At 33.6% G+C, this 57,671-nt stretch carries 54 protein-coding genes and 1 tRNA gene (2 of these 55 running past the window's edge); 27 read left to right on the top strand and 28 right to left on the bottom strand.

Annotation, left to right across the window (positions count from 1 at the left end):
• Both SOM12_RS12205 and SOM12_RS12210 read right to left on the bottom strand, forming a co-directional pair.
• Positions 1-8: the start of a hypothetical protein gene (locus SOM12_RS12205; RefSeq protein ID WP_320493601.1), read on the bottom strand. Its footprint begins 1,768 nt before the window's first position; only the first 8 of its 1,776 coding nucleotides appear in the window; it begins with the start codon at positions 6-8; its stop codon lies beyond the left edge, outside the window.
• 130 nt (positions 9-138) lie between these two features.
• Positions 139-564, bottom strand: coding sequence for a hypothetical protein (locus SOM12_RS12210; protein WP_320493602.1), 426 nt, complete (start codon positions 562-564; stop codon positions 139-141).
• A gap of 257 nt (positions 565-821) precedes the next feature.
• Here SOM12_RS12210 and recG point away from each other — a divergent pair, with 257 nt between their 5' ends.
• On the top strand, positions 822-2,930 hold the full coding sequence (gene recG, locus SOM12_RS12215) for an ATP-dependent DNA helicase RecG (protein ID WP_095929245.1): 2,109 nt from the start codon (positions 822-824) through the stop codon (positions 2,928-2,930).
• Between the two features lie 236 nt (positions 2,931-3,166).
• On the opposite strand, the gene SOM12_RS12220 is transcribed toward recG, so the two are convergent.
• From SOM12_RS12220 to SOM12_RS12235, 4 genes are all read right to left on the bottom strand, one after another.
• Positions 3,167-3,769 (bottom strand): PAS domain-containing protein, encoded by a 603-nt coding sequence (locus SOM12_RS12220; protein ID WP_095929244.1) that lies wholly within the window; start codon positions 3,767-3,769, stop codon positions 3,167-3,169.
• A 57-nt stretch (positions 3,770-3,826) separates the two neighbouring features.
• Complete coding sequence (locus SOM12_RS12225) at positions 3,827-4,171, bottom strand: hypothetical protein (protein WP_250836060.1); 345 nt, start codon at positions 4,169-4,171, stop codon at positions 3,827-3,829.
• 67 nt (positions 4,172-4,238) lie between these two features.
• On the bottom strand, positions 4,239-5,093 hold the full coding sequence (locus SOM12_RS12230; RefSeq protein ID WP_320493603.1) for a hypothetical protein: 855 nt from the start codon (positions 5,091-5,093) through the stop codon (positions 4,239-4,241).
• A 28-nt stretch (positions 5,094-5,121) separates the two neighbouring features.
• A complete protein-coding gene (locus tag SOM12_RS12235) occupies positions 5,122-5,721 on the bottom strand; it encodes a peroxiredoxin family protein (RefSeq protein ID WP_320493604.1) in 600 nt (199 codons plus the stop codon).
• A gap of 477 nt (positions 5,722-6,198) precedes the next feature.
• Between SOM12_RS12235 and SOM12_RS12240 the strand changes: the two genes are divergently transcribed.
• The 5 genes from SOM12_RS12240 (at position 6,199) to SOM12_RS12260 (ending at position 13,896) form a co-directional block, all read left to right on the top strand.
• Positions 6,199-7,257: an efflux RND transporter periplasmic adaptor subunit gene (locus SOM12_RS12240; RefSeq protein ID WP_320493605.1), complete on the top strand. Its 1,059-nt coding sequence runs from the start codon at positions 6,199-6,201 to the stop codon at positions 7,255-7,257.
• A 111-nt stretch (positions 7,258-7,368) separates the two neighbouring features.
• Positions 7,369-10,467 (top strand): efflux RND transporter permease subunit, encoded by a 3,099-nt coding sequence (locus SOM12_RS12245; protein ID WP_320493606.1) that lies wholly within the window; start codon positions 7,369-7,371, stop codon positions 10,465-10,467.
• Between the two features lie 37 nt (positions 10,468-10,504).
• Positions 10,505-11,815, top strand: coding sequence for a TolC family protein (locus SOM12_RS12250; RefSeq protein ID WP_320493607.1), 1,311 nt, complete (start codon positions 10,505-10,507; stop codon positions 11,813-11,815).
• A 221-nt stretch (positions 11,816-12,036) separates the two neighbouring features.
• Positions 12,037-12,900, top strand: a complete 864-nt coding sequence (locus SOM12_RS12255) for a bestrophin family protein (RefSeq protein ID WP_095929237.1) — start codon at positions 12,037-12,039, stop codon at positions 12,898-12,900.
• 72 nt (positions 12,901-12,972) lie between these two features.
• Positions 12,973-13,896: an AraC family transcriptional regulator gene (locus tag SOM12_RS12260; protein WP_320493608.1), complete on the top strand. Its 924-nt coding sequence runs from the start codon at positions 12,973-12,975 to the stop codon at positions 13,894-13,896.
• 78 nt (positions 13,897-13,974) lie between these two features.
• Here SOM12_RS12260 and SOM12_RS12265 read toward each other — a convergent pair whose 3' ends face one another.
• The 3 genes from SOM12_RS12265 to SOM12_RS12275 form a co-directional block, all read right to left on the bottom strand.
• On the bottom strand, positions 13,975-14,349 hold the full coding sequence (locus tag SOM12_RS12265; RefSeq protein ID WP_320493609.1) for a DUF779 domain-containing protein: 375 nt from the start codon (positions 14,347-14,349) through the stop codon (positions 13,975-13,977).
• 68 nt (positions 14,350-14,417) lie between these two features.
• On the bottom strand, positions 14,418-15,452 hold the full coding sequence (gene adhP / locus SOM12_RS12270) for an alcohol dehydrogenase AdhP (RefSeq protein ID WP_095929235.1): 1,035 nt from the start codon (positions 15,450-15,452) through the stop codon (positions 14,418-14,420).
• Between the two features lie 61 nt (positions 15,453-15,513).
• Positions 15,514-17,019: an aldehyde dehydrogenase family protein gene (locus tag SOM12_RS12275; RefSeq protein ID WP_320493610.1), complete on the bottom strand. Its 1,506-nt coding sequence runs from the start codon at positions 17,017-17,019 to the stop codon at positions 15,514-15,516.
• A 274-nt stretch (positions 17,020-17,293) separates the two neighbouring features.
• On the opposite strand from SOM12_RS12275, the gene pheT reads away from it, so the two are divergent.
• The gene (gene pheT / locus SOM12_RS12280; RefSeq protein ID WP_320493611.1) at positions 17,294-19,714 is read left to right on the top strand and encodes a phenylalanine--tRNA ligase subunit beta; all 2,421 of its coding nucleotides are present in this window, start codon (positions 17,294-17,296) and stop codon (positions 19,712-19,714) included.
• Positions 19,715-19,930: 216 nt separating this feature from the next.
• Here the strand turns inward: pheT and SOM12_RS12285 are convergent, their stop codons facing one another.
• Positions 19,931-20,443, bottom strand: a complete 513-nt coding sequence (locus SOM12_RS12285) for an adenine phosphoribosyltransferase (protein WP_320493612.1) — start codon at positions 20,441-20,443, stop codon at positions 19,931-19,933.
• 114 nt (positions 20,444-20,557) lie between these two features.
• On the opposite strand from SOM12_RS12285, the gene SOM12_RS12290 reads away from it, so the two are divergent.
• From SOM12_RS12290 to SOM12_RS12305, 4 genes are all read left to right on the top strand, one after another.
• Positions 20,558-20,631: transfer RNA gene (locus tag SOM12_RS12290), tRNA-Arg, on the top strand.
• Between the two features lie 112 nt (positions 20,632-20,743).
• A complete protein-coding gene (locus SOM12_RS12295; RefSeq protein ID WP_320493613.1) occupies positions 20,744-21,163 on the top strand; it encodes a helix-turn-helix transcriptional regulator in 420 nt (139 codons plus the stop codon).
• Between the two features lie 388 nt (positions 21,164-21,551).
• Positions 21,552-23,303 (top strand): AAA family ATPase, encoded by a 1,752-nt coding sequence (locus SOM12_RS12300; RefSeq protein ID WP_320493614.1) that lies wholly within the window; start codon positions 21,552-21,554, stop codon positions 23,301-23,303.
• Between the two features lie 3 nt (positions 23,304-23,306).
• Entirely contained in the window at positions 23,307-24,248 is a 942-nt protein-coding gene (locus SOM12_RS12305) for a hypothetical protein (RefSeq protein WP_320493615.1), read from the top strand.
• 283 nt (positions 24,249-24,531) lie between these two features.
• On the opposite strand, the gene SOM12_RS12310 is transcribed toward SOM12_RS12305, so the two are convergent.
• The 4 genes from SOM12_RS12310 to SOM12_RS12325 all read right to left on the bottom strand — a co-directional run bounded on the left by SOM12_RS12310 (position 24,532) and on the right by SOM12_RS12325 (position 28,375).
• Positions 24,532-24,984 carry an Lrp/AsnC family transcriptional regulator gene (locus SOM12_RS12310; protein WP_047775354.1) on the bottom strand — a complete coding sequence of 151 codons (453 nt, stop codon included), beginning with the start codon at positions 24,982-24,984 and terminating at the stop codon, positions 24,532-24,534.
• Between the two features lie 226 nt (positions 24,985-25,210).
• The gene (locus tag SOM12_RS12315) at positions 25,211-26,203 is read right to left on the bottom strand and encodes a bile acid:sodium symporter family protein (RefSeq protein ID WP_320493616.1); all 993 of its coding nucleotides are present in this window, start codon (positions 26,201-26,203) and stop codon (positions 25,211-25,213) included.
• A gap of 57 nt (positions 26,204-26,260) precedes the next feature.
• Entirely contained in the window at positions 26,261-27,292 is a 1,032-nt protein-coding gene (locus SOM12_RS12320) for a methionine synthase (protein ID WP_320493617.1), read from the bottom strand.
• A 30-nt stretch (positions 27,293-27,322) separates the two neighbouring features.
• Entirely contained in the window at positions 27,323-28,375 is a 1,053-nt protein-coding gene (locus SOM12_RS12325) for a DUF1852 domain-containing protein (protein ID WP_320493618.1), read from the bottom strand.
• A 267-nt stretch (positions 28,376-28,642) separates the two neighbouring features.
• Between SOM12_RS12325 and SOM12_RS12330 the strand changes: the two genes are divergently transcribed.
• A complete protein-coding gene (locus SOM12_RS12330; RefSeq protein WP_320493619.1) occupies positions 28,643-29,272 on the top strand; it encodes a nitroreductase family protein in 630 nt (209 codons plus the stop codon).
• Positions 29,273-29,415: 143 nt separating this feature from the next.
• Here SOM12_RS12330 and SOM12_RS12335 read toward each other — a convergent pair whose 3' ends face one another.
• The 3 genes from SOM12_RS12335 to SOM12_RS12345 all read right to left on the bottom strand — a co-directional run bounded on the left by SOM12_RS12335 (position 29,416) and on the right by SOM12_RS12345 (position 32,864).
• Positions 29,416-31,137: an FAD/NAD(P)-binding protein gene (locus SOM12_RS12335; protein ID WP_320493620.1), complete on the bottom strand. Its 1,722-nt coding sequence runs from the start codon at positions 31,135-31,137 to the stop codon at positions 29,416-29,418.
• Positions 31,138-31,361: 224 nt separating this feature from the next.
• On the bottom strand, positions 31,362-31,787 hold the full coding sequence (locus tag SOM12_RS12340; RefSeq protein ID WP_095929226.1) for a DUF2141 domain-containing protein: 426 nt from the start codon (positions 31,785-31,787) through the stop codon (positions 31,362-31,364).
• An 18-nt stretch (positions 31,788-31,805) separates the two neighbouring features.
• Entirely contained in the window at positions 31,806-32,864 is a 1,059-nt protein-coding gene (locus tag SOM12_RS12345) for an NAD-dependent epimerase/dehydratase family protein (RefSeq protein ID WP_095929225.1), read from the bottom strand.
• Positions 32,865-33,080: 216 nt separating this feature from the next.
• Between SOM12_RS12345 and SOM12_RS12350 the strand changes: the two genes are divergently transcribed.
• A complete protein-coding gene (locus SOM12_RS12350) occupies positions 33,081-33,629 on the top strand; it encodes a TetR/AcrR family transcriptional regulator (protein ID WP_320493621.1) in 549 nt (182 codons plus the stop codon).
• 200 nt (positions 33,630-33,829) lie between these two features.
• On the opposite strand, the gene SOM12_RS12355 is transcribed toward SOM12_RS12350, so the two are convergent.
• Positions 33,830-34,129 (bottom strand): hypothetical protein, encoded by a 300-nt coding sequence (locus SOM12_RS12355; RefSeq protein WP_320493622.1) that lies wholly within the window; start codon positions 34,127-34,129, stop codon positions 33,830-33,832.
• Positions 34,130-34,351: 222 nt separating this feature from the next.
• Here SOM12_RS12355 and SOM12_RS12360 point away from each other — a divergent pair, with 222 nt between their 5' ends.
• From SOM12_RS12360 to SOM12_RS12370, 3 genes are all read left to right on the top strand, one after another.
• Positions 34,352-35,029: an SRPBCC family protein gene (locus SOM12_RS12360; RefSeq protein ID WP_320493623.1), complete on the top strand. Its 678-nt coding sequence runs from the start codon at positions 34,352-34,354 to the stop codon at positions 35,027-35,029.
• Complete coding sequence (locus SOM12_RS12365; RefSeq protein ID WP_320493624.1) at positions 35,022-35,216, top strand: hypothetical protein; 195 nt, start codon at positions 35,022-35,024, stop codon at positions 35,214-35,216. The genes SOM12_RS12360 and SOM12_RS12365 overlap by 8 nt, the downstream gene beginning before the upstream one ends.
• 135 nt (positions 35,217-35,351) lie before the next feature.
• Entirely contained in the window at positions 35,352-36,008 is a 657-nt protein-coding gene (locus SOM12_RS12370) for a DUF6766 family protein (protein WP_320493625.1), read from the top strand.
• 327 nt (positions 36,009-36,335) lie between these two features.
• Here SOM12_RS12370 and SOM12_RS12375 read toward each other — a convergent pair whose 3' ends face one another.
• The gene (locus SOM12_RS12375; protein WP_320493626.1) at positions 36,336-36,596 is read right to left on the bottom strand and encodes a hypothetical protein; all 261 of its coding nucleotides are present in this window, start codon (positions 36,594-36,596) and stop codon (positions 36,336-36,338) included.
• A 138-nt stretch (positions 36,597-36,734) separates the two neighbouring features.
• Between SOM12_RS12375 and SOM12_RS12380 the strand changes: the two genes are divergently transcribed.
• The 6 genes from SOM12_RS12380 to SOM12_RS12405 all read left to right on the top strand — a co-directional run bounded on the left by SOM12_RS12380 (position 36,735) and on the right by SOM12_RS12405 (position 44,478).
• Positions 36,735-39,956, top strand: a complete 3,222-nt coding sequence (locus SOM12_RS12380; RefSeq protein WP_320493627.1) for a CheR family methyltransferase — start codon at positions 36,735-36,737, stop codon at positions 39,954-39,956.
• A gap of 212 nt (positions 39,957-40,168) precedes the next feature.
• The gene (locus SOM12_RS12385) at positions 40,169-42,313 is read left to right on the top strand and encodes a catalase (protein ID WP_320493628.1); all 2,145 of its coding nucleotides are present in this window, start codon (positions 40,169-40,171) and stop codon (positions 42,311-42,313) included.
• 16 nt (positions 42,314-42,329) lie between these two features.
• Positions 42,330-42,929, top strand: coding sequence for a ferritin-like domain-containing protein (locus SOM12_RS12390; protein WP_095929216.1), 600 nt, complete (start codon positions 42,330-42,332; stop codon positions 42,927-42,929).
• A gap of 193 nt (positions 42,930-43,122) precedes the next feature.
• Complete coding sequence (locus SOM12_RS12395) at positions 43,123-43,263, top strand: hypothetical protein (RefSeq protein WP_172426874.1); 141 nt, start codon at positions 43,123-43,125, stop codon at positions 43,261-43,263.
• A gap of 16 nt (positions 43,264-43,279) precedes the next feature.
• Complete coding sequence (locus SOM12_RS12400) at positions 43,280-43,630, top strand: hypothetical protein (protein WP_320493629.1); 351 nt, start codon at positions 43,280-43,282, stop codon at positions 43,628-43,630.
• 647 nt (positions 43,631-44,277) lie between these two features.
• Positions 44,278-44,478 carry a hypothetical protein gene (locus tag SOM12_RS12405; RefSeq protein WP_320493630.1) on the top strand — a complete coding sequence of 67 codons (201 nt, stop codon included), beginning with the start codon at positions 44,278-44,280 and terminating at the stop codon, positions 44,476-44,478.
• A 276-nt stretch (positions 44,479-44,754) separates the two neighbouring features.
• Here the strand turns inward: SOM12_RS12405 and SOM12_RS12410 are convergent, their stop codons facing one another.
• Positions 44,755-45,576, bottom strand: coding sequence for a T9SS C-terminal target domain-containing protein (locus SOM12_RS12410; RefSeq protein ID WP_320493631.1), 822 nt, complete (start codon positions 45,574-45,576; stop codon positions 44,755-44,757).
• Positions 45,577-46,311: 735 nt separating this feature from the next.
• Between SOM12_RS12410 and SOM12_RS12415 the strand changes: the two genes are divergently transcribed.
• Positions 46,312-47,451, top strand: coding sequence for a serine hydrolase domain-containing protein (locus SOM12_RS12415; RefSeq protein ID WP_320493632.1), 1,140 nt, complete (start codon positions 46,312-46,314; stop codon positions 47,449-47,451).
• Positions 47,452-47,540: 89 nt separating this feature from the next.
• On the opposite strand, the gene SOM12_RS12420 is transcribed toward SOM12_RS12415, so the two are convergent.
• The 5 genes from SOM12_RS12420 to SOM12_RS12440 form a co-directional block, all read right to left on the bottom strand.
• On the bottom strand, positions 47,541-48,119 hold the full coding sequence (locus SOM12_RS12420; RefSeq protein ID WP_095929333.1) for a DUF4833 domain-containing protein: 579 nt from the start codon (positions 48,117-48,119) through the stop codon (positions 47,541-47,543).
• Positions 48,120-48,338: 219 nt separating this feature from the next.
• A complete protein-coding gene (locus tag SOM12_RS12425) occupies positions 48,339-48,770 on the bottom strand; it encodes a GtrA family protein (RefSeq protein WP_320493633.1) in 432 nt (143 codons plus the stop codon).
• A gap of 1 nt (position 48,771) precedes the next feature.
• A complete protein-coding gene (locus SOM12_RS12430; RefSeq protein ID WP_095929210.1) occupies positions 48,772-49,458 on the bottom strand; it encodes a CDP-alcohol phosphatidyltransferase family protein in 687 nt (228 codons plus the stop codon).
• A gap of 154 nt (positions 49,459-49,612) precedes the next feature.
• Positions 49,613-50,419 carry a phytanoyl-CoA dioxygenase family protein gene (locus tag SOM12_RS12435; protein ID WP_320493634.1) on the bottom strand — a complete coding sequence of 269 codons (807 nt, stop codon included), beginning with the start codon at positions 50,417-50,419 and terminating at the stop codon, positions 49,613-49,615.
• A 227-nt stretch (positions 50,420-50,646) separates the two neighbouring features.
• Positions 50,647-51,435, bottom strand: coding sequence for an SDR family oxidoreductase (locus tag SOM12_RS12440; protein ID WP_320493635.1), 789 nt, complete (start codon positions 51,433-51,435; stop codon positions 50,647-50,649).
• A gap of 229 nt (positions 51,436-51,664) precedes the next feature.
• Here SOM12_RS12440 and SOM12_RS12445 point away from each other — a divergent pair, with 229 nt between their 5' ends.
• From SOM12_RS12445 to SOM12_RS12460, 4 genes are all read left to right on the top strand, one after another.
• On the top strand, positions 51,665-52,078 hold the full coding sequence (locus tag SOM12_RS12445) for a VOC family protein (RefSeq protein WP_095929207.1): 414 nt from the start codon (positions 51,665-51,667) through the stop codon (positions 52,076-52,078).
• 102 nt (positions 52,079-52,180) lie between these two features.
• Positions 52,181-52,759, top strand: coding sequence for a TetR/AcrR family transcriptional regulator (locus SOM12_RS12450; RefSeq protein WP_095929206.1), 579 nt, complete (start codon positions 52,181-52,183; stop codon positions 52,757-52,759).
• A gap of 59 nt (positions 52,760-52,818) precedes the next feature.
• Complete coding sequence (locus tag SOM12_RS12455) at positions 52,819-53,610, top strand: glucose 1-dehydrogenase (protein WP_095929205.1); 792 nt, start codon at positions 52,819-52,821, stop codon at positions 53,608-53,610.
• 160 nt (positions 53,611-53,770) lie between these two features.
• Complete coding sequence (locus SOM12_RS12460) at positions 53,771-54,691, top strand: hypothetical protein (protein ID WP_320493636.1); 921 nt, start codon at positions 53,771-53,773, stop codon at positions 54,689-54,691.
• 114 nt (positions 54,692-54,805) lie between these two features.
• On the opposite strand, the gene SOM12_RS12465 is transcribed toward SOM12_RS12460, so the two are convergent.
• From SOM12_RS12465 to SOM12_RS12475, 3 genes are all read right to left on the bottom strand, one after another.
• Entirely contained in the window at positions 54,806-55,813 is a 1,008-nt protein-coding gene (locus SOM12_RS12465; RefSeq protein ID WP_320493637.1) for an aldo/keto reductase, read from the bottom strand.
• A 383-nt stretch (positions 55,814-56,196) separates the two neighbouring features.
• Positions 56,197-57,219, bottom strand: a complete 1,023-nt coding sequence (locus SOM12_RS12470; protein WP_320493638.1) for an META domain-containing protein — start codon at positions 57,217-57,219, stop codon at positions 56,197-56,199.
• 265 nt (positions 57,220-57,484) lie between these two features.
• Positions 57,485-57,671, bottom strand: the 3' end of a protein-coding gene (locus SOM12_RS12475; RefSeq protein WP_320493639.1) for an MEDS domain-containing protein. It continues 440 nt past the right edge of the window; only the last 187 of its 627 coding nucleotides appear in the window; the start codon falls outside the window, past its right edge; it ends in the stop codon at positions 57,485-57,487.

A 57,671-nucleotide genomic window follows, 5' to 3' on the forward strand; every position in this document is an offset into this window, starting at 1 on the left:
TTAATCATAATTTGAGGCTTATAATTTAAATGTTTTAACAAATCTAATAATCTTTTTTATTAAAATTATACTGACGATAAAAATAAAAAACTCTGTTAGTTTCCCAACAGAGTTTTACAGCTTTTACTTATTTCAATTTTAATTTGCTTTCTTAAATACAAAACTGCCGTCACATGCGCGAGCATCATCTAGCAGATGTCCTGACTTGTCCAGAGTAAAACTTTCTATCAAACTGCCTGTACAGTTTGAAATGAATGAATTCTCCTTTTTCTCTTTATAAGTTAATATAAAACGAGTTAGATTTTCTTTGCTTATAATCTCAAAAGTTCCTGTAAGTGTTACATCAATATTTTCATAAACTCTCCTTTTTGAAAATGTATTGTCTTTATTAAATACATAAGAATACTGTTTTGAAGAAGGGGCGTTTGAAAACTTAGCCTCGGTATACTGTATCCACTTCCCGTAATAATCTGTAACGGCTGCATCTGCCTTGTCGCTTGAATCGTCGTTAGAACAAGAAATTAAAGAAACAAACATTGCAATCAAAAGTCCAATTTTTTTCATTTTTATAGTTTTTAATGAGTTAATTATTATTAAGATTTTCCTTTCTTAAAACAGTTGCGTCTAAACATTACAACTTAACGATAAGTTAATATTCAAACACTTGAAAACAACAAATCATTTTTAAAATTCCCAATTAAAATCTATCTTCGCTTCTTAATAAAATTCCAATTAAATAAATTCCAAATTCCAATTCCGTCCCGAATTTTCAGGATAGAAACCAAATCTAAAATCAGCAATCTAAAATCTAAAATAAATTAATGTCTAATAATCTTCTAGAAACTCCAATTGAATACTTAAAAGGTGTTGGTCCGAGCCGTGGCCAGCTGCTTCGTAAGGAATTGGGCATTCATAAATATGGAGATTTAGTCAATCTTTTTCCGAATCGATATATTGACAGAACGCGTTATTACAAGATTAATGAATTGCAGAATACGGGTTCTGAAGTCCAGATTATTGGAAAAATAATCAATATTAAAACCGTTGAATTTGCCAAAAACAAAAAGCGTCTCGTAGCAACTTTTGTTGACGATACTGGGCAAATTGATTTGAATTGGTTTCAAGGCCATAAATGGATTCGTGAAAGTTTAAAACTGAACGAACCTTTGGTTATTTTTGGAAAATGTTCATTGTATGGAAGCCAATTTAGTATGGCGCATCCCGAAATTGAATTGTTAAGCGAACACGAAAGAAGTTTACGTTCGGCTATGCAGCCCGTTTATCCTTCGACAGAAGCTTTGGCTAATAAAGGAATTTCCAACCGTACCATTAATAAGTTGATGGAACAGCTTTTCTTGGAAACACAGGCATTGTTTACAGAAACTTTTCCGCCGTTTTTAATTGAAGAATTAAAACTGATTCCGAAACGCGCTGCATTATTCAACATTCATTTTCCAAAAAGCGCCGAGATTTTAGCGAAAGCGCAATTCCGACTAAAATTTGAAGAATTGTTCTTTATTCAGCTGCAATTAATTACAAAGAATCTCATTCGAAAACATAAAATAAAAGGACATCCATTTGACAAAGTGGGAGAACTTTTTAATGAATTTTATAAAAATCATTTGCCTTTTAATTTAACGAATGCTCAAAAAAGAGTTATCAAAGAAATTAGGACAGATATGGGCAGTAATGCTCAAATGAATCGTTTGCTTCAAGGTGACGTGGGTTCTGGAAAAACGATTGTGGCTTTTATGAGTATGCTTTTGGCAATTGATAATGGTTTTCAGGCTTGTTTGATGGCGCCGACAGAAATCTTGGCCAATCAGCATTTTTTGGGTTTATCTGAATTTGCTAAAACACTAAATATCAATATTCGAATTTTAACAGGTTCTACTAAAACTGCTGAAAGAAAAATTATTCATGAAGAACTAGAAAGCGGACAACTTAAAATTTTGATTGGAACTCATGCTTTATTGGAAGATAAAGTGCAATTTCAGAATTTAGGCTTGGCTGTAATTGATGAACAGCATCGTTTTGGAGTGGAACAAAGATCTAAATTGTGGAAGAAAAACGATATTCCGCCACACGTTTTAGTCATGACCGCTACTCCTATTCCCAGAACGCTGGCAATGAGTTTATATGGCGATTTGGATATTTCGGTTATTGACGAATTACCCCCTGGAAGAAAACCAATTCAAACCGTACATCGTTATGATACGAATAGATTGAAAGTCTGGAAATTTCTTCGTGATGAAATTGCAAAAGGAAGGCAAATCTATATTGTTTACCCGCTTATTCAGGAGTCTGAAAAAATGGATTATAAGGATTTAATGGACGGTTACGAAAGTATATCTCGCGATTTTCCGCTTCCGCAATATTCTATTTCTATTCTTCACGGAAAAATGAAGCCAGCTGATAAAGATGCTGAAATGAAGCGTTTCTCTGAAGGAAAAACCAATATCATGGTCGCAACAACTGTAATTGAGGTTGGTGTAAACGTGCCAAATGCGAGTGTAATGATTATAGAAAGTGCCGAACGATTTGGGCTTTCTCAATTGCATCAGCTCCGCGGGCGCGTGGGTCGTGGTGCCGAACAGAGTTATTGTATCTTAATGACCGGCCATAAATTAAGCTCTGACAGCAAAACTAGAATGGAAACCATGGTGCAAACCAACGATGGTTTTGAAATTGCCGAAGTTGACTTAAAACTTCGCGGCCCTGGAGATTTAATGGGAACACAACAAAGCGGCGTTTTAAATCTTCAAATTGCTGATATTGTAAAAGATAGAGATATTTTATCTCTGGCAAGAAATTATGCCATGAAAATCTTAAAAGAAGATTCTGCTCTCCAAAAACCAGAACACGCTGTTTTACGAAACATCTTTATAGAATTAACTAAGAAAAAGAATATTTGGAATTATATTAGTTAGCAAAGATGCTAAGGTTCTAAGTTGCTAAGATACTGAGGTTCTGAGGTTCTGAGAATTCTAAAAAAAGCTCAAAGATTAAATGTTTAATCTTTGAGCTTTTTAAACTTAAAAGCTTAGCAACTTAAAAAAAAACTCCATTGCGTCCTTTATTTTCATTCATGTGATTTAGTTTTGCTGGGGGACAAATTTAAGGGGTGAATATTTTTATCGGACACAATGAAGTATATAATCAGTTGTTATTTTTTTGCCTCGTTTTTCTTTTCAAAAAGACCGCTAAACAAACCTTTGCTTATTTTATTTTTATCATCCTTTCCGGTTGCAATCATGTGATCGATATATTCCATGTACGTTTTCTTTCTCTCTTCTAGAAAACCTACAAGATATTCCTCAGAAGCATGCATACCGCTGGTTTCTTCAATCTGCAAAAGTTTCTTGTATAAGGGCTCAATAAATTTTACAATAATATCGTTTGGAACCGATTTTCGAGTGCAGAAGAAGCCAACAATTTCGCCGTCTGTATCTGCAACAATTTTAAAATCAGTTACAACCCAGTAATAACGACCGGTTTTTGCCATGTTTTTTACAATGACATGAATGTTTTCACTAGATTTAATACTATCCCACAAAAATTTAAAAATTACTTTTGGCATATCGGGATGACGTACAATATTATGAGGCTGGCCAACAAGCTCAAATTCATCATAACCAGAAACATCTATAAAGTCTTCATTGGCATATAAAATGGTTCCTTTTTTATCTGTTTTACTAAGCAACACTTTATTCTTATTCCAGTCCACTTCTCTATCCGAAGCTGTTGGACGGTGTAATCTGGTATCCATAACTCTTACATTTAAATTAATTTACAATTCAATTCGTATAAAATGAATCCATAAACCTTAATTTGACTCGATTTCTAAGACAAGTAGAATATTTCTGATTTTACGAAAAACTGTTTCCAATTCATTTTCAAGCCATTCTGGAATTTCATTATTAACAGCAAGATTAAGCTGTCTAATATCATTCATAATCTGAATTAGCTTTTTGTATTGAAAATCAAGATCGTAAACATGCGAACTCGTTCGGTAATTTTTAAAAATCTCCTTTACCTCTATTTCAAAATCAGATTGAATCCCTATTTTTTCAATCGAATCTAATGTTATGCTTTCATTCAAAAAATCTTCAATTATTCTTTTAAGACTATGCAGCGTAGGTACTGCAGTGGGTAAATCATGCTTAAACATACAACGGGTTTAAAAAATATTAATATTGTTTTCTTTGGGACTTGATTATAATTCTAGTTTTAAAAAACTAGTTTCTATTGGTTGTTGATTTTACATGAATATCATTGACTAAATCATCAATTTTTTTGGCGCTTTCTCTCATCATTTCAAGATAACTAAGCAGTTTATCGTTGTCTGTATGTCCTTTTGAAACATCAATTAATTTTAAAACTGAATTTACAGGCAGTTTTAAGTCTAAAGTTGTTCTATGAATAAAATCATTATAATCTTTTGTAGCTGACATTGAGCTGTATTTTGCTGAAGCCAATTTCATGTTTTCCAACTCATATTCGTCTGAAATTTTGGAGATATGATTTTCGCTATGTTCTTTAAAGTAATATGCCCAATAGCCATTCATAAAGAAAACCACTGCAGCCAAAACGGTATGAATAAGCAACGTTTCGAGATCAAAATTTACTTGCGAAAAATACACCTGAAGGCCGTTGGCATCATTATAAATATAGTTTTGCAAGTACGCCAATCCAGCATGATGGAGAACAACCAATAAAGTAAGCGGAATTTGAAGCTTCCAGTTCTGATAAATAATCAAAATGGTACTGGCAATGAATACGGTAAAATGCATCTCAAACATTCCATGCATCTGATAAATGTACTGCGCCATAAAAATAGCCAGAACGACAGATAAAACGTATTGGTAAAATTTGGAATTTTTCATGAAAAATTTTGCCGAATAATAAAGCAAAAGATTCAATGTACCGACGCCAACGCCAATTTCGAAAGTATCGTATTTAAAAGAAAGTCCGATACCTAGAAGAAAATATACTGCAAGTACATAATTAATAATTGTATCTGATTTTTGTGTCATTGTAGACATAAAACTGTGCAGATAATCTTGTTCGTTTAAGCTAGCTTTTGTTTTCATAGGTTTAGATTTAGGTTTTTGGAAAAAGTTATTTAGTACATTTTGGTAACGAACATCCGTATGCCTTAAGAGCTAAAGCATTAAAAGAAGGTTTCTCTTTTTGGTTAAGAAGAGAATCAATCGCCATTTGAGCATAATTGCTTTTGGTGTCTGTACAATATCTGGTTTTATTGTAATTCCCTCTATAATATAAATTATGTGACTGATCTAGTAAAACTGCCTGCGGAGTAGAGAAAACACCACATTTTTTGGCTATTGCTTCATCAAAATATACAGGGATCTCAGCACCAAACTTTTCCTGAATTTCATCAATCGTAAAACTCTTCTGTTTGTTTAACACCACAATTTTAAAATTGACCTGATCTCCGTATTTTTTAATTAAGTCGCTAACATGCGGGACATTAAACCGCGAACAGGGACATTCGGGATTATAAAAATGGATAAATATAGGTTTGTTGTCAAATGCACAGCACGGACCAAGTTCTATTTTTGAACCCATTGCAATCGCATGATAATTTTTAGGAATAGGTGTTGGCAGACTGTATTGGAACTCATTCTGCCAAAACAGATAACCAATTGAAAGAAGCAAAAATGTAAACCATAAGCTTAGAAGTAATTTTTTCTTCATAAATTATTTTTTTTAATATCATTCAACAACAAACAATAAACACTTGTTAATATAATTATTCATTATATATAATCAAAAACCAAAAAAAACAACTTCTACATACGTATTTTAACACAAAAATCAAACGCAACCGTTAGCATTCATGTTAAAATCTTTCATTTTGTTTAACATATCAATGTTACAAATAAAATCGATAAAGTGCAAAAAAATCAGACAAATTGCAAAAAAAATCTTCTATACTAGAAACGATAAGGGCTTATCTAAGTCTTAGAACGTGATTTTATCTTTAGCATCTCTACTTTCTTCAAAAAAAAATTAAACTTAAATTAAACCTTTTTGCCTGCCTGTAGTCTAAATGCAAACCTTTGTACATACAAATGTTAAATAAACGCTAACAGCTTTCGATTTCGCACCAAAAAGTTAAATTTGTAAGCTTACTAAAAACAAAAACCTAAATTCTATATTCACCTCATTTTTATGAAACTAAAACACCTCATTTACACCGTTTTAATTGTTGCAATTGGTGGCTTTGTCACCTACAGAATTATTTCGAACAAGGGTAAAAACGATGAATCTAAAAATTTCAATGATAAAAAAGCTCCAACAACTGTTAATGGAATCGTAATAAAGACGGCTACTTTTGACAATAATTTAGCATTATCAGGATCTATTGAAGCAAACGAACAAGTAGAAATTCATAGTGAGGTTTCGGGAATTGTTGAAGGAATATTTTTTAATGAAGGCAGCAATGTAACAAAAGGACAAGTGCTTCTTAAAGTAAATGATATCGAATTAAAAGCACAGTTAAGACAAGCTCTAACTAAAGAAGATTTGGCTGCTGAAAACGCAAGAAGAGCAAAATTACTACTACAGAAAGAAGCAATCAGTCAAGAAGAAGCAGATGTTGCAAAAGCTGATCTTGCTTCTGCTCAAGCGCAAAGCCAATTAATTAGAGCGCAAATATCTAAAACCTCTGTTAGAGCTCCTTTTTCAGGAAAAATTGGTTTGCGTAATATTTCTCCAGGAACTTACATTACACCAACTGTTTTAGTGGCAAAATTAGTCAACACTAGCAAACTAAAAATTACTTTTTCTATTCCTGAAAAATATGCTGCCGAAGTAAAATCTGGATCTGTAATCGACTTTAAAGTTTCTGGATCTGACAAAACCTACAACGCCAAAATCTATGCTATCGAGCCAGAAGTTGCCGTTGCCACACGTACACTTCAAATTCGTGCGCTTGCAGATAATGTTGACGGAAAACTTTTCCCTGGAACTTTCGCAGATATTAAATTACCTTTAAATATTATTAAAGACGCTATAGTAGTTCCTTCTGAAGCTATTGTACCAATTCAAGACGGTAAAAAAGTATTTGTTGCCAATAACGGACAAGCAAAAGAAGTAATGGTTGATGCAACAACAAGAACAGATTCTTCCATTTTAATCTTAGCTGGATTAAAACCTGGAGATACTTTAATTACAAGCGGTGTTATGTCTTTAAAAAACGAAGCCCCTATCAAAGTTCAAGTAAAATAATAGTTCTAAAGCCAAAAGTCGAAAGACTTGAATATAGATTTAAAGATGGTAGTAAAGATTTAGTAATAAATCTGAAATCTAAAATCAACAATCTAAAATCTAAAATTACAAATGAGTTTATCAACTACAAGTATAAAAAGACCTGTCTTAACAATAGTACTGAATCTGTTAATTATACTATTCGGTTTTATTGGTTATACGTTTCTAGGAGTCAGAGAATTTCCATCTATTGACCCTGCGCAGGTTTCCATTCGTACCAATTATACTGGTGCCAATTCTGATATTATTGAATCGCAAATTACAGAGCCTCTTGAAAAAGCCGTAAATGCGATTGATGGAATTCGAAATATTACTTCATCCAGCAACCAAGGAAGCAGCACCATTACAATCGAGTTTAATTTAGATAAGAATTTAGAGGAAGCGGCTAATGATGTTCGAGACAAGGTCTCGCAAGCCATTAGAAATCTTCCACAAGATATAGATGCCCCGCCAGTTGTTTCTAAAGCCGATGCAGATAGCGAATCTATTATTTCGATGACGGTTCAAAGTGACAGCAGAAGCTCTTTAGAATTAAGCGATTATGCCGAAAATGTTATTTCTCAGCGTTTGGAAACTATTCCAGGCGTAAGTGGCGTGCAAATTTGGGGGCAAAAACGCTATGCAATGCGTCTATGGATAGATCCTGTAAAACTAAATGCTTATAAGTGTACAGTTGCCGATGTGAGAAGCGCATTAAATGCTCAGAACGTCGAACTGCCATCTGGTAAATTAACAGGAAACAATACCGAATTAACGGTAAAAACAGTTGGGAATCTTTCTAAACCAGAAGAATTCAACAATATTATCATTCGCACAGATGGCGATAAAATCGTAAGGCTTAGTGATGTAGGCGGTGCCGAATTAGGTCCAGAGAACATAGAGACTTCTTTGATGTCTTCTGGGCTTCCAATGATTGGAATGGCTATTGTTCCAATGCCAGGAGCCAATTATCTGGACATTTCAGCTGAATTTTACAAAAAATTTGAAGCCTTAAAAAAAGATTTACCTAAAGACATTAAACTTAATATTGCGCTTGATAACACGCAATTTGTAAAGAAATCTGTATTGGAGGTTGCCGAAACTTTAGGAATATCAATCGTTCTGGTTATTATTATTATTTATTTATTTTTTAGAGACTGGGCAATTGCTTTCAGACCATTAATTGACATTCCTGTATCGTTAATTGCTACATTCTTCATTATGTGGCTTTTTGGTTTCTCAATAAATGTACTAACACTTCTTGCTATTGTGCTTGCAACAGGACTTGTTGTGGATGACGGTATTGTTGTAACTGAAAATATTTTCAAAAAGGTCGAAGAAGGAATGTCTCCTATCGAAGCAGCTATTAAAGGTTCTAATGAAATCTTTTACGCTGTTATATCCATTTCTGTCACTTTAGCAGCGGTATTTTTGCCCGTAATTTTCTTAGAAGGTTTTGTTGGCCGACTCTTTAGAGAATTTGGAGTTGTAATTGGAGCTGCAGTATTGATTTCAGCCTTTGTCTCCTTGACTTTAACACCAATGTTAAATGCCTATTTAATGAAAGGTGGCGAACAAAAGAAATCAAAATTCTATATTAAAACTGAGCCATTTTTTGAAAAAATGAACAGCAGCTATGCTGAATCACTGACAAAATTCATGGACAAAAAATGGATCAGCTTTCCTATTTTAATTGCTTGTTTTGGAATTATATATTTATTCTTTACGATTCTTCCAAAAGAAACAGCACCTTATGATGACAGAAGTTCTGTTACCATGCGTATGACCACGCCAGAAGGCTCTTCTTACGATTATACTTATCGTTTTATGCAAGAAATTTCAAAACTTGTTGACGATTCAATCCCAGAAAAAAAAGTTAGTTTAGTAATTACTGCTGGAGGATCTGGAGGTTCTGCAACGAACTCAGGTTTTGTGAGACTGTCATTAAAAGAACCAGACGAAAGAACCAGATCTCAAAAAGAAATTGCAGACAAATTAAGCAAATGGACAAAAAGATATCCTGATGCTAAAATAGCAGTAATTCAACAGCCTACAATTGCCGTTAACAGACGTGGCGGTTTACCAATACAATATATTATTCAGGCTCCAAACTTTGATAAGTTGAGAGAAAAAATCCCTGTTTTTATGAATGAAGTAGGTAAAAGTGATGTGTTTTCGACAACAGATGTAAACTTAAAATTTAACAAGCCTGAAATCAACGTTACCATTGACCGTGCAAAAGCAGAAAGTTTAGGAATTTCTATTCTTGACATTGCACAGACTTTACAGCTTTCTTTAAGTGGACAGCGTTTTGGCTATTTTATTAAAAACGGAAAACAATATCAAGTAATTGGACAATTTGACCAAAAAGACAGATCGAAACCTTTGGATTTGACTTCTATGTTTGTGAAAAACAAAAATGGCGAATTGATTCAGATGGACAACGTTGTAAACGTATACGAACAAAGTAATCCGCCGCAATTGTATCATAATAACAGATACATGTCTGCAACAGTTTCTGCTGGTTTAGCGCCAGGAAAAAGTATGGGAGACGGAATTGAAGAAATGGATCGTATTAAAGCAAAAGTTTTAGATGAAAGCTTCACTACAGATTTAGCTGGAGAATCACGAGATTTCGTAGAAAGTAGCTCTAATACTTCTTTCGCCTTCGGTTTGGCTTTATTGTTAATCTTCTTGATTCTTGCGGCACAGTTTGAAAGTTTTATTGATCCGTTTATTATCATTTTAACGGTTCCAATGGCGGTTGCAGGGGCTTTATTTTCATTATGGCTCTTCAATCAAACATGGAATATTTTCAGCCAGATTGGTACAGTAATGTTGATTGGTCTCGTAACCAAAAACGGTATTTTGATTGTAGAATTTGCCAATCAGTTACGAGAACAAGGTAAGCCTAAATTAGAGGCTATCTTAGAAGCTTCAGAGGCACGTTTACGTCCAATTTTAATGACGAGTTTGGCTATTGCATTAGGAGCACTTCCAATTGCAATGTCGCTTGGAGCTGCGTCTACAAGTAGAATTGGTATGGGAGTTGTAATTGTGGGTGGAACTATTTTCTCATTGGCTTTAACGCTATTTGTAATCCCTGCCATTTATTTAATGTGGTCTAAAGCCAGAAAACATTATCCTGAGTTTGATCATATTGACGAATACGAAAGAGAAAGCATTAAATAAAAACCAGAAATATACTTTCTGGTTAAAGAAAACGAATATGAATATCAAAAAAATATATTGTACAGTACTTATCCTGCTTTTTTGTGCAATTCAGACAAAGGCACAGGAAGTTCTTACTATTGAGCAGGCTATGTCTATAGCTTTGGAGAATAATTTTGAAATTAAAATTGCCAAAAATAATTCCAAAATAACCGAAACAAATGTAACAATTGGTAATGCAGGAATGTTGCCGACTGCAACAGCAAATATTACAGACAATAATAATCTTACGAATTCAACACAAGTACGTCAAGATGGTACATCAACTACATTGAATAATGCTAAAAACAATAGCTTAAATTATGGCGTAAGCTTAGGCTGGACTGTTTTTGACGGAATGAAAATGTTTGCCAAACTAGACCAGCTAAAAGAGCTTCAGAAACTTGGCGACGCAGAACTTAAAAGAACTATTTTAGTCAAAATTGCTCAGGTAAATTCAGCTTATTATGATTTAGTTCAAATGCAACAGCAATTGTCTGCATTAGACACTACAATCGTAATTTCGAACCAGCGTTTGACTTTAGCTAAAAATCGCTTCAGCATAGGAAAAGCTTCTAAACTTGAAGTATTGAACGCACAGGTCGATTTAAACTCAGATCAGGTTGCCTTATTGAGACAAAAAGAAGCGTATGCTAATGGTAAAATTTTGCTGAATCAGCATTTAGCGCGCGATCCAAAAATTGACTTTAAAGTGACTGATAAAGTTACAGTTGATAATAAATTGGTCTTGGCTGATTTAATGGAATTAGCTCAAAAGCAAAATCCAGGTTTAGAAGCCGAAATTATAAACAAACGTATAGCCGAACTAGAGCTTAAACAAGTAAAAGCAGACCGCTACCCTATTTTGAGATTAACTACGGGATACAATTTTTCTGAAAGTCAGTCGAGTCTAGGATTTACCAGCGAAACATCTTCTAAAGGTTTAAACTACGGTTTTAATGCTTCCATGAATATATTCGACGGTTTCAATCAGCATCGTAATGAAAAAGTTGCCAAATTACAGATCGAAAATTCACAACTTGCTATAGAACAGCAAAACATAACGTTAAATACACAGTTGAGCACCGCTTTTCAAACCTATTTAACCAATTTAGAGTTAATTGATTTAGAAGAAGATAATGAAGCTATCGCAAGACAGAATTTAGAAATCACTTTGGACAAATTTAAAATCGGAACTATTACAACTCTAGATTTTAGAACTGCCCAACTCAATTATGTCAATGCAAAAGTGCGTTACAGCAACGCGCAATACGAAGCAAAATTATCTGAAATTGCTTTAAAAGAATTAGCGGGAAATATTAATTTTTAATTCGCTTTTAAAAATCAAATATTATCTGTCCAATCTGCTAAATCTGCGAGCTATTTTTCTCTCGCAGATTTAGCAGATTGGACAGATTTTTTTTTAATTTCAGCAAAAGTTACATAACGTTTTTAAGAAAACATTCTGTTTATTCTTGGTGCTGAATATTTTTATAATTTACTTCCAACAGAATATTTTTTTACTTTAAATTTGTTACAAAACAAGTTTCAATGATTACATACAATACCAAAGATTGGTTTACTTTTATTTTTCATTTTCATAAGTCAGATACAGTTCGAAAACTGTTTACGATTATGATTGCAATTGGCATTTATGCCTCAGCTGTCTGTTATCTTGAACTTCATTATTTTAAAGTGACCAAAAACGATTATATCCACAACATTCCAATCATGCACGGAATGCTTGGATTTGTAATCTCGCTTTTGCTTGTTTTTAGAACCAATACAGCTTATGACAGATGGTGGGAAGGCCGAAAACTTTGGGGAGGACTTGTAAATAACAGCCGTAATCTTGCTATAAAACTATCCGCAATTTTAAAAGACGAAAATGATAGAAAGTTTTTTAGAAAATACATTCCGATGTACGCAGATATACTTCATCATCATTTAAAAGATGAAGATACTGGCAAAATGCTGTTTGAAGATGTTGAACTGGAAATTGACCAGCATAAACACAAGCCAAATCAATTAAAGAGAATCATGTATCACAAAATCAATGATTTGTATGATGCTAAAAAAATATCGGGAGAGCAACTCATTACCTTAAATGAAGAATTAGTTGCTTTCACAGACATTTGCGGAGCGTGCGAACGTATTAAAAACACTCCTATTCCCTACTCTTACAGTGCTTTTATAAAGAAATTCATCTTCTTTTATACTATGACGCTTCCTTTTGGATATTCTGTTAGTTTAGGTTATCTAGTTGCTCCTGTTGTTGTTTTTATTTTTTATGTTTTGGCAAGTTTAGAACTTATTGCTGAAGAAATTGAAGATCCGTTTGGAAATGATGAGAACGACCTTCCAACAAAAAAAATATCTGAAAACATTAGAAAACATGTGGAAGAATTGATATAATTAAACGTTAAATCTGTAATTTATATTCTTATTTTCATTAAATTTAAGGTCTTCACCAAAAAATAAATTTTAATGAACAACCAACGATTTTTAGTCAATCCGCTCCAATTATCGCAAGAAAAATCATTAAAAACTCTTGTAGAAAACAGGACTATTTACAATTTGAATCATTGTGAATTAAATCTATTTGAAACCTACGAATCGACTCAAAAAGTTCCATTAAAGTTTAATGATCTGGTGGTGACCAGCATGCTTCGCGGTAAAAAAATCATGCATCTTTTTGATGACCCTGAATTTGTATATCTTCCAGGCGAAACGGTGATTGTTCCTTCGAATGTAGAAATGAAAATTGATTTTCCTGAAGCTTCAAAACACAATCCGACGCAATGTTTAGCATTGGCCATCGATCAGGATAAAATTGCCGAGATTTTAAATTTCTTAAATGAGCAATATCCAAAAGAAGGCAATAACCTGTACTGGCAGCTAAATTACCAGAATTATTTCTTTTACAATAATATCGAAATGGCTGCTACCATAAACAAACTCATCAAAGAATGTATGAGCACTTCGATTACCAAAGACATTTTTGCCGATTTGACTTTAAAAGAATTATTAATAAGAATTATTCAAACTCAGACCGTAAAATCTCTGGACGAAGGAAAACCTTTTGAAGACAATAATCCGATTAAAGAAGTTACCGAATACATCAAACAAAATTTAAAGGAAAATATCAATTTGAAATCGCTGAGCGAAAAAGCTTGTATGAGTACCACTTCTTTCTATCGTTTCTTTAAACGCGAACTCGGAATGAGTCCGATTGAATATATTTTAAATGAAAAAATAAAATGCGCTAAAAACCTATTAAGAAACCCAACGCTTCAAATTAACGAAGTTTGTTATTTAGCAGGGTTTGAAGATGCGAATTACTTCATCAGATTATTCAAAAAATATGAAGGAATTACACCAAAACAGTATCAGTTACTATATATTAATTAAAGGTTCTAAGATGATAAGATACTAAGGTTCTAAGTTTTTCAACTTGAAACTTGAAACCTGAAACTTAAAACAAAAAAACTATTCAATCCTAAAAACTGGCTCTAAATCTTTCTCTTCTTCGGGAGTGAAAATACGATATTCTATTTGAAACGTTTTCTTTAATGGGGTTTCTAACGAAAAACCTCCTACTCCAAATGCATCAATTACGGTTAAGGTAAAATGTGCGTGTTTCCAATATTCAAATAAATCTTTGTCTACCCAAAATTCAGTATCTTCAACAACACCGATACAAACATCTCCAGTTCGCTGATAATAGCCACCTTTTTCAAAACACTGTGGTTGTGTTCCTTCGCAGCATCCTCCAGCTTGGTAAAACATCAAATCACCGTGTTTCTCTTTTAGAATATTTATCAGTTCAACTGCTTTTTCTGTGGCATCAATTCGTTTAATCATAACTTTTAAGTATTAAAAAAAAGCAGTAAATTCAATTAAGAATTTACTGCTTCAACATAACCAACTATTTAGGACTGTGCTATATCGAGCACAATTCGTCCTTCAATCTCACCTTTCTTCATTTTATCGAAAACTGTATTAACGTCTTCTAATTTTGAAGTTGTTACGGTTGCTTTGACTTTGCCATCAACGGCAAATTCAATAGCTTCTTTCATATCTTTTCTAGTTCCAACAATAGAACCTCTTATCGTAATTCTATTTAAAACAGTATCGAAAATAGACAAATCAAAATTGCCTGGAGGAAGTCCGTTTAATGCCATTGTACCTTTTCTTCTCAACGTCTCAAGCCCTTGTTTGAAAGCAATTGGAGAAACTGCGGTAACCAATGCCCCATGCATACCACCAACTTCTTTCTTTAAGAATTCTCCAGGATTTTGATTTTTAGCATTTACTACCAAATCGGCACCTAATTTTTTTGCCAGTTCCAATTTATCATCTCCAATATCAATTGCTGCAACATTCATTCCCATAGCTTTTGCATATTGCACTGCAACATGTCCTAAACCTCCAATTCCAGAAATTGCAACCCATTCTCCAGGTTTCACCTCAGTTTCTTTTAATCCTTTGTAAACAGTAACTCCTGCGCATAAGATGGGAGCCATTTCGATAAAATTCACATTAGAAGGCAAAATTCCAACATATCTCGCATCTGCAATTACAAATTCTGCAAATCCGCCATCTACACTGTAACCGCCATTCTGCTGGCTTTCACATAAGGTTTCCCAGCCTGTAATACAATGGTCACAACCACCGCAAGCACTGTAAAGCCAAGGCACACCAACAGCATCTCCTTCTTTTACATTTTTAACATCCTGACCTACTGCAGCAACATAGCCAACAGCTTCGTGTCCCGGAATTAAAGGCATTTTGGGTTTTACCGGCCAATCGCCTTCTACAGCATGTAAATCGGTGTGACAGACTCCACTTGCAATTACTTTTACAAGAATTTCATTTCTACCAGGGCGTTTTACTTCGACTTCTTCTATTCTTAAAAGAGAACCGAATTCTCGAACGACCGCAGCTTTCATTGTTTTTGGAAGCATAATTCTATGGTTTTAAGAGAATAGAAAACTTTTTAGCTTTCTATTCCCAAGTTTATATTCTTTAGAAGAATCCTAATTTCTTTTTGTCATAAGAAATCAGCATGTTTTTGGTTTGACGGTATTGACTCAACATCATTTTATGGTTTTCACGACCAATTCCAGATTGTTTGTAACCTCCAAACGGAGCACCGGCAGGATAAGAATGGTATTGATTTATCCATACACGACCGGACTGAATTGCTCTTGGAACCTGATAAATTTCATGAGCATCTCTTGTCCAAACTCCTGCACCCAAACCATACATGGTATCATTTGCAATTTCGATCGCTTCTTCTGTAGTTTTAAAAGTCGTAACCGCCAAAACTGGCCCGAAAATCTCTTCTTGAAAAATTCTCATTTTGTTGTGACCTTTAAACAACGTTGGCTTGATGTAATAACCACCTTCTAATTCGCCTCCTAATTTATTTTCATCTCCTCCAGTTAAAACCTCTGCTCCTTCTTCTTTTCCTAATTTAATGTAAGACATGATTTTTTCTTTCTGCACAATCGAAGTCTGAGCCCCAATCATAGTCGATTTATCCAACGGATTTCCCGCTATAATCGCTTCAGTTCTTTCGATAACTTTTTTGATAAACTTTTCGTAAATATCTTCGTGGATTAATAGCCTAGAAGGACAAGTACAGATTTCACCTTGATTTAAAGCAAATAATACAGCACCTTCTACAGCTTTATCAAAGAAATCATCGTCGTGATCTGCTACTGACGGGAAGAAAATATTTGGTGATTTTCCGCCCAATTCTAAAGTGACCGGAATAATGTTTTCTGTTGCGTATTGCATTACCAAGCGTCCTGTTGTAGTAGAACCTGTAAATGCTGCTTTTGACACTTTTTTATTGGTTACTAACGGACGACCTAATTCGGCACCAAAACCGTTTACAATATTTAGAACTCCTGGAGGAAGAATATCTCCAACTAATTCCATTAAAACCATAATCGAAATTGGTGTGCTTTCTGCTGGTTTTAAAACAATTGTGTTTCCTGCTGCAAGTGCTGGAGCAATTTTCCAAACGGCCATTAAAATCGGGAAATTCCACGGAATAATCTGCGCCACAACTCCAAGAGGTTCGCTTAACGCAATAGAAACAGTCTGCGAATCTAATTCTGCTATCGAACTTTCTTCTGCGCGAATTACACCTGCAAAATACCTAAAGTGGTCAATGGCTAATGGAATATCGGCAGCAAGTGTTTCGCGAATTGGTTTTCCGTTGTCTACCGTTTCAACTGCTGCAATATATTCTAAATTGTCTTCAATTTTTTGTGCAATCTTATTTAGTAAAATACTCCTTTCGGTTACAGAAGTTTTTCCCCAAGTTTTAAATGCTTCATAAGCAGTATCTACAGCCAATTCAAGATCTTCTTTTCCAGAATGCGCTGCTTTTGTAAATACTTTTCCATCAATTGGAGAAACAACATCAAAGTATTCTCCTTTAATTGGGGCTACAAATTTTCCACCAATATAGTTATCGTATTTTGCCTTAAATTCAGGTCTTTTTACTGCAGTACTCATAATATTCTTTTTTTGATTCACTTCAAATTTAGTTTCATAAAAAGAAACAGAATAGCACTTTTCGTTCATCTTGTAGCACAAAAATTACACATTCGTTTTTTTTAGACTTTTATAATAATCATTTAGCAAAATTTTAATCTATAAATTGCTAAATAATTAGTAGACAGCATTTTTCGGTCATTTAAAAACAAATAGAAAAAACTACTCAATTTTTTCTTACTCCAACGCGCAATCCTTATATTTGTAACCTCATACAAAGAATTAAAGAACTACAATGAAAATATCTTACAACTGGTTAAAACAATTTATTAAAACTGATTGGACATCTGAGCAGACTTCTGAATTACTAACAGATTTAGGTTTAGAAGTTGAAGTTGTTGAAAAATACGAATCAATTAAAGGAGGTTTGGCAGGCGTTGTTGTTGGACACGTTCTAACTTGCGAAAAACATCCTGATGCTGATAGATTGAAAGTTACTACAGTTGATGTTGGTTTAGAAGCTCCTGTACAAATTGTTTGCGGCGCTGCAAATGTGGCTGCAGGACAAAAAGTGCCTGTTGCAACAATTGGAACCGTTTTATACGATAAAGATGGTGCAGAATTTACCATTAAAAAAGGAAAAATTCGCGGACAGGAAAGCCACGGAATGATCTGTGCTGAAGATGAATTAGGTTTAGGAAATAGCCATGACGGAATTATGGTTTTGGCCGAAGATTTGGTTCCAGGAACTCCTGCTTCTGAAGTTTTTCAAATTGCAAATGATGAAGTTTTCGAAATCGGATTAACACCAAACCGTGCCGATGCAATGAGCCATTTTGGAACTGCTCGTGATTTAAGAGCGGGAATGCTACAACGTGGCGTAAACGTAGAATTGATTACGCCTTCGGTAAGCAATTTTAGAGTTGACATGCGTACGCTTAAAATTGACGTAAATGTTGAGGACAATCATTTAGCTCCAAGATATTGCGGTGTAACTATTTCTGGAATTTCTGTACACGAATCTCCAAGCTGGTTGCAAGACCGTTTAAAAGCTATTGGTCTAACTCCAAAAAATAATATTGTTGACGTTACGAATTATGTTTTACATGAATTAGGACAACCTTTACACGCTTTTGATGCTGCCAAAATCAACGGAAAAATTATTGTAAAGACCGTTGCAGAAGGAACTAAATTTGTTACTCTTGATGACGTTGAAAGAACGCTTCATAAAGAAGATTTAATGATTTGCGACGAAAAAGGTCCACTTTGTATTGCTGGAGTTTTTGGAGGAAAAAAATCTGGAGTTTCTGAAGGAACTACTTCTATTTTCTTAGAAAGTGCTTATTTTGATCCTGTAAGCATTCGTAAAACAGCAAAAAGACATCAGTTAAGTACAGATGCTTCTTTTAGATTTGAAAGAGGAATTGATCCAACGATTACGGAATACGCTTTAAAACGTGCGGCACTTCTAATTCAGGAAGTTGCTGGCGGAAAAATCACTTCTGATGTTGTAGAAGTTTATCCTAAAAAGGTTGAAGATTTTTCTGTTTTGTTGAATTTTAGTCATGTTTCTAAAATTATTGGACAAGAAATTCCAAAAGATACCATCAAAAAAATCTTGGTTTCTTTAGATATTAAAGTAAATAGCGTTTCAGATACTGGTTTAGGTTTAACTATTCCTGCGTATCGTGTAGACGTTCAGCGCGAAATTGATGTAATCGAAGAAATTTTGAGAGTTTACGGTTATAACAACATTAACTTCTCTAAGAAATTTAATGCTACAGTAGCAAATTCGCCAAGAACAGAAGATTACAAAGTACAAAATGTAATTGCTTCTCAGTTGAATTCGCAAGGTTTCCATGAAATGATGGCTAATTCATTGACGACTGCAGCTTACGCGAAATTATCAGCTTCATTAAAAGAAGAACACAATGTATCGATGCTGAATCCGCTGAGTAGTGATTTAGCTACACTTCGCCAGTCTTTATTATTTTCTGGATTGGAAGCAGTTTCATATAATATTAATAGAAAAAATTCGGATTTAAAATTATTTGAATTCGGAAAAACATATCATAAGTACTTAAACGGTTACGAAGAGCATAAACACCTTTCTTTATTGATTTCTGGAAACAGAAACAAAGAAAGCTGGACAAATCCGCAAAAAACAACAGATTTCTTCTTGTTGAAAGGATATGTAAAAGCTATTTTATCTCGTTTAGGAATTGAAAAAATCGGTAACGCTCCTGTTCAATCGGATATTTATTCTGAAGGTACTGCCATTACTTACAACAATGATATTTTGGTTGAAATGGGTGTTGTTAAAAAACCTATTTTGAAACATTTCGGTATTAAGCAAGACGTTTATTACGCAGATTTTAACTGGGATTTGGTTTTAAAAATCATTACAGGAAAAATTAAGTATACTGAAATTCCTAAATATCCAGAAGTTCGTAGAGATTTGGCTTTACTAATCGATGAAAAAACGACTTACGAAAGCATTTTCAACTTGGCAAAACAAACAGAAAAAGCGCTTTTAAAAGACATTAATCTATTTGATGTTTATCAAGGAAATAAACTACCAGAAGGAAAAAAATCATATGCTTTGAGTTTTACTATTCAAGACAATACTAAAACATTAACCGACGCTCAAATCGACAAAATCATGTCTAAATTACAGCAGACTTTCGAAACTGAACTTGGTGCAAGTTTAAGATAATTTCTTTCTTACTTTTAAAATAAAAAACCCGACAATGATTTTGTCGGGTTTTTGTTTTTTGTTTCAGGTTTCACTAAATCCAAACAGGGCGCGTTGTTTGCCTTTAATCTTCTTTTTAAAGCTGAATCATGAATTTACTATTTTCTAGTCTTAAACGTGTAATAAAAGACGAAATTAGACTTAAACCTTTACTGCACGAGATTTTTTTCGTTTCTATTAATATGTTAGTGCAGCAAAAACTGGATACTCTTTTATTTTTTCTCTTCCGTTAAGAAAAGTTAGCTCCATCAAGAAATTGCATTGTACAATTTCGCCACCTAATTTCTCTACCAATTCGCAAACTGCTTTTGCGGTTCCGCCAGTCGCTAACACATCGTCGTGAATTAAAACTCGATCGCCTTTTTTAATAGCATCTGTATGCATTTCTAAACTATCAGAGCCGTATTCCAATTCGTAAGAAGCAGAAATGGTATCAAAGGGAAGCTTTTTTGGTTTTCTTACGGGAACAAATCCGGCATTTAACTCTTGCGCCAATAACATTCCAAAGAAAAAACCACGAGATTCAGCACCAACAACCTTGTCAATTTTTTGTCCATTTAAAGAATCGAGCAAAATTTTAAGGCAATTTGTTCTCACTTCTGGATTAATTAGCAAAGGTGTGATATCTTTAAATAAAATTCCTTCTTTTGGAAAACCCTGAATATCACGTATATAATTTTCGAACTGCATTTTTTTTTATTTTTATGTTATTTTTTCCTTGTTTATCTCACATTTATGTCTATCTTTGCACCCGCAATAAGCAATCAACAAAGCTACAAAAAAATAGCTAATTGATAACAAAAAGGCCTCGTGGCGCAACTGAATAGCGCATCTGATTACGGCTCAGAAGGTTACTGGTTTGAATCCAGTCGAGGTCACAAAATTAAAATCCCATTTCTAACGAAATGGGATTTTTTTTTTATTTTAAAACACAGGTTTTAATTCAAAAAATGGTTTTATCTTTAAACCTTTAGAAAATTGATATTCATTATGGAACAGAAAATACATCAGGGAAGAAACGTAAAACGCTTCAGAGAAATGCTTGGCATCAAACAAGAAGCATTAGCTTTTGATTTGGGAAATGACTGGAACCAAAAGAAAATTTCTATGCTGGAGCAAAAAGATGTAATTGAAGATGATATACTTAATCAAATCTCAGATGCATTAAAAATTCCCGTTGAAGCTTTTCAGAATTTTGATGAGGAACAGGCTGTGAATGTTATTGCAAATACTTATTCATTCCAAGATTTTAAGGATAACGCTGTCGCTTCTGGATTTAGCTACCAACCCTCTTTTAATCATATTGATAAAATTGTTCAATTATATGATGAAAAAATTGCGTTATACGAGCGTATGCTGAAAGAGAAAGATGAAATGATGTTAAGGCTTGAAAAAATAATCAATAAATAATTATTTATAAAGATATATTAATTCTATAAAGAGACTTTTGAAGTCTCTTTTTTTTGTTTTGAAGTATCTATGAGTGCAAAGTCAGGAGATATTCGTACAGCTTTTCATAAGAACTCTTCGGAAAGTGTAAAATTAGTTTTCTTTCCAAGTAAGTTGTTCAACCTAATAAATTATTTTTAAATACTAAAATAATTCCACTAATATAAACAGGCCACCTTTTTTATTAGTACACAAAACCAATAAGTTAGAAGTCATTTTATTTTAATTCGTTTATAATTTACTTTTGAGTATCAAAAACTAATTCCATAAATGAAATATTTTGTAAGTTGTTTCCCTTTTTTCTTTAGTTTTACTCTTAAAAATATAACTAGAATAATATCTATAACTAATGGATGATTTAATTAATATTTTACAATTAAACCAAGAACTTGACTTCATTCTAAATGAAATGCGCCGAAGTGATAAAGACCTAATGTTTACTTATCGAAAAAGTAATTATGGTGGTAGATTAGATGAAGGATTTTGGTTTTACGGGACTGAAAATTATCTTGCAATATCGTTCTGGTCTGGCATGGATTGGAAAAATAGAACACCTAATATAATTATTCGTGTCACTAATTTAGGAGATATTTTTTTAGAAATAAATGTTTCTGACTCCGATAGAAAAAAAGAGTTTGTTGAAAAATATCTAATTGAAAAAATTGGATTAACTGTTCACGGGAGGAGATATATAAAACTATTAAAGTCACGTTGTGATATTTCACAAACTATTGAAACTATTATTGATTTTGTTAATACAACTAAAAAAGAAATTGATAAAATTATTTTAGAAATAGGAAAAGATTTTTTTTTAAAGAATGAAAACTCTATTGATTATATTAACAAAAAAGATTTTCAAGAAAGTTTAAGAAGAATTAGGTTGTATAGAGAAAAACTTAATTTTTCTGATGATAATGATGATGAATTCGCACAAAATAATTTTAAACCTAACAAAATAAAATCTTTCTCCGTTTGGGATTATGGTGTGTTTAATCACATCGAAATTAAAGACGTTCCTGAGGATAATCAGTGGATTTTTATCACAGGTGAAAACGGATCAGGTAAAACAAACTTATTAAGAGCAATTGCTTCTGCATTTGCGTATAGAAAAGTTTCAGACAGAAATAATAAGTTTAGAATTGAAAGCGAATTATACAATGATTTTCAGGATCATACAGAAAATTTTACAAGAAATTTTAATGAGGGTATAACTGGCAGGAAACCAAAACTTGCGGGATTATGTATGTATGGTCCATATCGACTAATGAATAGTAATAAATTAAATATTTCACAATTCAAAAAATTATATGGAAAAGAAGGAAGTTTCATTTCTTTATTCAGTGATGCTTCTCCACTTCTAGACTTGGAAAAGCAATTTGAAATTTGGCTAAAAGATAAGAAGTCCCAAATTTATTTTGAGAAAAGAAAATATTACATTCAATCTATTTTGACTGATATTGTTCCAGGTTTATACGATATTCGATTTCAAACATACAATAAAGATGGTACAAAAGGTACTCGATATGTAACGCGTAATAATAATGATGATATCGAATTTAGTGTAGAATGGGAAGATTTACCTTCTGGAACAAAAAGTGTCTTCTCATTAATTGTCGATATTATGTTAAGATTGTATAATCAACAATCCAAAATAACCGATCCGTCAGAGTTAAAAGGAGTGGTATTAATAGATGAGATTGATTTACATCTTCATCCAAAAGCACAAAGAGACTTAATCATTAATCTTTCCAAAGTTTTTAAACAAGTACAATTTATCGTTACCACCCATAGTCCAATACCTTTATTAGGTGCACCAAGAAACAGTCAAATTTATGTAATGCAAAACATAAATAATGAAAGTCAAATAGAAAGAATGGATGATAAGGTAATGTTTAGTAAAATACTTCCCAACGGTTTGTTCTCATCTCCAATATTTGGATTGGAAGAATTAACTCCAATTTCAAAGTTAGATGATGAAATGCCTTCTTTTGATGATAATTACAGTAGGGTTCGATTTTTAGAAAAACTCGATAATGAAGTTGATGAATTTCTAAATAACACTAAACAAAAAGAGCTTTTGAGTTTATTTATAAAAAAATAATTAATGAGAAATATAACACGTAGTTATCTCCTTGTTGATATCCCAGATAAGCTAAAAGAAGCTGCAACATTAAATCTTGTAGAGAATATTGCAGCAAGCGCAGATACTTCTTTAATCATATCAGGTATTTATAGAGATCCCTACAATGCAGGAATAGATAAAGGAATCCAATCACGAATTATCGATAAATTAAATCACTGGTATTTTAATAAATGCGCCTATTGTGAACGTATTTATGTATTAGATGTTGAACATTACCGACCTAAAGGAGAAATTCGAGGATTAAATAATGAATTAATAAGAAACAATGGCTATTATTGGTTAGGATACGAATGGAGCAATCTAATTCCTGCCTGTATCACTTGTAATAGGCAAGGTGGAAAAGTTTCTAAATTCCCCTATCTAGTTGGTGGAGTCCAAATTGTTAATCCAACATTTGTTGGAGGATTTTTAGATAAAAATTTATGTAAAATTAATAGCAATGAATCATTAGCTGAAAAACCACTGATGCTCCACCCTGAAACTGAAACAAACTTTCTTGATTTTTTTTCTTTTACAGTTGATGCAGATTTGGCAGGTATCACAATAGTAGGAATAGATGCCGAAGAACGAGGGAATGGTACAATCAATATTTGCAATCTTAATAGGTACGAAACCAGAAAAGATCGTGTTCAATCAGTAATTAAAGATTTTATTAGCAGTAACAAGGTAATTGTGGAGAAACTTAATCTCAGATCAATTGACGAACCAATTTTTAAAATAATGCTTGAAAATAATATTCAAAAATTATATAACGATTGTAATGATGTTGAACTGGCACATACTCTTTTAAGAAAATTTATAGTAAGCAGTCCAGCTAATTTTAATAATATAATTTTACCATTTACTGACAATAATTTTAAGTTAATATTGTCAACAGCTTTTGCAAACTATATCCCAACCTAGTTATAAAATAAGTACGTAATTTTAGTTCAAAAAGATAAAACTTGAGCTTTAGTGGTAATTCTAGAAATATTAAAATCTTAAACATAAAAGAGCAAATTTTATTGAAAATCAAAAAACTATTAAAAGCTAATGGCTTTTAATAGTTTTTTCGATTATCAGATCGCGCGGATTTGTAATCCGTGCCCACAAAGCATATCTTAACAGATTAAAAAAAAGAAAATCCAGTTTTTATTAATATAGGAACGGGCACGGAAGAATTTCCGTACTATCGTTGCTCGCGGAACTATCCATACATATTTTTTATTTCCGACATAACAAAGGTACTTTGGGTACTCCCTATACTTTCAACTGATCCCAATTTATTAAACACAAAATCCTGATAATGCTTCATGTCTTTTGCAGAAACTTTCATTAAAAAATCGTAATCACCAGAGATATTGTAACATTCTACAACTTCTTCTATTTTCATAATATCACTAACAAACTGATTCCCGATATTACGATCGTGTTGTTTAAGTTTGATATTACAGAAAACAATGAATCCCCTGTTTAATTTTTCTGCATCAAGCAGGGCAATATATTTTTTTATATAACCATTGTTTTCCAATCTTTTAATTCGCTCAAAAACAGGCGATGCCGAAAGATTTACCATCTTAGCAAGCTCTTTTACAGTATATTTAGAATTATCGTGTAGTATATTTAATAACTGAAGATCAATATCATCTATCTGCTCCATAGAATATTACTTTAAACAGGTTTATTTTATTTTTAAATCAGAATAAAATTCTTCAAATATAACGAAAAACAATACAAAAATCTTATTTTGCACAAGTTAAAAACATAACATACTGCAGCGTTTATCTTCACAGTATAAAAATCTAAGAGGCATTGTTTTATAGCAGGCAGCGTTATCCTCGGTGCCCTTTATCGAAAAAAGATAAAGGGCCACGTCATAAATAAAATTATACTTTTTTTCGTCGAGCCATACCCTGAGCGATGATACTAGCGGCAATCAATTGCAAGGCATGGTAAAGCATGAGCGGCAGCAATACGATGCCGGTGATAGTACTGTGCTGAAAAAGTACTTTTGACATAACGGTGCCGTGTACCAATGACTTTTTAGACCCGCAGAATAAGACAGTAATACGGTCTTCATCTGAAAAGCCAAGCAAGCGACTGAGTAGTCCGACACAAAAGAATACGGCAAAAAACAATGCCATCATCCCTGCAGCGAGTCCGGCAAGTTCAAGGGCGGTAAAGCCTTCAAAAAGATGTTCGGAAAATGACTTGCAAAACGACGTGTAAATAATCGTTAGAATAACTGCCTGATCGAAATATTTGAGCTGTTTCTTGTATTTTTCGGCAATGGCGCCGAAACGGGAATTGAGACTTATGCCAATGATGACAGGCAGCAAAACTTGAAGAATCAACTTTATGACGATTTGACTAACATCAAAATCGCCTGTTGCAGAAGCTATAAACAGCCCAACCCAGAGAGGCGTAACGACTACTCCAATCAAACTGGAAATGCTTGCATTGAAAATGGCTGCAGGAATGTTTCCCTTAGCAATGGAAACCATGACCACCGAAGATGAAACTGTGGACGGTAATGCTGCCAAAAAAAATACGCCCAGCCAAAGCAGCTCGAAGCCGTTATTAACAAACAACGGGCGAAATGCCAAAACAATGAGCGGAAAAAATAAAAAGGTTGTCAACTGAACGACAATGTGCATTTTCCAATTGGAAAGTCCGGCTTTTAGTTTCTCAACACTTAGCCGTAAGCCATAAAACAAGAAAATCAACGAAACGCCTGCATTGGCAATCTCCTCCAGCGAAACAGGTTCTTTGACCATACCTGGCTTTGGCAAAAAATAAGCCATCAGAATCATGGTGGCTATCATTAACAGGAAACCGTCGAAACCTGCTTTTTTTAATACTTCTAATAATTTCTTCAATGTGTTTAAATATTATTCCTCCGTGGAGGCACGGAATTCATTATTAATATATTGAGACTAAATCCCAAGTTCTTTGCGTATAATTTCTGCTCCTGCGCTTAAAGCACTTAACTTGCCTCTGGCTACATCTCTAGATAACGGTGCCATACCGCAGTTTGTAGATGGGTAAAGATTTTCGGCATCTACAAACTCAAGAGTTTTACGCAGGGTAGCAGCTACTTCTTCTGGTGTTTCGATAGTGTTGGTTGCCACATCAATGGCACCGACCATTACTTTTTTACCGCGAACAAGTTCCATTAAATTTAAAGGCACATTGGAGTTGTGACATTCTAAAGACACCACATCAATTTTAGATTTTTGAATTTTCGGAAAAATTTCTTCATATTGTCGCCACTCTGAACCTAATGTCTTTTTCCAATCAGTATTTGCCTGTATTCCATAACCATAACAAATATGAACCGCAGTTTGACAATGTAAACCTTCAATGGCTCTTTCTAATGCTGCCATTCCCCAATCGTTTACTTCATCAAAGAACACATTAAATGCAGGTTCATCAAACTGAATAATATCTACACCTGCGTCTTGAAGTTCTCTTGCTTCTTCATTGAGTGCTTTCGCAAATTCCCACGCCAATTTTTCCCGGCTTTTATAATGGTCGTCGTACAAGGTATCTACCATTGTCAGTGGGCCCGGCAATGCCCATTTTATAGGCTTGTTAGTCTGTTTACGCAAAAATTTAGCATCTTCAACAAAAACTGCTTTTTGACGTGCAACCTCACCTACAACCACTGGAACACTCGCGTCATAACGGTTACGGATTTTTACTGTTTTACGATTTTCAAAATCTACACCACTTAAATGCTCAATAAAAGTCGTTACAAAATGCTGGCGTGTCTGCTCACCGTCACAAATAATATCAAGATCTGCCAATTGTTGTTCCTGCAGAGAAATGCGCAACGCATCTTGTTTCCCTTCAACTAGCTGATCGCCTTCTAATTTCCATGGTGACCAAAGTTTTTCGGGTGGTGCAAGCCAGGCAGGTTTGGGTAAACTTCCAACAATAGAGGTAGGTAATAATAATTTCTTCATAATAGTATAATTTTAATGCGTTGTAATCAATTAAAGGGTAAAATTAGCAGACCATTGTTCCAGGAGACTTTTGTAAGGCTTAATGAAATGCTCTTCTGCATATTTACCCTGTTCAACAGCCAGTCGGCCGCGCTCTTCGCGGTCGTAAACCACGCGAGTCAGTGAATAATCTTCGTGTTTAAGAGTAGGTTGATAGATTTTCCCAGCCACTGAATTTGCATTGTAAATTTCAGGGCGATAAATCTTCTGAAAAGTCTCCATCGTGCTGATTGAGCTTATTAGTCCAAGATCAGTATAATCAGCAAGCAGATCTCCGGAATGATAAAAGGCCATCGGTGCCACACTATTAGTAGGCATGAAAAAACGAACTTTTAAGCCCATTTTAGAGAAATATTCATCAGTGATAGAATACTGATCCTGCAAATACTCAAAACCCAGAACCGGATGCTGATACTCAGTGCGAGTATAAGTTTTGTTGCTCGATACACTTAGACAAATGATCGGTGACATCTTAAAGTACTCTTTATAAGTGGCTGAATTGACAAAGCACTTATAAAGTTTTCCGTGCAAATCACCAAAATTTTCAGGAATACAAAAATTAGCTTTATTTTTATTGTGCTCGATCAATAAAATACTGAAATCATAATCACGGACATAAGAGGAATAATTATTTCCGGCAACTCCTTCGATTTGCTGGCCAGTCTTACTGTCAATAATATTTGTTTTTAAAACTTCAATCATCGGTAGATCGCTAATACCATTCTTATCATCAATACTCATTGTTACTGTGAGAATTTCAAGTTCCACATGGTAACGATTCGCTTTTGGATTATCCACATGAGCCAATGCATTGAATCGATTGTTAATCATATTTAAAGCATTACGTAAGTTTTGTTGGCGATTAGCTCCTCTGGCCAAGTTGGCAAAATTGGTTGTTAAACGCGTTTTACTTGAGGGGTGATAGTTTTCATCTAAACAAGTGCTCTTGAGTGTGAATGTAAAATCATTCTGAATTGTATTCTGAGTATTTTCAATATTCTGCTTTTCGTTTATTCCGCTATCTTCTTGTATATTCGCTTTCATCTGATGATAATGTTTAGTTTTTTTACCCTGCAAATTTGAATATAAAAGATTAAATATTTTTATTTATACATAAATTCAGTTAATTATTCTTTTAATATACATTTATAAAGATTATTAATCTTCAAACAAATATAATAATGAAGGAAAACAGATAAATATTCTTTTGTGACCTAAGATTATTGATTTGGAGTTTCTCAGAGCACTTTAAAAACTCGAAAAAGAAAATAATATCATTTATATTTGCCAAAATTTAAGATAGCCATAGTAATGAATTTGATAGAAAATTTAAAATGGCGCTACGCCACAAAAGCTTATAATAACATTAAAGTAGCAGAAGAGAAAGTCGATCAGATCTTAGAGGCTATAAATCTTTCAGCATCTTCGTGCGGTCTGCAATCTTACCGTGTTTTTGTTGTAAGCAACCCAGAGATCCAAAAGAAATTAGGTGCTGATTCGTATAATGGACAGATTAGCTCTTGCTCTCATTTGCTGGTTTTTGCGGCACTCACTGACATGTCTTCGACTTACATTGACGATTACATGGCAATGACAGAAAAACAAAGAGGTCTTGATGCCGGTGCCTTATCAGGATTTAGAAATGGACTGCATTCTTATTTCAGCGCTATTAACGCAGAACAAAAAGCCCATTGGGCGGCCAAACAGGCTTATATTGCACTAGGAACTGCACTTATTGCTGCGGCAGAATTGAAAGTGGATGCCACTCCTATAGAAGGATTTAATGCCGTCACTATCGATGCGGTTTTGGGTTTAAAAGAAAAAGGGTTGCATTCTACAGTTATCCTCGCTTTAGGATATCGGGATTCGGAAAAAGACTATATGGCAGCTACGAAAAAAGTTCGCTTGCCTATAGATGAAATGATAACGAAAGTTTACTAATATTTAAATTTGTTAATTATTTAGGGAAAAAGTATACGTTCAACCTTGTGGACTTGATGCCTTCTCTGCTATTAAGAACTAAGGCAAATTATACCGTTTTTATAAATGTAGAATAAATGAAGAACAAGTCTAAGCTTACTTTACTAATCCTTCAGAATATCTTTTACTATGCGCAGAGAAGCTGCTTCACAAAAATCCAAACCGGAATAATCGGGATTTAAACCACCAATGTAAGGCACTGCCATAATATATACGTTTTTATTAAATGCTCCATATTGATCCATAATTTGAAAATTGTCATTAATGGCTATTCCTGAAACATTCAAAAAATAATCTCCATTTTCATCTTTCTGAATTCCTTCGGAGTTATTTATATAGGCATTATGCCCGGATTCTTTAGATTTGAATTTTAAACGCGCAGGACTAATAGCTTTCTGAGTGAGCAGACTTTTAAATGGAAAATCATGATAAGATAAATGAGGCTGTCCCACACAATCTACAAATGTTTTATAGAATACAGATTGCTCATTCTTATCGTTATCTGTAAAATTGTAAAGAACTCCTCCACCGTTTTGCGGTTCGACTGTGCTGTCATCTCCAACCGAAACCAAGTCTAGCACACCCGCTTGATGAAGAGCCAGTAATTCTTCACAGGATTTTTGAGGAACAAAGGCAATTACAATTGAAATAAGCGGCATCAATACTTTTTGAAGCCGCTGCATATCTTCTGCCGAAAAATATTTGGCAGGATGATTCATAGCAAAACTAAGAACTGCCAGCATTTCTTTCCAATAAATTGATTCCTGTCTTTTGATCGACTTCTCGGCCTGAACGTATTCCGCTTTCAAAAGCTGAAAAGGATCAAGGCGTTCTCGCAGTTCCATCATATCGGCTACAAAATCTTCAATTGAAAAATCTTTGATACGCTGGTAGAATTCCGGATCTTTTTCTCGAAAAATTTCTTTAAAATCCTTTTCAAAAATAAAATCAAGCGATAAAAATCCATCATTATTATTTCTATGCAAATCTATCTCTTCTTTAGTCAGTAAAGAGTCGTTAGAAAGATGTGAATCTTCCAGATGAAAACGAACCGCTGGAAGCATGCCACTTCTGGAATGCATTATCATTTTAAAATTAGAACTTTCTGGATTTAATTTGAAATTAAGGTTTTCTTCTGAATCTTTTGAAAATGATCCATTATTTCTTGCCAGTGTTCTTATGGCATCAATTGCTGTTAAAGAAGAACCTTTTATGGCGATAGGATGATCGAAATGCTTCGCCAATTTTTGAGGCGGATATGGAGCATCATAATAGCCCTGCACTTTCCCTTCATAACGTATTGGCCAGTTGTGACCAGTACAGATAATGACATAATCAAATTCCTGATGATTGCCATTTAAGGTTTCAACTCTTACAGTTTCATTTTTAAAATCATAATTAATATCACTAACAGAGCTTTCAAAATGTACAGTTGTAGTAATTCCCGCTTTCTTTCCTGCTTCAAGTAATATTTCGAACTGCGCGGCAAGATAACTTCCAAAAAGAAGCCTCGGCACCACTTTATATTCGTTAAATTGATCTGGTTTAATATTAAATCTTTGCAGTAATTGGGCAGGTGCAGTATAAATCCACTCTGACATAGTGGAAACAATCTGCGGAACTTCATTATCTGATACATTTGTGATATGCTCTGTATTAGACCCTTCGCTGCTGTAAGGCATCCCAGATCCCAGCTGTGCTTTTCTCTCCAAAACAGTAATTTCAAAATCGTTTGAACCGGATTCGACCAATCTCTTATAAACAAAAAGACCGCTTGGGCCTCCTCCTACAATTGCAATACGTTTTTTAGTACTTTTGGTCTCCATTGATTTTTTAATTTTAATTCTCAATTATAAAAATTGGCCGCTATAAGACTATTTACAATAGAACGACACGGTCTAAAATTATCAGATACAAATATCAATAACCATATCAGCAGGTAGTTACATGATTCAAAACTGAAATTATATAATTACGCTTCTCTGGAATGTCAAATATTTTTATTTCCCAAAACCAATATATTAAATCAATTGAATTGATAGACGACTTACTATTTCCCAATCAATGCAATACTGGTTGTAGCATATTGATCAATTGCAATTTTTACCTCGTCAAAATTAGGGGCTGAGAGTTTTGGTTTATAATTTTTTGAAAATCCAAATCCCTCGGTCGGATAACCAATCATATTACGATCACATTTTCCGTTACTATTAACATCTTGATACACAGCGATAGCATAATTGCCATCGGGCAAGTTTTTGAATGTATAGACTACACTATTTTGGTTAGCTTTTACTTTTGCGGTGGCAATCTGCGACTCAATATCAAGAAAGCCCTTCTCTTTATCATACAATCCAAAAAAGACATATCCTTTTCCAGGTTGCACGCCCGTTACTTCAACACTGAAATTATGTTGTGCAAACAATGTCCCATTAACCAATATCAATACTAGCAAGCTTATTATTTTAGTTTTCATAAATAAAATTATTAGGGTTTACAATAGAGCCTTTTCCAGTTTCTTATCCTCCGATTGGGTAAAAAAATGATTCATTTCTTTCAAATTTCCTTTTTTATGCGCCTTATAAGGATCTGATTTTGAGAGCAACCACTTTTTTATAATACTTCTAAAAAGAAAAGTTGTTTTTTTCTGCATCGGATGAATTTTCTGGCGGACCATCTGGAAATAATCCTTCAAATTTTGTTGTCGAAAACCTAGAATATTATCTAAATCATCACCATCTTTTAAAATCCCGCAGTGAAAGTTTTTCTCAGCAAACGCTTTTTGTGGAAAATCAGCATTACCTAAGCCAAATTCAGCAAACATTTTGTCTAGAAACGATTTATATGAAATTACACAATCCTCTCCCCCTCCTAAGTTAAATATTTGCTTTTCTAATTTTTCTTGGTGCTCAATTGCTTTACAAAAAGCCCTACCCGTATCTTTGGGCGTGCAGATTTCAATGGGCGTTTCCAGTGGCATGTGAAACATAAGAGGAGATATTTTATGATTGCCCATAATGGCAGCCAGACGAAAAATACTCCATGATAATTTTGACTGACGAATCAGCGATTCACACAGCACTTTGGTTTGACCATATTGATCACCAGGACTGGGCTGCAAAACATCCGATACAATGATTTCGGGGTTTTGAATACGATCTCCATAAACTGAAATACTGGAACTAAAAATCAAATAACACTCTGGTGAATTTTTCTCTAAAGCGTAAATAAGATTTTCTGTTCCTTTTACATTCACATTATAAGCCAGATTGGGATTAATATCAGCAAGCGGAGGAATAACCGCCGCTAAATGAATAGCTACATCCTTATTTTGAGCCACTTTCAGCAATTGTTCTCTATTACTGATGTCGCCGTAGACAATCTCTACGCGAGATCTAAAGGGAGCCAGTTTTTTGACCGATTTTTGAGTCTTTACATCAAAGACCGTTATTTCATAATCCGTATGCTGAACAAGATGCTGCAGGGTTTCAAAACCTACAGTTCCAGATGCACCTGTGAGCAGTATTCTTTTTCGTGATGTCTGATTTTCCATTTTCTTAAATTTAATATTTGCACTTTCTATTCCTTACAATTTTGAAGAAAAAGCTATATTTGTTATACAATGTGTTCCTTATTTAACTTTGTGTTCTTTTTCTAACACCATGTAAAGCTATTAAAGAGAGATTTATTTGTTGTTTCAAAAAATTGTATTACTGTACATTAGCGAACACAAATCAGCATTTTTGTATCATATATAAAATAATTTGTGATGGATTTAAGAAAAGACCGAAGAGTTCAGTATACTAAAAAAATATTGCGTGAGGCGCTATTGAGTTTGTTGCAGGAGAAGGAACTTAGTGAAATTTCTATTTCTGAACTGTGTAAAACAGCCGATGTCAATCGCAATACATTTTATCGTCATTATAATATTCCGCTGGATATACTCCTTGAAATAGAAGAAGATGTTTTTGAAAAACTCTCAGCGGTTTTGCGTAAAAGCACCAATATGGATGATGTGATACTCCTGAGCTGTCGGCTGCTGGAAAGCGATAAGCAGATGAGTAAAATTGTGTTTGCAAAAGCCGATGGAAGCGGAATTCTGTCACGAATACTGAGAAGCGTTCGAAATAATTTTCCCGTAGAAAATCAAATCGAACTTACACCCGAAATGCAGCCTTTTGCTGAAATGGCATACCAATTTGGCGAAAAAGGAAGTATCGCCGTGATCAAAAATTGGATAGAAAATGACTTCTCTATTCCCTCTGAAAATATTGCGCAAATGATTAGTTATCTGGTAAATAAACTCAATAAATTATAGCGCTTTATATGCCATCAATTCTCTATCTTATTTTGAATTAAACAGAATTTGAATAAATTGATAGAGAACTTTAGACGAATCAAAAGCATTTGAAGATGAAGATAAAGAAGAGTAAATCTTTTCTCGTAATTACTATTCATAAAAAAATCTTGAAAAGAACTTTGATAAAATTCTCTTCAAGATTTTTGATTTTACAGCATTTATTTCTTCAATGAATCTGTTCTTACATTCTGATTGCCTTTTTGAGTAGACCCTTCCGTTCCAGATCCTGTGGCACCTTCTCCTGTAGCACCAGTTGTTCCTTGCTGGCCATTTTGCTCAGGATTCAAAGTAGCCGATGAATCCATAGCTGGGCCAATGGTATCTACACTCATGTCCATACTATCTGTTTCAGATTTATACTCCGGATCTACAGCATTGGTATCATGCTTCTTACATGAAAATGCCAATCCTACTGTAAGAACTAATATCAGTATTCTAATTTTAAATAAAGATTTCATAATAGCTTTTTTTAAATTAATAGTAAAATCAAAAGTAAAGTCTTCATTTTCAAAATATTTATATAATTATTCCATTCGTTTACAGGAATCGAAGAAACTGTGTACAGCGCCTAAAAAAAATATTTCAATCAGCATAATTGTATAAGCAATCTGTAAAATAGTGTAAACAAAATTTTTATAAAGAACTTAATTTTAACCTATTAACAATTAATTTCTATTACTATGAACACAACAGCAATAACTCAGCAAGGACAAAAATCAAAATCTATATTAAAAACAAATGTTTCAGCATTAGAAAGAGTGCTTATGGTTACTAGCGGTGCCTATCTACTTTATAACGCCTTGTCTAAAGAAAAGAAAAGCATTTCACAAGCTGGTGCAGGCGGTGCGATGCTTTTAAGAGGAATTTCGGGCTACTGCCCAATTTATGATGCTGCAGGGCATTTAATGAATGATAAAGCCTCGAATGTTAATATAAGATTGAATACGGTCATTAATAAACCAGTAGGCGAAGTATATGATTTCTGGCGTAATCTCGAAAACTTACCAAAATTTATGAGTCATCTTGCAAGTATTAAAACTATTGATGAAAACACTTCGGAATGGACCGCTAAAGGACCTGGCGGAATTGGATCTGTAAGCTGGAAAGCTAAAATTGCTAAGGATCGAAAAGATAAACTTTTAAGCTGGTTTTCTCTTGATGATGCTACCATTAGAAATGCAGGGAAAGTGATTTTTAAAGCTCATGGCAATACCACAGAACTTGATATCACAATCTCTTACCATGCACCACTCGGAATTGCAGGAGAAAGTGCCGCAAAATTACTGAACCCGTATTTTGAAAAATTAGTAAAAAATGATCTTTTGAGTTTAAAAAATCACTTAGAATCTAATGAATAAACAGATTATGGATATCGCATTTAAAAAAGGACAGGAAGTTCGTCAGGAATTTGGCGGGCCTGTCATGAAAGTAATTGGTTTTGAACCCGAGCTTATAGAAAACGTAATTACGCAATGGGAAGATGATAATGGAACTATCATAACTGCAAAATTTATGGACTCCCTCCTCATTCCTGCCGATCACTAACTCAACAATTTTAAATGTTTAGTATTATCAAATTCTTAACACAAAATTTATCCTTTACTAAATTTATAAATCAAAATTGAATTATGTAGACATTCCTAAAAATGTTTACATAATTCTTTTATAAACAAATCAAAAATGAAAACTTTTTTAAGAAATAACGGATTATCTATCTGTTTCATACTGCTTTTCATTGGCGCTTTGGCTGGACAAGTAGTGTTAGGTTTTAAAGAACATAATAAAGAATTAATTGAAGAAGGAGCTCAATTAATAAACTTTCCTGCCTACCTCACCTCTGGCCATTTTATTGAGTCTACATTTGAAAATTGGGAAAGTGAATTTCTTCAAATGGGACTTTTTGTTTTTCTCACCATTTTCTTAAAACAAAAAGGATCATCAGAATCCAAAAAAATAGATGAAACTGAGGAAGTTGATAGAGAACCGGATCCCAACCGAAAAGATGCACCATGGCCAGTCAAAAAGGGCGGTTTTATTTTGCAACTCTACAAACATTCCCTTACTATAATTTTACTTTTATTATTTGTTATTTCACTTGTGCTTCACTTTTTTGGAAGTTTAAAAGACGAAAACGAAAAACTGCTTCTTGAAGGAAAACCATTAGAAACCGTTTCCTCTTATTTAGGAAATTCAAGATTTTGGTTTGAATCTTTTCAAAACTGGCAGAGCGAATTTCTTTCTGTATTTGCTATAATTATGTTATCTATTTATTTCAGACAAATTGGCTCATCACAGTCCAAACCAGTAGATGCACCGCATATGGAAACGGGAGAATAAAGATTTGTTTTTTTTGTTTCAGGTTTCAAGTTTCAAGTTTCAGGTTGCTGTAGCTTAATTTTTAATGGAAATTATGAAAGTCTTTAATTTAATTATAGTAAAGCTTTTAAAAAAGTAGGTTTATATTTACAGCTAAAGAAATGATCATTATTTGAACATTCAATCCAATTATAGTATTTCTGTGATCGCCTGATAAATTAGTTCAGAGAGTGAATTTACAGTATCTATAACAGCAATTTAAAAGAGAAGTTATTAGTGTGAAAAAAGAGAAAATAAAGTCTATCAAAAATATAAATAGACTTTATCCACCAGAATAAATCCAGATTATTACGGTCTTGTTCTGTTAATGGTATCTCTACCCTGCTGAGTCGTGTTTTCTTTAGACTTTACAGTTTTTCCCTTCTTTTCAGTACGCTGCCTATTGACTGTATCTTGCTTAGTAGTAGTGCTTTTCTGCGTACTATTTTTGTGTTTGCTTTTTTGACTGTGAATAGTGTCTGTACCCTGTTTTTTCTTAACAGGAGTTTCCTGTGCAGATGCAAATCCGAAAAACAGGATCATACAAAAGCTTACAATTAAATTTTTCATAATTCATTTCTTTTAATTAATAATTTGATTTTCAAAACAATGCTTATTTGTTTCATTGCAAATTTTACAGTTTTGACTATCAGTTATTTACATCTGAAAACATTTAAATTATAGGATTGCCATAAACCCTCATTAAAAATGAAAACAAATGAATCAATAGATCTATCAAAATCTAACTTTCAAGTAACAGCAATAGGAAGTTCTGCAGCTGAAATTGATGTATTAAAAAAATTAATATCCGATCTTCCATCAGATTCAGGGAGAGCTTATCTTGTTTTTGAAAATTTTTCTGCAGCTCAAACTCCTAATCTTGCAGATGTACTTGCGGCACAGACCACTATACCAGTCACAGAAATCGTTCATCACATTGATGTACAATCCAACCATATTTACGTTATTCCTGAAAATAATTTTCTGATTCATGAAAACGGAATATTACAGCTAAAACCACTAATTAGAGGCAGTAAAACCAATAACGGTTTCGATATCTTTTTTGAAACAGTTGGAAATGTTTTTAAAAGCTATTCTATCGGTTTAATATTGACCTGGTCGCCCTTTGACGGCTCTACAGGTCTAAAAAAACTGAAGGAAGCCGGCGGATCAACAATTGCTGTTCTTTTAAAAAAAGGTTTTATTCAAAATGCGGTAACTTCAGAATACATCGATTATTTTACAGCGCCAAACGAAATTGCAGACAAGCTCACGCAGATTCACCAAAGTAACTTAATCACGCATTCGTACGGTGAAAAAGAATCCACTGCAGATGAAAAAGAACTGCTAAATCAAATAATAGAAATATTGTTTTTGCGAACCAGCACCGATTTTCAGCATTATAAACATACTACACTGCGAAGAAGAATTGCAAAAAGAATGGTAGTTACCAAACAAGAAACCATAGAACGATACCTTATTTTACTGCGAAATAATACTAAAGAACAAGATTTATTGTTTGATGATATTTTGATTCCGGTTACCTATTTTTTCCGTGATGGGGAGGCTTTTGATAATTTATACCAAAGCATTTTTCCTTCTCTAATTGAAAATCTTACGAGTTCAACCTTACGATTCTGGTCGGCTGGTTGTTCTACAGGAGAAGAAGCCTACTCACTTGCAATCTGTATTCACGAATATCTGGAGGAAATTAATAGAAATGATATAAAAGTTCAGATTATCGCTTCAGATTTGTCTGAAAAATGTATTTCTAAAGCTCGTTTAGCCATTTATACAGCACAAGACATAAAAAATATAAACGAAAAAAGACTTGAAAAATACTTTACCAAAAGAGACAATAGTTTTCATGTTAATAAAGTCATTCGTGATATGTGTGTTTTTGCTGTTCATGATTTAATTAAAGATGCGCCTTTTGCCAAAATTGATTTTGTTTCCTGTCGCAATGTTTTAATTTATTTTGATACCGATTTACAGAATCAGGTATTATCCTCATTTCATTATGCACTTCGCGACAAAGGCTTTTTATTTCTCGGAAAATCAGAATGGACACAGCAGGTTCCGCACTTATTTACAACGGTTGACAAATTGAACAGAATTTACACCCGAAAAGCAGTTGACCAATTCCTGCCAAAAAAAATAATGCGAACTGATAACAGCCCTAAAATAAAGGAGAGCAATGACCCTGAAACAAACTATAGAAAAATTGCTTCAGATATTCTGCTCGAACATTATTCGCCTCCTTCTGTAATCATTAACGAAGATCTCGAAATCGTTCACTTTCATGGCGATACCAGCCCGTTTTTACAGCCCGCGCCCGGAAAGCCCAGTTTTAATATTCTGAATATGGTTCGTGAGGAATGGGGTTTTGAACTTAGAAATAATATTTTAAAAGCCAGAAACGAAAAAAAGAACTTTTCGGGAGATTTTATTGCCTTAAAAAAGCAGTCTTTTTTAACTTCATTTGAAGTTATTTACCTTCCTGCTTATACCGATTTACTGCTTATCATATTCTGCAAAAAAAGCATTACTTCTACAGATTCAAACAATCACCATTCGCAGGAAATGGAGAAAGAATTGCTGCAGCTTCGGGGCGATTTTAAAAGAGTTACCGAAGAACAGCAGATTTATTTTGAAGAATTGCAGACTACAAACGAAGAATTGGTAAGCTCAAACGAAGAAATGCTGATGATAAATCAGCAGCTTGAAAATTCTACTCAGGAACTGCGATCCAATAATCAGGAACTTTCTTGTGTAAATGATGAACTCCAAAATCGTCGGGAAGAATTGGCTTCAATGCGTAATTTTTATGAATCTATTGTCAATACTATTAAAGAACCACTTCTTATTATTGATAAAAATTTTGTAATTAAAAGTGCCAATCCTGCTTTTTACAACTATTTTAAAACCACTGAAGAACAGACAGAAGGCCTTTCGATATTGGATATCGGAAATTCGCATTGGGATATACCTCAGTTTAGAGAATCTGTACTAAAAAAAGTGAGCCATAATGAAATTGTAGAAAATTTTAAAATCCAGTTTGACTTTGATATTCCGGGAAAAAAAATAATGCTTATTAACGCCACTCCCATTGCAAATGCTGTTCCAAACGGAATGATTTTAATAGCGCTCGAAGATATTACAGATTTAGAACAAAGCCATGAATCTTTAAAAAACAAAAATCTGGAACTTTATAATTATACCAAACAATTAGAATCTTTTACGATAGCAGCAAGCGATCATTTATTAGAGCCTATTCGGAAAATTTATATGTTTGGAAAAAAGGTTTTAGATGCCGAAAAAACGCTGACAGAAACTGGAAAACACAATTTAAACCGCTTATTAAGTTCGGCTGTAAATATGAATCAGCTTCTTGAAGATTTGATTGATTATTCAAAAATAAATTTTGGACAGAAAGAGTTTAAAAAAACAGATTTGAATATTGTTCTAAAAAAAGTATTAGCTGACTTAAAATCTAGCATAAGTAAGCAGAAAGCGGAAATAGAATTTAATCCCCTCCCAACCCTTCGTATTATTCCTTCGCAGATGCAACAGCTTTTTACTCATTTAATTTCTAATGCTATAAAATATGCCAAACAAGACAGTAGCCCGAAAATCAAAATTGGTGTTGAGGAAGTTTCTCCTGATGAATTAATAGATTTTGGAGCCGATCCGGAAACACAATATATTAAACTTTTTATTAGCGATAACGGAATTGGTTTTCCTAAAAATTTTGAAACGCTTATTTTTAATCCTTTCTATAAACTGAACACAAGCGACGAACAATACGGAAGCGGACTTGGATTAACATTGGTTCAAAAAATAATGTACAATCATAAAGGATTTATAAAACTTTCGAGTGAACCCAACAAAGGAACAATCGCTTTTATCTATCTCCCCGTTCCACATTAAATATAAAAATATCAAATCTCCTGAAATGGAGATTTTTTTTTTGTTTTAAGCCGATTTTGTGGTAATTCTAGAACTATCATTTGCAATTGTATAAAAAACACATTTATACAAAAATTAAATTTGGATTACTTGAAATTACAGTCAGCAACTACCTATAAATCTGAAAGATAAGATTGTAATTGTTTTAAAGTTTTTAACCAATAAGAAATACCATGAAAAATTTTCAAGACGAAAAACAACGAGATTTATCCGTCAATACCTCCGATGGAACAAACAAAATTTTAACCACAGATCAGGGCGTGAAAATTAACGATGATAATAATTCACTTAAAGCCGGAGATCGCGGACCATCATTATTAGAAGATTTTATTTTAAGAGAAAAAATTACGCATTTTGATCACGAGCGAATTCCAGAAAGAATTGTTCACGCACGTGGTTCTGGCGCACACGGATTTTTTGAAGTAACCAATCCAATTCCCGAATTAACCAAAGCAGGTTTCTTACAAGAAAAAGGACAAATAACACCCGTTTTTACTCGATTTTCTACCGTAGCAGGATCAAGAGGTTCTACCGATCTGGCTAGGGATGCGAGAGGATTTGCGGTGAAATTTTATACGCAAGAAGGAATTTACGATTTAGTAGCCAATAATATTCCCGTATTTTTTATTCAAGATGCTTCGAAATTTCCTGATTTAGTTCATGCCGTAAAACCAGAACCGCATAACGAGATTCCTCAGGCTGCATCGGCACACGACACTTTTTGGGATTTCATTTCGCTAATGCCAGAATCTATGCACATGATTATGTGGGTAATGTCTGATCGTGCTATTCCTAGAAGCTACAGAATGATGGAAGGTTTTGGTGTTCATACTTTCAGACTCGTAAATGCTCAGGAAGAATCGGTATTTGTAAAATTTCACTTTAAACCCAAATTAGGAACGCACGCCGTTGCTTGGGATGAAGCTCAGAAAATTTCAGGAAAAAATCCTGATTTCCACAGACAAGATTTATGGGAAGCTATTGAATCTGGAAATTTCCCAGAATGGGAATTGGGTGTTCAGGTTATTCCAGCCGAAGACGAACATAAATATGAATTCGATCTTTTGGACCCAACGAAAATTGTTCCCGAAGAATTAGTACCTGTAACCATTGTGGGAAGAATGGTCTTGAACAAAAACCCTGAAAATTTCTTTGCAGAGACGGAACAAATTGCGTTTCATCCAGGTCATGTTGTTCCAGGAATCGATTTTTCTAATGATCCGCTTTTGCAGGGAAGATTGTTTTCTTACACCGACACGCAATTATCGAGATTAGGAAGTCCGAATTTTCATGAAATTCCAATCAACAGAAGCGTTGCTCCCGTTCATAACAATCAGCGTGACGGACATATGCGTCAGGAAATCAATAAAGGTCGCGTAAGTTATTCTCCAAACTCTCTCGGCGGAGGATGCCCATATCAGGCAAAAATTGCCGAAGGCGGATTTGCAAGTTTCAATGAGCGTGTAGATTCTCATAAAGTAAGAGCTAGAAGCGAAAGTTTTAACGATCATTTCGGTCAGGCCAAATTGTTTTTTAACAGCCAAACACCCGAAGAAAAAAGCCATATCGTAAAAGCATTACGTTTTGAATTGGGAAAAGTTGAAACGACAGCAATTAGAGTTCGAATGTTAGGCTTATTATCTCAGGTTGATACAGAACTTGCCGAAAAAGTAGCACAGGGACTTGGAGCAACCGTTCCATCGACTTTAGAAACTCCCATGAATAAAGGCGTATCGCCAGAAACAGAAGAAGCAGGAACTCAGGAACCGCAAACCGTTCCATCTTCGGTTGAATCTTCTCAAGCTTTGAGCATGATTAATAACCCAACCAATTCACCAACAATCGAGTCCAGAAAAGTAGCTATTCTAGTAACTGAAGGCGTTTCTGAAGCTGCTGTAATGAACATGAAAAATGCACTGAAAAAAGCGGGTGCCAAAGGCTGTGTTATTGCACCTCATTTGGGTTCTGTTGCAACAGATACGGATGGCGCGATTTCTGCTGAATTCAGTTTCTTAACTGCTTCTTCAGTATTGTTTGATGCTGTTTATATTCCTCATGGTTTAGGGTTGAATGCTTTGGCAGAAAATGATGATGCTCTTGAATACTTAAACGATGCTTATAAGCATTGTAAAGTGATAGGTGCCGATGGCGAGGCTTCAGAAATAATAAGTGCCGCCCCTTTTGCTGGAAAAATTACAAATGACGATGAAGGCGTTATTGTAACCAGCGAAATTGCCAGCGAAGCATTTGCTCAGGAATTTATAAATGCAATGACCAAACATCGTTTTTGGCAGCGTGAACCAAACTTATACAATTAATTCAAAAAAAATAAAAATGAAAAATTCAGAAAAACAAGGTCAGACTAACGCTGCACAACCAAAAGCGAGTCCATCTACAGATATAAAAAACAATGGAAAAATAAATATTGTAGAGCCAGCACCAGACGCCGCTACAGATTTGAAAGATTTATTTATTGACAGTTTAAAAGACATTTACTGGGCAGAAAATGCTTTGGTGGGTGCTTTGCCAAAAATGGCGGCGAATGCTTCAGCTGCAGGACTTTCGGGAGCTATTTTAGAACATCTTTCTGTAACTCAAAATCAAGTGGCAAGACTAGAACAGGTTTTTGATTTATTGGGAGAAAAAGCCGAAGGAAAAAAATGTGAAGCTATGGCTGGTTTATTAAAAGAAGGAGACAGTATTCTTTTAGAAACCACTCCAGGCGCTGTTAGAGATGCCGGAATAATTGCTGCTTCGCAAAAAATCGAACATTATGAAATTGCGACTTATGGCACTTTGGTGGCTTTTGCAAAAGCAATTGGCGAAAATGATGCTGCAAAATTATTAACCCAAACGCTTGCAGAAGAAAAAGAAGCAGATTGCCTGCTGAATGATGTAGCATTGAATGTCGTAAATGCTGTTGCTGCAGAATAAGAAAAACATTTTTTTTATTTTTTTACTTTTTACCTTTTTATTATTTAAAAACACCTGTATGCAAAACAGGTGTTTTTTTATTAAATAAAAGTAATCACCTGTTAATTATACAATTAGAAGTGCCATTAAATGTAAAATAATGACTTGTAGTCCCTGTACATTTGGCTTATTAACGAATTTAAAAAATTATATTATGGCAACTTCAAACACCAAAAAAAGCACTGATAGTGCTAAGGCATCAGATAAACAAACTGATAAAAAAGAAACAGCTTCAAAAGGTGGTTCTAAACCTGCTTCGGATTCAAAAAAAGAATCAGGTTCAACTAAAAAATAACATTTAAAATTGTATTATGAATTTAGAAGAAAAAGAAAATTACAATCTGGAAGATCAGAATTTTCAAAATAACGAACGATATCAAGATCCAGACATTGACTTACCGCCAGATCATACTGTATCAGATAATGCTGAACCAGATTATGGCAATGACTTGGAGAGTCAGGAATTTGGAAAAGAAAATTTCGACAACGAAAATCTTGCTAAGGAACAAACAGATTCAGACGAGTTTAATACTGAAGATTCAGAAACTGACGAACTAGATGATGAATTTGACAATGAAGAAGTTGGTAATGAAGAATTAGACAACGAAGATCTAGGTGATTTAGATGACGAAGACGGCGTAAAGCCAGATCGTAATCTTTAAATAAAATAAAACCCGTCTTTAAATAGACGGGTTTGCTTATAAATTTTGTTTCTGTTTCTTTTCTTTTCCCAGATTAATTTCTGTGTTTTTTTTGCATTCCAAAATTCTATCACAGATTTTATAACCTGTTTAAGCTTTTCCTCGGTGTAAGGATTTACAAAATAACTTTGTGTTGGGGCAGAATACTTGTCAATAACAAAACAATTCGGAAATAAAAGCGAAAAGAACAAACAAGGACAATCGAATTTTTGGCAAATATCTGTTGATCTTTTACAGATTCCTCCTTTTTATCTTCATTAAATTGGAAAGATCATGAGAATAAATTTTTCAATTTATACAATTACAGTTCTCCAGTTTTATAATTACCATGTTTGAGATTAAAAATGTAGTCCAAATCGGTTTTTAAAATAATAGTATACTTTTTAAATAGACAAAATGCTTGCAATTAGAAAAGAAATATGGGAATTATATAAATCCAAACTAAAATTATATAAGCAAGTGCTTTTTGCTGTTCTATCTTTGTGAACTTTACAATTCTTATAAACTAATCAAAACCAAGATATTAAAATCTCATTTATCAATAAATTCTAAAAACCTATATTCTTCGGAATTAAAACTCAGAAGAATTTATTCTAAAAATTAATATAATGGAAAATTCAAAATTAGATAATGGTAAAAGTTACTGCCGTATTTCAAATACGCTTATTTACTCCGATGATAATAAAGACTTAGTATGTGTTAAAATGTATAAAGGAGACTGGGGAGACTGGGATGAAAAACCTGAAATAACACAATCAATTTCAAAGGATTGTGAAGACAATATAATTGAAAATCCGAGTCAGATCTAATTTAAACTTAAATATTATTAAGTACAAATATTCAAACTGTTCCTGAAAAAAATTAAAGCAATTATTTATCAATCAACTTGAAAACAAGTCAATTTCTTTAATCCTGCATAAAATTTGTGTGAATCGTAAAGGTCACCAAAAAACGTTAACTCCTAGGAATTAACGTTTTTTTTATGCCATGATATTATCACCTTTTAATATTTAAAACTATACTAAAAAAAAAGTGGCAGAATTTAAAAAAAACTGCCACTGAAAAGATATAATTATAATGTGAAATTAAAATATTATTTTTTTTGATGTTCTACTCCTGTCTTCAAAAAATACCCTGATCAGGAATACTTGACTGCCAGAGTTGATGCCATCAATCTCTAAATCAAATGCTTTTAGTTGCCCAATATTGTAAATGAGCCTCCCTGCCACATCATAAATTGAAACTTGCTCCATAGCGGTCGTAAAAGATTTTAATGTGATAACTTTATTTTTTGAAGTAACTATTAGATTTTCGGGATTATTATCAAATTGAGCATTCCCTAAACTTGCCTTGGCAGTATAGCGAATTATAAAACGATCTACAAAAGTTCCTTTTTCTGTTGAAAATGTATAAGCGCCTTTTTTTAAATTATGCACAATACCAGTCTCTTTATCCTCTAGATAAATATCCTGATCAGCTAAATCGCCATCTGCATGATCAATTGAAATGCTTAAATCTCCGACAATTCCAGACCTATAACCAAGAGGAACTGTATCGCTGAGAAGAAACGGCAGACCACGTGCCTGAATCACAAGTTTCTTTCCTTCGTTAATGCTATAAAAATCTGCATATTTATTTGCATCCACGGAAACAGCATCATAATTAAAATCAAAACCATTAGTTGCTCCTTCTATATAACCAAGTAAAAGCTGCTTAAAAAGCCCTTCATTATTAGTCAGATTAAGCCATACTCGGTGTCTTTCAATTGCGGGAACACTCTTGTAAGGTAATATGGATTGATAACTGTTTTGAAATACAGGCTTGCAAAAAACAGAATGGGCTTTTAGAGAGCTTAATAAGACAAAAGAAATTAAAAGTATAAAATTTGATGAGTATTTTTTTTTCATAACGTAAAATTTAATAAGTAGTAAGTGGGTAAATAAATTTGATGCTCTTTACTCTAAAATAATCTTAAACACTTGATTACGTTTTAGCTAAAATTAGAAGAGTAAATTATAATTTGACAAAAAAAGAAAGGAGGTGAATTTGAATTTACAGCCATAAAAAAGATATTTTATTAGTAAGTTTTAGCACTATGCTTAAAATAAATTTATAACTGAACACTAAAAATTCATTTATATTTATACCTCTAAAAGTTATAAACATCCCACTCACAAGGGAGAACAAGCTGTAAAAACATGCTTTTATAGAAACCGAAACGGAATCAGAAAATTTTCTATAGTTTCAATCACTGGCATGTACGCCAGTAATTGAATTTCTATATCTATTAAGACCGTTAGTTTTTACTATTAACAGCTTTTAGATTATTGATATTGATTCAATTCAATCTCAGAAGGATTAAGTAAAAAGAATCATAAACTTCCCCCAAAAAGCCTATCAACATCTTAAATAGAAGTGTCTTTTATAACAATTGCAAATTTGATTGATTTAGTGGTATAATTACAAGATCACAAGGGAGTAAAATATTCTTAGTAGTTATAATATTTAACTTCAAAGGGGTTTCTTTATGTTTTCATCATAACTGAATGCTGTTCTTCTCTGGCTCATTAGTTTAAATTGTTAATTTTACGGAGCAGTTAACTTGAAAAAAAAACACATAAAAAATATAACCATTTAAAACTATGAAAAATAGATTCGTTCTAATTCTTCTACTGTCTTCTATCTTTTGCTTGGCCCAGAGCTCGCAAGCAGAAAAGATTAATATTAAAAGTTTTATCGATAGTGCGGCCAATAGAATGATTAAAAAACCTCTAATCCATTCTACTTCAATCGCAATAGTTTATAAAGGGAAAGAGTTTATTGGTCATTATGGAGAATTAGAAAAAGGAAAAAATAATTGCCCTAATAATGAAACCATTTATGAAATTGGTTCTTTAAGCAAAACATTTGCCGGAACACTAGCAGCAGAAGCCGTTATTCAAAACAAACTGAATATTGAAGAGGATATCCAGAAATATTTACCCGAAGATTATCCAAATTTAAAGTATGGCAAACAGCCTATTCTTATAAAACACTTACTTTCACATACAAGCGGATTACCCAATATGCTACCATTGGAAGCAAATACAATTCTAGAAAATTTCACCAGCCACGATACTCCAGCAAAAATCAATGAACTTTATAAAAACTATAGCGAAAAAGATTTTTTAAGAGATCTTCATAAAGTCAAAATTGATTCGGTTCCAGGTTATAAATATCAGTATTCAAGTGCAGGCAGCCAACTTATAGCTTTTGTTTTAGAAAAAATTTATAAAACAAAGTACGAAAAGCTATTAACAGATTACCTGATAAAAAATATGGCCATGCAGAACACCAAAATCAGTCTTTCTGCTCAGGAAGCCAAAAAACTTGCTGTAGGCTATCACAGTGACAACCCTGTAATCACGACGCCGATGCCAGAATTACCGTGGGGTGCGTCTGGTAATATGAAATCAACAATACCTGATATGGCTAAATATATTAAGTATCAGTTGAAAAATAATAAAGTTGTTGCCGAATCACATCAACCAATTGTAAAATTTGACAAGGAGTTTAGTATTGGTTATTTCTGGAATATCCCCACAGATGACAAAGAACTGGGAACCTTTTACCTTCATCATGGCGGAGTGCCACGTTCTCAATGTTATTTTTATATAGTTCCGAAATATGATTTAGGCGCATTTATTATCACGAATCAAAGTGGTAACGACACAGCCAGAATTATGGAAGAGACATTAAATGAAATATTCGAAAAAATAAAAGCAACTGAAAAAAATAGCTAAAATTAGTACTGCTTTAATATCTTATTTAAAAAGCCCATTTCTTTTGAAATGGGCTTTTTTATGATTTTGTGTGAGACTTAATTAAATATTTATTTCAACAATATCCTCTCAGTAATTGCTTTGTTCGAAGAAGTCTCAATTCCGGTAACTTCGGCATACTTTACATTTGGAAGCCAAAAAGAACCTCCTTCAATACGCACAAATATTTTTTCTACTTGTATTTTTTTCTGATTTACACTTACAAAAACATGATATTTTTGATCTGAATCTATCTTTTTCAAAGTTAACGGCAACTTTTTATACGATACAAATTGAAGCTCAAATTCCTCATTATTCAAGACTTTGCTTTCTATTCCGTAAGCAAATTTGCGTTGTATATAATTAAAGTCTTTCTTCTCTCCTTTCTCGGCATATCGAATCCAATACCCTTTTATCGGATTCTCTTTATCTATTTTTCCATTTTCTTGGTAGTTTATGGCATAAATAGCGGTGTTTATATTAGGGTCTCGCTGAATGTAAAATAGCATATTATCTACGTTTTTAGGCGTGGGAAAATTTAATGGCGAAGGATTTTTAGCTTGTGCCGATAGATTTTCGGAGATTATATTGACTAAGATCGTTACAACGATTAGTGATTTTGTAAAATATTTAAATGATAATTTATTCATGATGAAATTTTTATATAATCCATTATTTAACACATAGAAACATAGATTTACGAAACATAAAAAGGCGTTTCACTTGTTTAAAATAAACATAATTCGCTATGTGTTAGAAACTGGTTTCTTTTAGTCTTCTTCTTTACACAAATAAAAACTATGTTTCTAGCCTGCACTGAGTGGAGTCAAAGTGTGTTAAAAAAATATATCGAAGAGTTTATTTATATTCTAGTTTGATTCGATTGCTTCCTGTTCTTTCTTTATTTTAAAAACCCAATATTTTATCAGCGGGTAATTAAATCCATAAGAAACAAAACTGTCGGTGATTAATCTTCCGATTCGGTAATCAATTTGAAATACTTTTTGCAAAATAAGCGTACCAAATGACTTTAAAGAAATGCTTCCTAATACAACCAACGCAAATTTAAAAAGCTGACTATTAATGCGGCTACTATAACCACATTGATTTTTAAACACCCAAAATCTATTGATGCTGAAATTGATAATTGCGCCAATGGTTCCGGAGATTAAAATAGAGAAGGTAAAATGCAGCTTACATACTTCTGTTAATAGAATCATTAAGCCATAATCGGTAATACCACCTAAAAATGCCGCAACTTGAGCCTGCAAAAAAGTGACAATAGCTTTCTTCTTGAACATTTCAGCCTTGGTTTTTATCTTTTAAATCACCCAACTTTAAGAGTTTCAAGCTGTCTATTGTATTAATTATAAATAACGCAATGGTGATTAAGCCTGCCAAATAAGTTATAGATCCAGGAAATAAAACTTCTGTAATTAAAATTAAAGCAATAATAAATCGAAGCTCTGTTGGACCGACTAAGCCAGAATCTATACTGTATTGATCTGTAATTTTGTAGCGTAACTGACTGATTATAATCGACCAGCCATACAATGCAACAAAAGCAAAGGCTAATACTTGTGTGCCATTTTCAGCATAAATGTAGTAGCCAAAGCCTATAAGTACAATACCGATCCAATCGGCGATAATATCGAGTGCAAAACCATACCAACGTCGCGGAATATTTCTATAATAAGCTAATCTTCCATCTAAAGAATCACCTAACCAATTTATAGCCAATCCGATAATCCCTAAAAGCAAATACCAATTGGCTGAATAAGTTCCTAAAACAAAAGCTAAAAAAACGAATCCCGAACCAAGCGTTCCAAGTAAAGTAAGCAAGTTGGGCGAAATGAATTTAGGCACTTTTGGAAGCAAAAATACAATCGTTAACTGTTCTGCTCTTTTTAAAATATTAGTTCGCTTGCGGTCCGAAAATGTTCTTTGCGCAATTGTACTATACTCCTCCACCTGTATTTCTTTTCCCATTATTAGCCCAATATTTGTAACCCTGACAGGATTGCCAATTCTACTTTTGCAATTTTCAATTTGATTTTTCTTTGCTTGATTTTAAAAAAATCGGAGGCACTTTTTAGTTTACCTGATCTAACCAGATAACTAAATGCGAGAACAATCAGCATAATTATTTAACAATACCTGCAAAACGTTGATAGAAAACCGTTGGACTGTTCTCGTTTTTAGGAGCATATTTCCCTGCTATAATCGGAATATAAATAACCCTTCTTCTACTCTCTTCGCCACGAATAGAGGATTGCGCCACTCTGTGCCACAAACGCCCATCGTGAATAGTCAAATCTCCAGCTTCCGGATTGATAGAAACTTCCTCTGGATCGGCTTGATGATCTAAAAAGTATTTTTTACGAAAAAGCATTTGATAAATACTTTGCTTGTGTGTACCTGGAATGATTTTAAGACCGCCATTTTCAGGTTTTAAAGTACTTAAATGAATACCCACATTTAGCATCGGGTTTAATTTTCCACCATAAAAAATATCTCTTAAACCGTCTGTGTGCCAGCCCATTTTAGTAAACTTACTTTCTGGCCCGTTGATATAATGGTTAAAAACCATTCCGTCTTTTTCTTCAGTTCCTAATCTAGCTCCATCGCCTGCCAATTGCAGTAAACTGTTAAATCTCGGATCAAGCAAAAGACCGCTTAAGGTTTGATGATGTTGATTGATAAAAGCAAAACGTTGTACTATAGCAGAACTATCTAAATCTTTTCCATATTTAATTGGAACGCCGTTTATTTTTTTAATGTCATTTTCAATCCATTTTTGCTCCACTTGTTTGAAAGCATCAATGATGGATGAAACCGTTTTCGGATTTATGAATTTTTTGAAATGGATAAAACCATGTTCGTTAAAAAAGTTTATTTGCTCATTAGTTAATTGCTCAGTAAGGGTGAAGGTTTTATAAGAAGATCCCATGATAATATAGATTTAATAAATGAAATAATAGTGTTTATAATTTTGTCTAAAAGATTGCAGCAACAACAACAGCACATTCGCATGTTTGCTTGCATTCGACCTTTAGGAAAATTAAACGTATTTTTTCTTTTACCTGACATACTCTATAGAATTAGTAGAATTTAATACAAACATAATATATATTTTTTCTTTTGCAAAGAATATTTTTATATTTTTTCGAAAAAAAATTAGATTTTATAAATCCCAGCTGCCGTTTTTTCGATAAAAGCCTTTGGCAGTATGCGGTTGGCATAAACCGAAATGATATTGGTAAACCCCGGAATAACTTCAGATTTTTTGCTAAACATGGCTTTTACAGCCATTTTTGCCACTTCATCGGGCTGCATATTAAACTTTTCTGCCATTTTATTTAAAGCGCTTAAACCAGCTCTTGCAGCAAAACCAGTATCAACTGGACCTGGACTAAAACAGGTTACCGAAATTGAGATTTGAGCCAATTCGAAACGCAAGGCACGGGTAAACGATAGAACGAAAGCCTTTGTAGCGGAATAAACCGCAAGCGTAGGCACAGCTTGATAGGCAGCGGTACTCGATATATTTAAAATGTAGCCTTGTTTTTGTTTTGAAAGTATGGGAACTAATAAATGCGAAAGCTCTACCACTACATTCATGTTGAGCTGCATCATGCCAAGCTGATCGCTTAGAGCAGACTGACTAAAATTGCCCCACACGCCATAACCAGCATTATTAACTAGAATTCCAAGTGGGTAATTATTACTTTTTATCCAATCGGTTACTTTTTGTGATGCGCCATTTGTTGAAAGATCAATCGATAAAATAAAAGCATTGATACGGAATTTATCTTGAAGATCATTAGATAATGCTTTTAATTCCTCGTCACTTCTTGCCACAAGCAATAGCGGATAACCCTGTTTAGCCAATTCATAAGCAATAGATTTTCCAATGCCTTTGCTGGCGCCCGTTATTAAGGCATACGGTTTCGTTTTTTCGCTCATTTTCTTCATTTAAATTACTCAAATATAAAAATTAATTATAAACCGCTGGATAAGCAACATCCATAATAGTTATCCCTAACCCTATTCGCTGGCACTGATTTCGCCCAATACGCCAACAAGATATTCAAACCGATTCTGAATAAATTCTAATAATCAAGCGCACTTAAACTATTGAAAATAGTATAGTTAAAAAAAACAGTATTTTTATAGTAACATATAATTGAAGTTTATGAAATTGGAAGAAGAAAAAAATCAAGACAAAGTTACACTTCAGAAAGCTCAAATCAAGCCTTTCCTGACAGTGAATGACGGATTAAAAGCGGTTAAATTTTATACTGACGCTTTTGGCGCTGTTGAATCTAAAAGATTTGAAGCGGATAACAATAAAATATCTTCTGTATTGCAAATTGAAGGCGCCGAATTTTATCTTAGTGACGAGACACCCTGTGATGGCAGTGAAAATCCAGCATTTAACACACTAATCAGAATAATTTTAGAAACTAAAAATGCAGACCAAATATTTGAAAATGTACTAAAATTTGGTGCAATACAGATTTGCCCCATGGTAACCGAAGAAGACTGGAGAATTGGAAAGCTAAAAGATCCTTTTGGGCATATATGGGAGATTGGCTATGAATTATAAGAAAATAATAGCAATTGAGAATACTACCCAAAATGAGTTAAAGAAAAGTTATAATTCAAACAACTGTATTTAAATGAATATTTTTTCATTTAACTTTACTGTATGAGACCATTAGATCCGGATAAAAGAGAGAAAATTTTGAAATCTGTATATGTACTTACAGGCAAACAGGGATTAGCAAGCGTTACCATTTCTGGTATAAGTAAAACCGCCGAAGTTGCTGCAGGAACACTTTACATTTACTTTAAAAACAAAGAAGAGGTAGTACAATTGGCCTATGCCGCTGTAGAGGATAAAATGACCCAGGCCATGTATCGGGACTTTGACATTAATTTACCCGTAAGGCAATCACTTAAGAAGATTTACATCAATATGCTTAACTACAGGCTAAATCATTATGATGAAACCGTATTTATCGACCAGTATCAGCAGTCGGGTTACATACAGCTCAATTTCTCCAAACAACTGGCTGAGTATGAAAAACAGAATAAACCTCTTTATGATCTTTTAGGAAAAGGACAGCGAGAAGGAATCATAAAAGCACTAGATGCCATTATACTCATCAGCTTTTTTGATGGTGCGGTACGCTCCTGCTCTACAGGCATCATCCAAAAGTTATTTCCATTAAGCCAGCAGCTCATCGATGACTGCTTTGATTTGGTCTGGAGAGGTATAAGCTAGCATTTTTTTAAATTTTAAATGAATAATTTTTCAATTAACATATTTTAATACTATATATCATGAGCATTTTTAAAGACAAAACAATTATCATTACTGGAGCAGCTATGGGGCTCGGACTAGCAGCAAGTAAAGCAGTAGCAGTAAAAGGAGCCAATCTGTCAATTGTAGATTACAATGCCGAAGCACTAGAAAAAGCAAAAGCAGAAATCCATTCAGTTGCTCCAAATGCAAAAATCATAACCATAATCGCTGACGTTTCAGACGAACAGGCTGTCAAAAATTATGTAGACAAAACAGTTCAAGAGTTTGGCCGTATCGATGGATTCTACAATAATGCTGGTATCGAAGGAAAACAGGCTTCAATAGTGGATTATGACATCAATATATTTAAAAAAGTAATTGACATCAATCTTATGGGTGTCTATTACGGACTAAAATATGTGATTCCGGTAATGCAGAAAAACGGCGGAGGAAAAATTGTAAACGTAGCTTCTGTAGGCGGAATCAGAGGGGTTGTTAATCAGATGCCTTATGTCGCAAGTAAACATGCCGTTTCGGGTATGACCAAAAATGCAGCAATAGAATATGGTAAAGATGGAATTTATACCAATGCAATCGCGCCTGGAGCTATACTTACTCCAATGGTGGCTGAAGCTTTTAAACAGGTAAACCCTTCCGACCCTAAAGCTGCTGAAACAACATACGCACAAAGAAACCCTACAAGAAGATTAGGGAAACCTGAAGACGTAGGTAACCTTGTTGCATTTCTTCTTAGCGATGAATGCCAATATGTAAACGGACAGACCATTGCTATTGATGGAGGGGAATCAAACCTTTACGGTAATTCTTAAATCAAGATATTTTTATGTAGAAACGGATTGCAGCATAGCCTGTAATCCGTTTTTTTATATTCGCTTTCTAAGTTAAGCCTTCACAAATTCTATTTCTAACGAAATGTTTTTTTTAACAGTAAAAAGTTAATTCGTATTTTTAATGTTAAACAAAATCAATATGAAGCAGCGTAAAATATTTATTTTATTCGTTATATCTATTTTTGTATCCTCGTGTTCAACCGTTTTGAATAGTCCAAAAATTGATTATCTCACCAGTAATTACTGCCAGCCTACCATTGAATATGATTATTCTAAACTCGAAGTTTTCCCGAATAAAACATCTAATAACGACAGTATTCTAAAAGCTAATTTATCGCAGCATGATATCCTGATAAGCAAGGCTATTGGTATTGAATCCTATCTTTCAGAATATCTTCAAACCAAAAAAGACACTTTAAAAAGACTCGTTTTAAAACAAAAAATTACCGATCGTTTAATTCTTACCAGCATAGAGATAAATGCACTGGCATCAGAATTAGATTGTAATGGCGAACGTATCGATAAACTGGCCAATTTTGTAAACGATATCAACAATAAAAAAACCAGAAATCTTACCGTTGCTTCTGTAACTATTGGCGCATTAACTACTGTAGCCACTGTTTTAATAAAAAACAATAATGCCAGTGATATTGTTGGTGTCAGCGGCGGATTAGTGAGTGCCGGTTTAGGAGCGCTGACTATTGCTCCTAAAGGAAAAAAAATCAACTTAAAACTGGAAAGAAATCTGCTGCGAAATATTTGGTTCAATGATAATTCTAACGGCGCATATCCCAATTCTATATGGGTGATTCTAAACGAAAAACAATTTAGTAATTCTGGAAAAAATGATCTGCAGGAAAGTATTAAAAACAGATGGTTGCAATACAATTTTGATGGAAAAATAGATGCTGAAACCGAAAAACTCTTTTTTTATGATGGCGGAATTTACTCCGCAGACGATTTATCTTCGAGAGCCAATATGCTAAATGAATTGCAAGCCACTGTTCGCTCTCTCGAACAAGATTTAAAAAGTTTATCGGTAAGACTTAACAGCATTTAATATATGCTAAAAATTAAAATATCGATCTGCAATTTGATTTTGTAAAGGCCACAAAAAAAACTCTAAATCAATTATTTAGAGTTTTTTTTCAATTGGTTTTCAGACTATTCTTATTTAGCTCCATTCTGGAAACTGTGTTTTGTTTAAATCCAATTTTTCAATTGCTTTCATATCGGCAACATCAAGCTTGAAATCAAATATATTGAGGTTTTCTATAATATGCGCTTTTTGCGAAGATCTCGGAATGCTCACAATACCGCGCTGGTAATGCCATCTCAGACTTACCTGTGCCGTAGTTTTGTCATACTTTTTAGCAATTTGGGTTAATACTGAATTTGTAAAAAGACCATTACGTCCTTCCGCAAAAGGTGCCCAAGCTTCCATTTGTATATTATGCTGTTTTAACACGTTATAATCATTGGTCTGTTGAAAATAGGCATGAGTCTCAATCTGATTTACAGCAGGTTTTACTTCGGCATAAGATAAAAGATCTCTCAGTTGCTCTGGACTAAAGTTACTAATGCCTATCGCTTTGATTTTTCCTGCTTTATAAAGCTCTTCCATTGCCTTCCACGATCCTTTCACATCGCCTCTTGGACGGTGTATTAAGTAAAGATCAAGATATTCAAGACCTAGTTTTGTTAGTGTTTCTTCAAATCCTTTTTTAGCATTTTCATAACCAGCATCATCAACCCATAATTTTGAAGTAACAAAAAGCTGCTTTCTATCCACTCCGCTTTGTTTTATTGCTTTCCCTACTTCTACTTCATTTCCGTATACTTTTGCGGTATCAATAAGACGGTACCCTGCGGCTATGGCTTCGACCACCGATTTCTGACATACATCACCGCTGAGTCCGTATGTTCCAAATCCGAGTAGAGGCATTTTTAAACCGTTATTTAGTTTAACATCTGGAATACCTTTAGCCTCTTTATCCATCAAGACATTTCCAAATAGTTCAGGCATGCCAAACATACCAAGATAAATTCCTGCAGCGGCAAGTTTTACGCCATTTTGTAAAAATCTGCGTCGGTTTATTTCATTTTTCTGGTTTTGAGAATTCAATAGGAGGCCTTGAAAATGGAACTTTTGAAGAATACCTTTTTTTTTCAATTTTTTCAAGTATTCTGATTTTTGCAATTATCATATTTCTACTAAAAGAAACCCTTACTTCTCATCAAGATAAAAATCGTATAATAAGAAACTTAAATATTGTTTTATTGTTACTCTTTATTCCTCTTTTTATATTTATGGTTATTGCAAGCGTTGCAATTATTAATTATTAATATTCGTGAATAATGAAGTATATAAATAATATAGAAGTTAAAAAAAACTCAAAGTCAGAGACATTTGCACAGCATTTTATGAACACTTTGGAAATATGAGTTCATAAAATTTCAGACTTTAAAACTAATACCCATAAAAAAACCAGTGAATTAACTTCACTGGTTTTACAATTATTTTTCATAAATCATCTTCTCTTTTAAGATGACTTCTAGAACGGTTTATTTTGTAATGCCAAACATCATGACCAATTTATCGTTAAGATAAAAATTAAGCGTTTGGTCTGCTACATCAAAACGAAGGTCTTTATTGTTTAAATACGACAGCACTTTTTGCTCTGTTTCATTTCCTTCACCAATACATGCCATTCTTGTAGACGCTACTTTATCAAAAGAAATACGATCACCGTTAGTTTCATAAGTTCCAGAGAAGTTGTTGCAGCCTGTGTTTCCGCTCACTTTCTTTTCTGCTACATTAAACTTAATAGATGCTCTGCCGTAATCCTGTCCAACATTTTCTAGAGCTATTAGTTTCCAGTTATTTTTTTCGATAAAACTCCACAATTGGTCTTGAGTTGGAATAGAAAATTCCATAACCACTTTGTTCTTCGCGTTTTTAAACTGTACAGTATTGTTTTTCTTTACAATTTTGAACTTTTTCTTTGTTATCGCAGTACTAAATTCTTGTTCTAATTTCATGCTTTCGTCGTCGCAAGCCATTAAAGTTCCCATTGGAGAATTGGTCTTAATTTGATTTTTTGAAGAAAGCTTCGTGTATTTTACGTTGAAATTATTACATCCGTTTTTACCGCTTATAGTACCCGTTTCATCGTTAATGGTAATAAATGCTTTTCCGCTATTTATCTTTTTTCCGTTTAACTGGGTTAAAATCATTTTGGTATTGTAAATGCCTTTTTCGGTATTTACAGGCGTTTTCGAAATAATACTTTTCAGTTTATACTGGTAGGAAGAAGCATCCGCCGGAATAGGTTCTGGTCTTTTGGTTCTGGTTACCATTATCTCATATCGATTTCCTTTTTCAAAATTAAAACCTTCAATATGATCATAAAAAAGTTGCCATTCTTTGTCCTTATCATACTTCACTTGCAGACATTCCATAGGACCAACACCTTGACATGGCACTTTACTTTCTTTTACAAACATTTTTAAACTTTCCTGACCGTATGTAAATGCTGATACTAATACTACCACAAAAACATACATACATTTAAATCTTTTCATCATTTTAATTTTTTAGAATACCGATTAAGCATTCAGATTATTTATGTTTTTTTTTGCAGGCATGAATTGTGCCATTCTAAAATAAAGAATGCTTTTAACTTTTTTTTATCAGCCCTAAATTCGGCTTTTTCTTTAACAATCAAACTGCTAAATATTGATAATCAGCTTATTTGTTTTACTTAAGCAAAAGTCTTCTTTCTATTACATTTAAGGATGTTTTAGTAGGATTTTTAGCTTTTTTAAGCTTATGAGAAAAAAAGAAAATTACTTAAGACTTAAGCTTATCAGATCGATAATTCGAAAGATTAGAAATAAATTCTAAAGGCTCTACATAATGTGGATTTTTGCTGATTTTTCCATCTTTTATAACATAAGGATGTGTAAGCAATATATCTGTAAGTGTACTTGGGCTAAAACTGCTGACATCGTACATACAAATTAGGGAAACTGCATGT

The organism is Flavobacterium sp. CFBP9031 (assembly GCF_034044945.1).
GTDB lineage: Bacteria > Bacteroidota > Bacteroidia > Flavobacteriales > Flavobacteriaceae > Flavobacterium.

Coding starts and splice junctions, on each gene's coding strand:
- SOM12_RS12210 (WP_320493602.1), bottom strand. CDS start 564: ATGAAAAAAATTGGACTTTTGATTGCAATGTTTGTTTCTTTAATTTCT.
- recG (WP_095929245.1), top strand. CDS start 822: ATGTCTAATAATCTTCTAGAAACTCCAATTGAATACTTAAAAGGTGTT.
- SOM12_RS12220 (WP_095929244.1), bottom strand. CDS start 3,769: ATGGATACCAGATTACACCGTCCAACAGCTTCGGATAGAGAAGTGGAC.
- SOM12_RS12225 (WP_250836060.1), bottom strand. CDS start 4,171: ATGTTTAAGCATGATTTACCCACTGCAGTACCTACGCTGCATAGTCTT.
- SOM12_RS12230 (WP_320493603.1), bottom strand. CDS start 5,093: ATGAAAACAAAAGCTAGCTTAAACGAACAAGATTATCTGCACAGTTTT.
- SOM12_RS12235 (WP_320493604.1), bottom strand. CDS start 5,721: ATGAAGAAAAAATTACTTCTAAGCTTATGGTTTACATTTTTGCTTCTT.
- SOM12_RS12240 (WP_320493605.1), top strand. CDS start 6,199: ATGAAACTAAAACACCTCATTTACACCGTTTTAATTGTTGCAATTGGT.
- SOM12_RS12245 (WP_320493606.1), top strand. CDS start 7,369: ATGAGTTTATCAACTACAAGTATAAAAAGACCTGTCTTAACAATAGTA.
- SOM12_RS12250 (WP_320493607.1), top strand. CDS start 10,505: ATGAATATCAAAAAAATATATTGTACAGTACTTATCCTGCTTTTTTGT.
- SOM12_RS12255 (WP_095929237.1), top strand. CDS start 12,037: ATGATTACATACAATACCAAAGATTGGTTTACTTTTATTTTTCATTTT.
- SOM12_RS12260 (WP_320493608.1), top strand. CDS start 12,973: ATGAACAACCAACGATTTTTAGTCAATCCGCTCCAATTATCGCAAGAA.
- SOM12_RS12265 (WP_320493609.1), bottom strand. CDS start 14,349: ATGATTAAACGAATTGATGCCACAGAAAAAGCAGTTGAACTGATAAAT.
- adhP (WP_095929235.1), bottom strand. CDS start 15,452: ATGCTTCCAAAAACAATGAAAGCTGCGGTCGTTCGAGAATTCGGTTCT.
- SOM12_RS12275 (WP_320493610.1), bottom strand. CDS start 17,019: ATGAGTACTGCAGTAAAAAGACCTGAATTTAAGGCAAAATACGATAAC.
- pheT (WP_320493611.1), top strand. CDS start 17,294: ATGAAAATATCTTACAACTGGTTAAAACAATTTATTAAAACTGATTGG.
- SOM12_RS12285 (WP_320493612.1), bottom strand. CDS start 20,443: ATGCAGTTCGAAAATTATATACGTGATATTCAGGGTTTTCCAAAAGAA.
- SOM12_RS12295 (WP_320493613.1), top strand. CDS start 20,744: ATGGAACAGAAAATACATCAGGGAAGAAACGTAAAACGCTTCAGAGAA.
- SOM12_RS12300 (WP_320493614.1), top strand. CDS start 21,552: ATGGATGATTTAATTAATATTTTACAATTAAACCAAGAACTTGACTTC.
- SOM12_RS12305 (WP_320493615.1), top strand. CDS start 23,307: ATGAGAAATATAACACGTAGTTATCTCCTTGTTGATATCCCAGATAAG.
- SOM12_RS12310 (WP_047775354.1), bottom strand. CDS start 24,984: ATGGAGCAGATAGATGATATTGATCTTCAGTTATTAAATATACTACAC.
- SOM12_RS12320 (WP_320493617.1), bottom strand. CDS start 27,292: ATGAAGAAATTATTATTACCTACCTCTATTGTTGGAAGTTTACCCAAA.
- SOM12_RS12325 (WP_320493618.1), bottom strand. CDS start 28,375: ATGAAAGCGAATATACAAGAAGATAGCGGAATAAACGAAAAGCAGAAT.
- SOM12_RS12330 (WP_320493619.1), top strand. CDS start 28,643: ATGAATTTGATAGAAAATTTAAAATGGCGCTACGCCACAAAAGCTTAT.
- SOM12_RS12335 (WP_320493620.1), bottom strand. CDS start 31,137: ATGGAGACCAAAAGTACTAAAAAACGTATTGCAATTGTAGGAGGAGGC.
- SOM12_RS12340 (WP_095929226.1), bottom strand. CDS start 31,787: ATGAAAACTAAAATAATAAGCTTGCTAGTATTGATATTGGTTAATGGG.
- SOM12_RS12345 (WP_095929225.1), bottom strand. CDS start 32,864: ATGGAAAATCAGACATCACGAAAAAGAATACTGCTCACAGGTGCATCT.
- SOM12_RS12350 (WP_320493621.1), top strand. CDS start 33,081: ATGGATTTAAGAAAAGACCGAAGAGTTCAGTATACTAAAAAAATATTG.
- SOM12_RS12355 (WP_320493622.1), bottom strand. CDS start 34,129: ATGAAATCTTTATTTAAAATTAGAATACTGATATTAGTTCTTACAGTA.
- SOM12_RS12360 (WP_320493623.1), top strand. CDS start 34,352: ATGAACACAACAGCAATAACTCAGCAAGGACAAAAATCAAAATCTATA.
- SOM12_RS12365 (WP_320493624.1), top strand. CDS start 35,022: ATGAATAAACAGATTATGGATATCGCATTTAAAAAAGGACAGGAAGTT.
- SOM12_RS12370 (WP_320493625.1), top strand. CDS start 35,352: ATGAAAACTTTTTTAAGAAATAACGGATTATCTATCTGTTTCATACTG.
- SOM12_RS12375 (WP_320493626.1), bottom strand. CDS start 36,596: ATGAAAAATTTAATTGTAAGCTTTTGTATGATCCTGTTTTTCGGATTT.
- SOM12_RS12380 (WP_320493627.1), top strand. CDS start 36,735: ATGAAAACAAATGAATCAATAGATCTATCAAAATCTAACTTTCAAGTA.
- SOM12_RS12385 (WP_320493628.1), top strand. CDS start 40,169: ATGAAAAATTTTCAAGACGAAAAACAACGAGATTTATCCGTCAATACC.
- SOM12_RS12390 (WP_095929216.1), top strand. CDS start 42,330: ATGAAAAATTCAGAAAAACAAGGTCAGACTAACGCTGCACAACCAAAA.
- SOM12_RS12395 (WP_172426874.1), top strand. CDS start 43,123: ATGGCAACTTCAAACACCAAAAAAAGCACTGATAGTGCTAAGGCATCA.
- SOM12_RS12400 (WP_320493629.1), top strand. CDS start 43,280: ATGAATTTAGAAGAAAAAGAAAATTACAATCTGGAAGATCAGAATTTT.
- SOM12_RS12405 (WP_320493630.1), top strand. CDS start 44,278: ATGGAAAATTCAAAATTAGATAATGGTAAAAGTTACTGCCGTATTTCA.
- SOM12_RS12410 (WP_320493631.1), bottom strand. CDS start 45,576: ATGAAAAAAAAATACTCATCAAATTTTATACTTTTAATTTCTTTTGTC.
- SOM12_RS12415 (WP_320493632.1), top strand. CDS start 46,312: ATGAAAAATAGATTCGTTCTAATTCTTCTACTGTCTTCTATCTTTTGC.
- SOM12_RS12420 (WP_095929333.1), bottom strand. CDS start 48,119: ATGAATAAATTATCATTTAAATATTTTACAAAATCACTAATCGTTGTA.
- SOM12_RS12425 (WP_320493633.1), bottom strand. CDS start 48,770: ATGTTCAAGAAGAAAGCTATTGTCACTTTTTTGCAGGCTCAAGTTGCG.
- SOM12_RS12430 (WP_095929210.1), bottom strand. CDS start 49,458: ATGGGAAAAGAAATACAGGTGGAGGAGTATAGTACAATTGCGCAAAGA.
- SOM12_RS12435 (WP_320493634.1), bottom strand. CDS start 50,419: ATGGGATCTTCTTATAAAACCTTCACCCTTACTGAGCAATTAACTAAT.
- SOM12_RS12440 (WP_320493635.1), bottom strand. CDS start 51,435: ATGAGCGAAAAAACGAAACCGTATGCCTTAATAACGGGCGCCAGCAAA.
- SOM12_RS12445 (WP_095929207.1), top strand. CDS start 51,665: ATGAAATTGGAAGAAGAAAAAAATCAAGACAAAGTTACACTTCAGAAA.
- SOM12_RS12450 (WP_095929206.1), top strand. CDS start 52,181: ATGAGACCATTAGATCCGGATAAAAGAGAGAAAATTTTGAAATCTGTA.
- SOM12_RS12455 (WP_095929205.1), top strand. CDS start 52,819: ATGAGCATTTTTAAAGACAAAACAATTATCATTACTGGAGCAGCTATG.
- SOM12_RS12460 (WP_320493636.1), top strand. CDS start 53,771: ATGAAGCAGCGTAAAATATTTATTTTATTCGTTATATCTATTTTTGTA.
- SOM12_RS12470 (WP_320493638.1), bottom strand. CDS start 57,219: ATGATGAAAAGATTTAAATGTATGTATGTTTTTGTGGTAGTATTAGTA.